This is a genomic window from Methanosarcina sp. KYL-1 (genome assembly GCF_024372725.1).
Classification (GTDB): domain Archaea; phylum Halobacteriota; class Methanosarcinia; order Methanosarcinales; family Methanosarcinaceae; genus Methanosarcina.
Map to the genome: position 1 here is coordinate 115,344 of NZ_VOUA01000006.1, position 41,342 is coordinate 156,685.

A 41,342-nucleotide genomic window follows, 5' to 3' on the forward strand; every position below is an offset into this window, starting at 1 on the left:
AAAATTAGTTGCAGACGTTATATATCAAGGAACAAAGGGACAAGCATATGGAAAAAGTTTTGTCAGTTCTGCCGGTTTTGCTTGTTCCGGCATTACTGACGGATTCGGTAAGTGTAGTTTCGGTGAAAGGCTCCGGAACAGATCTCAAGGAAGCCAGGGAAGGCCCTGAAGGCTCTGGTACTTTAGGTTTCAGTTACAAGGCCCTGATTTTCGACGGCAGGGATGTTTATCGCGACAGAGACATCAAAGCCGGAGAGGTCATGGGGAACAGTAATTCCTGGCATGGAAAACAACTTCCCATTTGCAGAAACAACTGTTCCGAAGGAACATGTTGTAGGGGGACGGGAGTTGTCCGAAACGGGCTCTTTTTGCCTGAAGCAAACTACACAATTACCGAATCAATCATGATGAAACGAGTCGGAAACGACTTTAAAGAGTGGGGGATACATAAGGAAGGTGGCGCAGATTTAGCGGGTTGGGGAGACTCTAAAAACGGATAAAAGGGTATCTTGTGTTCGTACTTAGGAAGCTTATCGGGGGAGAGGCTTCTTGCGGGAAGAATGCAAGCAGTGTGCCGCCTCTCCAAAAGGGCTTGGGAATATAATTTCTAAGCCCTGATCCTACTCTCTAACTTTCCTATTTTATAACCTGTTGTTTTTCACACTTTCGTTTTTCACACTTTCGTTTTCTCTTAAAGGGGACGTTTTTTGCATAAGGGCACAGGACGCACATCACCTGTTAGTTCGACATCAGGAGTTCTTTTGAGTCTTCATATGTGTTTGCCCTGAACTTATTCAGGAAACTCATAAGTTTTTCCCGGGTCAAGTCCCCTTTCTGCATAACGTATGAAACATTCCGGTTGAGCAGTTCCTTCTCCTCAAAGCTAAGGTCTTTTGCGGTGCAGACGATGATAGGGATGTCCACAGTTTCCGGATTTTCTTTGAGGGCCTTGATGACGTCAAAGCCGGTAACTTCCGGCATCATCAGGTCAAGGATGAGCGCATCCGGAAGGAAGTTTAACGTTTTACTTATTGCTTCTTTGCCTCCGTATGCACAGAAGAATTCATACCCTTCCTGCTCGACAATGGATCCGAGAAGCTCTACTATTGCCGGCTCATCATCCACAATGAGAATTTTCGGGGAGGATTTTTCGGTTTTTTCTTTTACCTTTTCCAGGGTGGAGAGAAACAGGTCTTTTTGCACGGGTTTGACCAGATGGTCGAATGCGCCGCAGAGGAGGCTGCAGTTTTTGTCATCGTCCATAGAGATGACCAGGACGGGAATATCGGCTGTTGCGGAGTCCTCCTTCAGGTTTTTCAGGACATCCCAGCCGTTGATGCCGGGAAGCATTATGTCCAGGGTGATCAGGAAAGGTTTCATTTTATGGACAAGGAGGAGGGCCTCTTTCCCGCTGGAAACCGTAGCGACCCTGTATCCCGCATCATTGAGGGTGAACACCAGAAGTTCCCGGGACATTTCATCATCTTCGACCACAAGCACCAGGGGTTCTGTCCCTCTGGCCCCCTCCGGCTCGATTATGAAAGGTATTTCGGTTTCTTCCCCTGCTTCAGCTTTTCTGGCTTCATCTCCTCCTGCTTCAGCTTTTCCCGCTTCGTTTCCCTTTGCATTACCTGCTGCATCATAAATTTCTGTTTCCGAACTACCTGTTCTTTCCAGGTATATTTCGGGCAGTTCTTCATATTTTGAGGACAGCTCGAATGTGAAGGTAGAGCCTTTTCCGGGTTCGCTCTCAACCCATACCCTGCCCCCGTGGAGTTCCACGAATTTTTTTACTAGAGCCAGCCCGAGGCCGGTGCCCTCATACTGTCGGTTGATATCGGAGTCAACCTGCTTGAAGGGCTGGAAGAGGAGTTTCTGGGCTTCTTTTGAGATCCCTATCCCGGTATCCGAAACCGCGACCTTTACCACATCCCGGGTTTTTGAAGCCGAGATTCCCACGTCTCCTCCCTCGGGAGTGAATTTTACAGCGTTGCTTACAAGGTTGTAGAGGACTTGTTTGAAGCGGATCCTGTCAGCGTTAATGAAAAAATTATCTTCGACGTTAAATTTCAGAGAGATGTTTTTCTTCAAAGCAAGGGCAGAGGTTACAGCCCTTGTATCGGCAAATACATCTTGAATTGAAAATTTTTCCAGTTCAAGTTCCATTTTTCCTGCTTCGATTTTGGACAGGTCAAGGATATTGTTGATAAGCGAAAGAAGGTGCTTCCCGCTGGTAGCGATATTGTTTACGAATCTTTTGTTCTGGTCGCCTAGTTCTCCGGTAATCCCCCCGAGCATCACATCCGAAAAGCCGATGATCGCAGTAAGAGGGGTACGCAGTTCATGGCTCATTGTGGCAAGGAACTCACTCTTGGCACGGTTTGCGCTTTCTGCAGTGAGTTTTGCCTCAAGCAGTTCCCTTTCTGCCTTTTTGCTTTCGGAAAGGTCCACAAAGCTTTCGATGAGATATTTTTTATCCCCGATCATTACAGGTACCACGCTCTTCAGGACGGGGAAGGACTCACCTTTTGCATTGAGGAGTAACTTCTCGGATTTGTCGATTTTTTGGCCCAGATTGCTTATGGGGCATCTCTCCTTTTCGGCGGGACAGATGAAACGGTGGCAGACTTTTCCTATGATCTGGTCTTCAGGTAGCCCGATAGCCCCGGATGCTGCCGGATTTACATCGACGATTTCATGTGTTGCGGCGTCGACCAGCAGTATCCCGCAAAGGGTGTTGTCCAGCAGTGTTTTCAACCTCTCTCTGCTTTCCCTGTCCCATTTTTCTGCTTTTTTGCGTGAAGTTATGTCCTGGGCCACGAGCTGAATAACATTTTCCTCAATTTTCAGGAGGGAGGAACTGACTTCTACGTCAATAACACTTCCATCCGGTTTTTCAAACGTCATTTCAAAGCGCGCAGAACCTGTTTCAAGGGTATTCTTCAGGGCTTCTTCTGCCGCAGGCAGGAACTCCCCGGGAATCAGCGACATCAGCGAGACATTCTCGAGCCGGGCCTGTTTAATCCCGAGAGCTTCCCTGCATTTATTATTAAGATCCAGAACCTTTTCTTTATCCAGAATGATGATTGCATCGTTGGAATGCTCAAAAAGCGCCCTGTACCTTTCATCCTTTTCCCTGAGGTTTTCCTCTGCCTGTTTTTGGAGAAGCAGGGCATTTTCAAGCTCCATCCAGCGCCTCAGGGAGAATACCCCCAGGGCGAAGGTAAGGTATACGGAAAGAATAAGCAGGTTTCCCAGTTCCCATTGTTCATACTGCTCAACAAATACGACCACGGACTCAAAGAGGTCAAAGCCCGAGACTACCAGGATAAAAAGGAAGCCCAGGGATAAAATTATAGTTAAATCATTCAATGTTTTTGTAAATCGAATTCTGGAAATATCCGGCATAACACCAACCCCAAGAAAAAACTTGTCTTCCCATTGACATTTTTTTCATTTTTCACACATCCCGGCAAACGATTCATGTAAGACGGGAAACAACCCATATCAGATGATAAACTGCTCTATAAGGAATTTGAACCTCTGGATGTCGATGGGCTTGGAAACATAGCCGCTGCACCCCGCTTTTAAAAACTTTTCTTCATCTCCGCGCATAGCATGGGCTGTAAGGGCGATGACAGGGATCTGCCGGGTTTCAGGATTTTCTTTTAATATTTTCAAAACTTCAAGTCCGTCAAGTCCTGGTAACTGTATATCTAATAATATAAGGTTAAAATCACTTTTTTCAATAAGTTTGATTGCCTCAAATCCGTCTTCAGCCCCTCTAAACTCATATCCGAATGAAACCAGCAAAGTCTTTACAAGCTCCATGATAACGGAATTGTCTTCCACAACAAGTATGCTTTTCATAAGCATCAACCACTGTAACCCTTTTTCACCGGCCAGTCTCTGCCTTATCTGCAAATCCGGATACGGGATCTAAGGTGAATAAGCAGAGAGTTAAATCGGCAGAATAGCCCGGATACACACCAACAAATTTGAATTTTATACTCAAGTTAAGTGAAATTTCTTTAGTATATATATCTGTTTTATTAAAATAGTTTCTATTTTGATCGATTCTTGTTTTCAAGGGTTCCCCGTCCCAAAAATATGGGATTTTTTTACATTAAATCTTCCTCTATTTCCAAACCCTGTGAAATCTAAAAAAATGGTTGTTTTAAATTAATTCCTAAAAAAATAAAATTTCAGATTCAAATGACAATATTTATTTGTTGGCAAAGTGTGGATATTATACTTTATCATTTAATTAATTCAGATCTTGTGTAGATACTGGCAATTTTAGATCATTTCCCGATCAGGTCTCCAGAGAATGGCCTCAAAGAGGAGTCCCTTTTATTTTGCAGATTTTTTAGCCATTTTAGGCTAATTTCTGCTATTTAATTATCATTATATGAAAAAGACAAAAACAGGTAGCTGGGTAGCTGGTATCAAAAAAGTGTGGATTTTTGAGCCAGGGTCCTGAACTGGGATTCTCACAAAAGGTGAGGATAGGTGAAAAAAGTTAAAAAAGGTGAATAAATTGAAAATACGAACGGCATTTATAGCTACTTTACTGGTACTGCTCATAATTTCCGTACCTGCTTCTGCTGCAAAGGCTAAAAACCCGATGTGTAACATAAATGACCAGCTTGCTGAACTGGAGATTGAATCCAGTCCCCTTTCAACCGGCATGCCTGAATGTTATCCTGCCGTGACTGAAGTTGATAGGACCGGAATTGTTTGCGACAACATGGCAAAGTATAAAATTAAAATAAGTGTTGGACCTGGGGAATATGACAGCATAACTCTTACCGGTTATGTGAGGGAGACAAAACCCTGGCATACCAGTTCAAATAAAAATTTAATAATCCTGCCCGGCCAGTCTTTAACTGAAAGTTTCTATTCTGACATGGCGATATACTATGCTCAGGAGGGATATTGTGTCTACGTCCTGGATAGGAGAGAAACAAATGTTCCGGTAACCGAGACTGATTTCAGTTACATGGAAGGCTGGACCATTGACAAATACCTGAGTGACACTTACTGTGGTGTCGCAGTATCAAGGATCCAGACCTCTCTCTTAAATAACAGGCCTGCAGGAGAAGTAGAGGTTATGGCAATCGGGCACAGTCATGGAGCATTAATTCTTACAGCTTATGAGGCGGGTGAATACGATGATTCGCTCCTGGGCAGTGTTGATAAGGTGGTGCCCGTTGAAATTATCATCAGGTACGACCCCGCATATCCGGAATTAATCCAGGCGCAGGCACAACAATTTGTGGAGATTTCCGAAAGTATCGAAATGGGAACATACAATGCAGACAATATGGCCGGGATGATGCAGTTAGCATATCTGGCTTCTGCTTCCCCGGATGACGAATCTCCTGTCCTGCCCGGACTTACGAACAGGCAGGTATTCAGGCTTATGGCCAGCCAGACGTATATGTTCAGTGAATACCCCTATACAGAGGATTACCACTACTGGAGCGGGGATGTCGACGGACTCTATTATGTTGATGAAAACCGCGTACTAAATGCAGCTTTGAATGGTGGAGCCGTACCTTATGCGCCAATAAATATGGACCTGTATATGGCCGGTTTAATGGGCAATATGGAAGGATATGAAATTGACCCGGCCAGAGTGGACTCTCCGGTCCTCTATGTCGGATTAGGGGGTGGCTTTGGGGCTTATGGTTCATGGTGGTACGAAAATGAGGTCGGAAAAATAAATGGTAAGGTTAAGTCAATAATCTGGAATGACCAGGGCCACGGCAGTATAGCCCTTGACTACAATTCCCCCGAGTTGTGGTCAGAGATAAATTGCTGGCTGGAAGACAATTAACGATTTAAAATTGAAAGGAATCTTCTGTCATATCAAAGAATGGCGGTGCACCTCACTGTAAGCAAAGGGATGGCATTTACACCGCCTTTCTTTCTTTAGTGCTTCTTCTTCTTCTTCTTCTTCTTTTTCTTCTTCTTTAGTGCTTCTTTCTTTGGTATTTTTTTCTTTAGTGCTTCTTTCTTTAGTGCTTCTTTCTTTGGTATTTTTTTCTTTAATGCTTCTATTAGCAGGTGTTCTTAGGTAGTGTTTCTTTGGAGCCTGCAGGGAATGTTTATTCTATCATCAATGATTTAATACCCCCTATGAATCTTAAGGCGTTCATGAATCTTAAAACGTTCATCATTCTCTTGCTGGCCCTCACAGTTCTTGCGAGTTCAGGATGTGCAGGTTTTCGCTCTGAAGGAGCCCAAAAAGAATCTACTGATTTTTCCCTCAATTCTTTCCCTGTAAAGTACGCCTCCGTTAACGGCGTAGAGCTCGGGTACAGGGAGTTCGGTTCAGGAGAGCCCATCCTGCTGATCATGGGGTTCGGAGGGACCATGGACATGTGGAATGCGACTTTTGTCGAGCTTCTGGCACAGGACTACAGGGTTATAAGCTTCGACAACAGGGGGATAGGTTTCTCTTCCGATGACGGTGAACCTTTTTCCCTGGACCTGCTGGCAGGGGATGCTGCAGGCCTGCTTGATGCCCTCGGGATCCAGCAAGCCCATGTTCTCGGGACGTCCATGGGTGCCTCGGTTGCCCAGGAAATGGCACTCAACTACCCGGAAAAAGTGGATAAACTTGTCTTCTCCTCGGCAACTTACAGTGTCAACACCCCGGAAACTGCACTCCTGAAAGACCTGCTTCAGTCCTGTGCCGCAAATTCAGGCCTGGATCCGGCGGTCCGGAAACAGGCAGATGCAAACCTGAAATGGAACGGCACATACGAGCGCCTGCCTGAAATCAGGAGCAAGACCCTGCTTTTAGTCGGGACGGACGACGAATTCACACCTCCCGTAATCACCCTTGAGATTGCAGAAAACCTGCCAGGGGCGCAGTTTATTGTATTTGAAGGAGCAAAGCACTGCGGAGAGCGGTATTTACCGGTTGAATATTCAAATGCGGTCCTGGACTTCCTGAATGAGGAGGAATCCTCAAAACTGAAATGAAACATATCCTCAAAACTGGCATGAAATACACCCTTATAATACCATCCATTTTTTATGCGAAAAGCCCCTTTACGTTTTAAACCGGTTCTGAATTGATTTGCGTAAGCCCTTTTTCTTCATATTTGCCAAAACTTTCAGCTACCCGAAAAGAACAAACGCTGATCTGACATGTCTGACAAAAATTCCACCTGCACCCCCCCCGAAATCCTCGCCCCTGCCGGCGACTACGACGCCTTGCTCGCTGCAATAAAAGGAGGAGCTGATGCCGTCTACCTTGGGGTCGGTGAGTTTAATGCCCGCCAGGGGGCAAAGAACTTCACTCTTGATGACCTGGAAGCCGCAGTGGACCTTGCCCACTCCCACGGCGTTTCCGTATACCTTGCCCTGAACATCCCCATTAAACAAAAAGAACTTCAGGACGCCCTTGACATAATCGACCGCTCATACGCCGTCGGAATCGACGCTGTCATCCTGCAGGACCTCGGGCTCCTCAGGCTTCTTACGGAAATCTATCCCGACCTCTCCCTTCATGCCAGCACCCAGATGACAATCCACAACAAGCCCGGGGTCGACTTTGCTTCCGGCCTCGGGGCAAAAAGGGTCATTGTTTCCAGGGAACTCTCCACCGAAGAGGTCAAAGACATAGTGGAGCACTCAAAAGTCGGAATCGAGATCTTCGTCCACGGTGCCCTCTGCTACTCCTATTCCGGGAGGTGCCTCTTCAGCAGCTTCCTCCACGACCGGAGCGCAAACCGGGGGGCCTGTGCCCAGCCCTGCCGCCGCCGCTACAGGTTTGTGGTAAACGGCAGGGAAGTGGACGAAAGGCATGTGGGGGGCAGCTACCCCATAAGCTGTGCCGAACTCTGCACGCTCCCGGGGCTGGAAGATATCGTAAATACGGGGGTTGTAAGCCTCAAGATCGAAGGCCGGATGAAAAAGCCCGAATATGTTACGGCAAGTGCAGATGCCTACAAAACCGCAGTCGAAAGCATCTGCATGCCCGGGGAAAACCCGACCAGGGAAGAGCTTGAAGCAAAAGAAGCCGAGCTTGCAAAACTCTTTTACAGGGGCTTTACAAAGGGCTTCGTGCTCGGGGAAAAGGGTGTCTCCCACCCGAAATACAGCTCAAACTACGGGGCATACCTCGGGAAAGTCCTGGACCTCTCCCGTTCACAGGGCACCACAAAGCTTACCCTGAGGCTGGATGAGGACCTCCACGTAAAAGACGGGGTCAGCATCTTTACGCGGGAACGCATGCTCGGCTCTGCGGTAACCGGGATCGTTACGATTGCAGGCGAGCGCGTTAAAAGTGCAAAGAAAGGCGAAAAAGTGGGGCTTGAGATCAGCTCCAAAACCGGAAGAGCCGTCCAGCGGGGAGACGAACTCTACCTCACAACAGACACCCAGCTCCTGGACACCCTCCAGAAAACAAAGCTAAAACCCCTTCCCGTAAGCCTTAAGGTGAGCGCCAGGACCGGAGAGCGGTTTACAGTCGAAATCGGAGATGAAGAAGGCAACAGCGCCGAATTTGCCGAGGATTATATTGTCCAGGAAGCCCAGAAATCCGCAACTACGGAAGAACAGGTCAGAAAGGCGATGGAGAGCCTTGGGGACACTCCTTTTGAAGCCAAAGACGTCGTAATCGAAGCCGGTGAGAACATCTTTATCCCGGTAGGCGTGCTCAAGAACGCCAGGCGTAAGGCCGCCGACCTGCTGCTGGAAAAAAGGCTCCAGACCTATAAAAAAGAGCAAAAGCACCCCAAACTGACGGATTTCAGCCACCTGTGCATTGCGGAAGACAGCAAACCTGAAGCCAGCGGGAGCAGGGAAAGCAGAGGGAGCAAAAGAGAGGCAAACAAAACCCTCCCTGCAAGAGATCTCCTCCTGAGTGTGGAAGTGCAGGATATTTTCTCCTTTTTCCAGGCAGCAGCCGCAGGTGCAGACATTGTCTATATCCTGATTTCGCGCTTCGAAGATCTGATGGCCCCGGCAAATGCGGAAAAGCTCGAGGCCCTGAAAGCCGGGGGAGTCGAACTCGTCTTCCGTATCCCCAGGATTACCCATGACCGCGAACTTGAGGAACTGAGCCCCCTCCTCGAAAAAGTCAGGGACGCAGGCTTCAGTGTGGCATGTGCCAGCCTCGGGGCGGTCCAGCTTGCAAGAACACTTTCCGTACCCTTTGTCGTCCAGAAGGGCTTCAACATTTTCAACGCCTTTTCTGCCAGCACCTTCTACCGGGCTGGCGCGTACAGGGCAACCCTTTCAAGCGAACTGAACCTGAGTGAGATTAAGAACATCTGCGAAGCCCTCCAGACCTGCGAGGGTTCAGGCCAGACCGAAATTGTCGTGTACGGCCGGGAACTTATGCTGATTACTGAAAATGACCTCATGAAGCCCCTCGTCGACAGGAAAATCGTAAGGAAAGACAGCGACGTGCTCCTTGCTGACCGGGACGGCTCCGAATTCCCCGTCATACGCCAGGGGACCAGGACCCTTATCTACAACTCAAAAGTGCTTGACATGCTGAAGTATGTTAAGAACCTGAAAGGGTATGGGGTGGACGTGCTCCGGCTTGACCTTTCCCTGAGCAGCGCAGCCGAAGTAAAAGAGGTTACAGAGGCTTACAGGGAAGCACTTGCAGGAAAAGAGGCTAAGCTGAAGCCTGCAAGAGGCGTTGAATATACGACCGGGCATTATTTTAAGGGGATTTGATTTTTAAGGGAGTCTGATAAGTAAAAATAAGGAGATTTCAGTCACTCATTTTTAATGGGGCTGGCATGCGATAAAAGAAGACATGAGCTGGTTTGGAATTCATGAGCTGATTTGGAATTCATGAGCTGATTTGGAATTCATGAGCTGATTTGGAATTCAAATTATGAATTCTAACCCAGGCAACGTCATTCGTTATACTGAACCGTTCTTGTACGCTCGACGCAGGAGAGCGGCCTTTCCCGTAATAAGAAAAAACGCACATGAAATTCTTTGAATAACAGGCACAAATAATGAAAGTACTTGAGAGCACTTTCATGCCAAGAAGAAAAATAAGAATAGGTAGATCATAACCTAAATCTGTTTTTAGTAACTTTTATGGTCTCTCATAACTTCTTCTTCTTCCTGCTTTACCTCCTCTCAACTCGTTTTCTTCGACTTCTATTTGGGCTTTGTAGAAATCCTCTAAGTTATGTTTTTACCCAAAAAGTTATAAAAATAAAATTGTAAAAATGCTTCTTATTTTCAGAGGATTTCTACAGAGCCAGGATAAGTTCTATATAAAAATTCAAAAGGCTTTTTTATTGAATAGAACTGATCAGCTCATAGAAGTATTTTGGGTCATGAGTGTAATAAAGGTTGTACCATGAATCTAACGTTTGCAGTGAGAATAAACCCAGTTTCTTCAACACGTGAACAGTAAATTCCAATGGAGCTGTTCCGGAAGCAGTAATCAGATTCCCGTCTGTTACCGCTGGCTCTTGCTTATAGTACATTTCTCCTGCATAATTTGGGCATGTCATTTTAAGAAATCCAAGATCGTTGCTAGTATGCCACCTTTTATTCAGCATCCCACTTTCAGCAAGTCCTATTGTAGCGCCGCAAATTGCTCCAACAATTACATCTTCCCGCAAAAATTCTTCAGCCTTTTTTAAAATAGGGTTGTGAATTGGTTCTGCCCATGTATTACCTCCAGGAAGAATCAAGGCTGCAGCATCTTCAATGATACATTCTTTATGTTCAATATCAGGCAGTATTTTTATGCCACCCATAGTAATTACAGGGGTATTATCTATACCAACTGTTACTATTTTTAAAGGTGATAATCCTTTCCTATAGTATCTTCCCGAGTTTAATTCAGCACTTAAATAACCGATTTCCCAGTCAGCCATTGTGTCAAATACATAAAGATATACTGTGCTTTTCATAAGTATTCCTGAGGTCTTAAAAAATGTTAAAGATATCGGCTTTGTAGAGATCCTCAAGTTATGTCTTTACCCAAAAAATTATGAAATCAAAGTTGCGCTGGCGCACCCCGATGCAAGCAATGGGGTATTTTCGCGCCCCCGCTCAAAATTTCGTTGTATTAGACAATAACCCTAAACAATTTAGTTTGAGCAGAAATTAACAGCCTGAAAGCAAATTGATACATCATTTTTCGTTAACAGTTATCGGGGAAGTTTTCCATTCCCGAAGCAAGCTAGCGGGGTATTCGACTAAAAATTAAACTGATAGTGTGTAATATAAATAAAAAAGGTTGTAGAAATAATTTACATAAAATTAAGAATTTCTACAGAGCCTCTATTTGCTTTTTGTGCAGGGCCGCCAGACAAGCTGGCGGGGGCTTCTATAATATCCTGATTCAAAAAATGTTTCTGGGTACTAAGGGTGGTTCTATCCTCAACCCAGAGCCTTTCTGATTTTTCCCATTTTTGTGAGGGTCGAGCATACGAGCTGCGAGACTTCCTCGTCCGTGCAGTTCCCGGCTGTCCCCGCCTCCAGCAGGTCAGGCTGCATCATTTCCAGCAGGATGCGGTATGAAGGCTCGGCCCGGGCTTCAAGGGCAAAGGTTTCTTGTACGGCCTCAATATCCTTCCGGACAGCTTTAAGGCAGGCTTCAGGTAGGAAACGGGAAGCTACATTCAGGTCCAGGTACCCGGATGCAAAATTGAGGTCCGAGAAGAGGGAGGGGAAATACCTGGTAAGCAGCCGTTCGCAGGCAGCTTCCCCGAGTTTTTCCCTTACATCTTCCAGGGCCAGGCCTGTCCCTATGAACTCCGGGGGCAGGCCTATGGAATAGAGGGCACCGGTAAATTTGATTGCCCTTGGCAGGTGCAGGTTTTCCTCCGGCATGCTGGCTTTGAGCTCATTTCCGATGTCACTGCGGCAGAGCCGGGTTATTCCGGAGATGTCAGGGGCGCTTCTTGAATAGCCTCCGCTTCCCCTGTGCATAAGGCGGTCCCTCTGCTGGGGCAGGAGGTCGGCAATCCTGTTTATTACGGGTGCAAGTTCCCGGATGATGCGGCTGTACCTGGCCCCGAATATCCCTATGATGTTTACGATCTCTTCTTTTTCTTTGGGGGAATAGAGTTCAGGAGTTTCCGGAAGCTTTGCTTTTGCAAGGCGGACCAGGGCTTCTGCATCCCCTTTTTCATGGCTGTACCGGACTGCCGACTGAAGGGTGATGGTCCCTATTCCCCTGTATTCCTCAAAAAAGTTTTCTGCATTTTTCAGGTCCAGGTGCCCCCTGAAAGGCAGGGTCCCGGCTCCGAATATGATCCCTATTTCGGTATCGAGCTCCGAACTTAATTCGGAAAGCCCGCTTATGGCATACTTGCAGGAAAGAGTGCTTGCCACATGCCCGAAGGAGAGTGCCGAGTCGGATTTGCCCAGGAATACCCTGAATTTCTCAGGGACAGTCCCGTAACGCTCTTCCCAGGCAAAGATTGTCTTTTCCGCAAGTCCCTTTGCGCACAAAAGTGCCGGAGCATCTTCAATCAGGGGAATTATCCGCGGCACTTCCATTGAAAACCCGAATTCCTTTTTTGCAAGTTCGCTTACGTCTACCATATACTGCTGTGCTTCCAGGATCTCCCGGACAGTGCCTGTCATGGGGTGCACGAACTCTTGAATTGCCTGGACATCCGAGTATTCCAGGGCATTGTAGTTTGCTTCTGCAACGGACATCATCACCATAAGCTGCCTGAAGCGGTTCTCCTGAAGCGCACTCGGAGCCCTGGGGGTGAGGAATATATCTTTTCCGGGCACCAGGTCCGTTTCCTCTATGAGCTTTGCCACAATCTGGACATTCTGGTGGTAGGGTGTGGCCTTTCCCTCATAGTCCGCCATATATTCGTCGCATCCGAATTCCACTGCTGCTTCCACAGCCTCCCCCGGTTCTTCCTGGGTCGAGATGTACCTGGAAGCAGAATCCGGGTGCTGGGTGCACATTACTTTTGGAAAAGTGGTTTTCCTGGTCATGGGAATATATCCTCACTGCTGTACAAAGCAAAATTTTTGAATTTTCGTTTATTCCATCGAAGGAAGGATCAATTGCCTTATTGTTCGATTGCCTTATTGTTCGATTGCCTTATTGTTCGATTGCCTTATTGTTCGATTGCCTTATTGTTCGATTGCCTTATTGTTCGATTGCCTTATTGTTAACCCAATTTAGAATTCAAAATGGCATCGGGAAAGTTGTTTACCTCTATAATAAATGTTTTCGTTGACAATTAGTAAAACCAGGTTGACAATTCTTAAGCCCGAAAGTCCCCTGCCCTTCAGGAATTACCTGTTTCAAGTATCGGTTTTGAAACTGTTTGTTATATATGCGGTTACCTTACATAAATGAGGTATCATAATGATACCAGTATAAAATAGATACTAGCATGAAGTAGATTCTGATATGAAATAGATACTTTCCGGATAGTGCTCCATTGAACACAACGATATCGGAAAGATACCGAAAAAAAACATTTGAGGTAGAAAAATGTACTGTGACCAGTGCCCTGAAGTCTTAAGCGGAAAAGGCTGTACAAAAAACGGACCCTGCAAGAAGCATAGAGAAGAAGCCGCGAAGCTGGAAAGCAAGGGAAGTGCAGGAGAATTGGGTTTTTCAGCCCGGCTGAGGGGAATTATGGGTGTTTTCGGGAAAAAGCGTTAACATATTAACCGAATTCAACGAAATTCCGATTACCGTAAAATCTTTTTTGATTTATATTTCAGGTACCGACGCTCTCACCGGTCGCTTGCGACCGGCCTTTTCCGTAAAGTGCATTTGAATGACCAAAAAGAGACTCCAGAAAACTGAAATATTTAAGCGGATAAGTGGAAACAAAAAAGAAATGCCGTACAAATTAAAGTTGTGTTTTAATACTAAATGGGCAATTTGATGACTGGTGAAGTACAACTTTATGACTAAAAAGTATATTTGCATGACTGAATACGTACAACCGTATAACCAAAAAGGGCAGTCAGATGACTGAAAGAAATGATCGGAAAAATGGTATTGCAGAAATCTTTTCTCAGATGTAATTTTCCGTGAAGTACTATGTCAAATCAAAGTAATGTCAAATCAAAGTAATGTCAAATCAAAGTAATGTCAAATCAAAGTAATGTCAAATCAAAGTAATGTCAAATCAAAGTAATGCAAATCAAAGTAATGTCAAATCAGAGTGCAGAGCTCCGCAATCATTTTATTTTGCAATCACTTCTTTTCAGTCCTTTTCAGTCTTTGTGGAAAACGCCTCTTGCTTCGCAAGAGGTGAGCGCCCCGGGAACTATATGAAGATCACGAATTGACTTGAAATCTCCTCTTTTTTCTGTTTAGCTCCTGCATTACTTCCATAATTTTTCCTCTCCACTCCCACAACTTTTCCTCTTCCTGCCGTCTGCAAGTCTGAAATTTTCTTTCCGGTATCTGCTTTGATACTGATACCTTTTTTGAAACTGTTTGCTATATATGAGTTGGTATCATATAGAAACTAGTATCCTAAAGATACCGGCATTTTAGAAGATACTACATTTTACTGTGTCTGACATTGACGGAAAATCTCGGAAAAGACCTTGAGTACATCGGAAAGAAGGGAAAATCGGAATAACACTGCATAAAAGGATTTGAGGTGGAAAAACATGTTCTGTAACCAGTGCGAGGAAGCTTTAAACGGAAAAGGTTGTACGAAAAACGGCGTATGCGGAAAGAAGGGAGAGGTTGCCGACCTCCAGGACGACCTGATCTACGTCCTTAAAAGCATTTCATATTATAACCTGAAGGCAAGGGCCTCAGGCCTCAACGAGGATGCGACGGACAGGTTTGTGCTTGACAGTTTCTTTGCCACGCTTACAAATACCAATTTTGACCGGAAAGAAATCGAATCCCTTATAAAGAGAGGGTTCGAACTTCGGGAAGGCATTAAGGCAAAACTTCCGGCTGAGAAAGTGCCTGCGGGAAAGGACCTGCCTGCCGTGGCTGCAGTCACCCCGGAAAGCATAAAGGGAATGGATGTCGGGCTCCACTCCACTGAAGACGAGGACCTCCGCTCCCTCAGGGAACTGCTGGTTTACGGAATGAAAGGCCTGGCTGCCTATGCCCACCACGCATATATCCTCGGGTATAAGGATGAAGCTATCTTTGAGTTCATAGAAAAAGGGCTGGTTTCAACTGCAGACGACAGTGTGGGAGCAGAAGCCCTCCTTGGCCTGGTGCTGGAGTGCGGACAGAAAGGCGTCTCGGTCCTTGCCCTGCTTGATAAGGCAAACACCGAAACTTACGGAAACCCGGAACCGACTGCAATCAACATTGGCGTAAGGGGAAGGCCCGGCATCCTGATCAGCGGGCACGACCTCCGGGACCTCGAACAGCTCCTTGAGCAGACGAAGGGAAGCGGAATCGACGTCTATACCCACGGGGAGATGCTGCCTGCAAACGCATACCCGGCTTTCAAGAAATACGATAACTTCGCAGGCAACTACGGGAACGCCTGGTGGAAACAGAATGAGGAGTTCGAAAAGTTCAACGGCCCCGTCCTCATGACGACCAACTGCATAATCCCGCCGAAGGACTCCTACCTGGGCAGGATCTATACCACAGGGGTCGTGGGCTTTGAAGGGGTCACCCACATCTACGAAAAAGCAGACGGCACAAAGGACTTCTCCGCCCTCATCAAACAGGCAAAGGCCTGCAAACCCCCCGAGCAGCTGGAAAGCGGAACCGTCATCGGAGGCTTTGCCCACGAAGCAGCACTCTCGGTTGCGGACAAGATAATAGACGCCGTAAAGGGCGGACAGATCAGCAGGTTCATCGTGATGGCAGGCTGCGACGGCAGGCATAAAGAAAGGGCCTACTACACCGAGTTTGCAAAAGCCCTCCCGAAAGACACCGTGATCCTGACCGCCGGCTGTGCCAAATACCGTTACAACAAACTCGACTTCGGGGACATCGGCGGCATCCCGAGAGTGATTGACGCCGGGCAGTGCAATGACTCGTATTCCCTTGTGGTCATCGCCCAGAAGCTTGCAGAAGCCTTCGGGCTTGAGGACATAAACGACCTCCCGGTCTCCTACAACATCGGCTGGTACGAACAAAAAGCCGTGCTTGTCCTGCTCGCCCTCCTGAGCCTCGGCGTAAAAAACATCACCCTCGGCCCGACCCTGCCAGCCTTTGTCTCCCCCAACGTCCTCAAAGTGCTGGTCGAAAACTTCAACATAAGGCCGAACACCACCGTCGAAGAAGACCTGAAGGTCCTGCTCCCCATGGCTCCTGCAGAAAAAAGCGAAGCTCCTGAAGAAAAACCTGCGGAAAAACCAAAAAACCCGCAGAACACCCAGAAGCCACAGGGTAACCAGAAGCCGCAGAACAACCAGAAGAGCTCGCCGAATACGGAGAAGAAGCTGGAGAAAACTGTGGAAAAGCCGGAAACAAAAGCAAGGAAGTCCTGGCTCAGCAGCATACCGTTTATTCGTAAATTCGTAAGGTAAGAGAATTAAAAACCTCTTACTCGACTATTTTTCTTTTTGAGCTTTGCTTTAAGTTTCCTATTTTTTAGTTCCCGATTTTTGAATTCCAGGTTTTTGAGTCTCCTTTTTTTGAGTTACCGGTTTTAACATTTTTATCAGGGCCGGGCTGCAAGCTTTTCAGGCTGTTTTTCATATGAAGTAAGCTTGAAAGCCTCAATATCCCACTTCGCCCTTTTTGCCCCTGCCCGGTACACGCTTTCCAGGAAATCCAGCACCTTCTGCTCCGGATACTCAGCCTCCCTTATGCTGTTGTATATGAGAAGGGCAAGTCCTGCTTCAGGATTCCAAAAAGCTTCTTTCGGGCTAAGAGGCTCGTCCATAAGCCCATCGGGCTGAGGGGCCACATAAGCGTAAAAAGCCGGTTCCCTTACGTTCTGGTCCCCTGCCCAGAACCCGAAACTGATAATCTCATGGGAAGAAGACTCGAATTCGACGGGATTTGCCCCTTCCCTCACAGGAGCCGGCCTGCCCGAAAAACGTGTCAATGCAAGATCGGCATGGTGCCAGAAAAAGTGCACTGGCGAGCTTTTACCGATAAACCGGCCCCTGAATGCCTGAAAGATAGGATCGACCCGGACAAGGATCTGCCAGAACCTGTTCACATACTCTTCATCATATGCCACATGGGTTTCATCCGTTGCAAACGGCTCTGTTATTCCGGGAATGTCATAAGGCACAGGCTTGATGCCTGTCACGATCCCCAGCTCGTTAAGGCTTGAAAATACGCGCTCGTAAAAACCAGAAACAGAAAGCCCCTTTAAAGGCACAATTCTTGAGTTTCCTTCACTCGTCTCTATCCTTAAAAGATGCCCTCTGTCCCTGAAATTAAATTCCATTTCGAAAATCCTGCCCCCGTAAGGAATCGGGCCTGTCGTAAGCCCGCGCACCGAGACATAAAAAGGCACATGCCACCAGTGGTTCATTTTCGGAAACAACCCGAGCCTTATTTTTCCCACTATCTGCAGGAACAGGTGCAGCGTGTTCTTCGTATCCTCCCACTCTTCAATGGGCAAAGGTGGAAATCGTGCACTTCGGACATTGCTATTCATAATAATACTCCCCCTCATTAAGATATGTAGCAGTCAAGTTTTGTAGCAGTCAAGTTTTCCAATGACCCCGGCTAAGATTATATTACTTCTATTATATAAACAGGCTAATTTTCAGGGTTTTGAAATTTATATTAACTTATTTAGCCGGGGCCACCAGAGGAAACGCAAACAGCAAAAATACCTATTTATTGCTGGAGGTTCAATCTTCCTGCGGGAAGAAGCTCCGGGGTCTGGGCATTGGGAGACGAGCAGGGCAACATCATCGAGGTTAGCAGCCTTGAGCACTTTTTTGGCGACGTTAAAGCCGTCGATAACATCAGTTTTACCGTGCGGGAAGGCGAGATCTTCTCCTTTCTCGGGCCGAACGGGGCAGGGAAGAGCACGGTAATCAATATCCTGACAACCCTCCTGAGGCTCCAGAAGGGGACTGCAAAGGTCGCAGGATATGATGTGGATAAAGAGCCCGAAAAGGTGAGGAAGTCCATAGGAATCGTCTTTCAGGAGCTGACCCTGGACCGGGACATGACCGCGGGGGAGACCCTGGAGTACCACGGCAGGCTCTATTCCATGCCAAAGGAGGAACGTAAGAGGCGGATCGACGAACTGCTCAGGCTGGTCCAGCTCGAGGGCAAAAGGGATACCCGGACAAAGTATCTCAGCGGCGGGATGAAGCGGAGGCTTGAGATCGCCAGGGGGCTTATGACCCGGCCGAAGGTGCTTTTCATGGACGAGCCGACAATCGGCCTCGACCCCCAGACCAGGATCAGGATCTGGGAATACGTGCGGGAAATCAACCGGCAGGGGACCACCATCTTCCTGACGACCCACTACATGGACGAAGCCGACCAGCTCAGCGACAGGATCAGCATCATAGACAACGGGAAGATCATAATCACAGGCAAGTCCTGGGAACTGAAAAACACGCTTGGCCAGGACCTTATCTACCTTGAGAGCAGCGACAACCGGGCGGCTGCGGAGCTGCTCGGCACTCTCGACAGCGTAAAAGGCATTACGGAAAAATCAAAGGGCATAGTTGTCATGATAAATGTGGACGGCACCCGCCTGCTGCCGAAAGTCATGGAACTGCTTGCCGCCGGCGGGATTTCGATTAAGACCGTAAACCTGAAAAAACCATCCATGGACGATGTTTTTGTCCACTATACCGGCCGGGAGTTCAGGGACGGAGGGGCAGAGAAGATTTCCGCTTCAATCTTAAGGGCAGGCAGGCGCTGAAATCGGGAAGGCGTTGAATTCGAGAAGGCGCTGAAATCGAGAAAGGGTTGAAACGGGGGCAATAGATCATGAACACGGGCTTTCTTACCATCTACTGGCGCGACATGCTAAGGTTTGTCAGGTTCAGGACCCTGCTTTTCGCTTCCCTTGTCCAGCCGGCGCTCTGGCTTGCTTTTTTCGGAATTGCAATGTCCAATAACTTCGACCGGCTGACTGCAACCCTCCCGGTCCTTCCTGATGTCAGGACTGTCAATTACCTGACTTTCATAGGGGCGGGCGTAATTGCCATGACCACGCTCTTTACGAGCCTCTTCGGGGGGACCGTGCTGCTCTTTGACAAGAACTGGGGGCTTATGAGAGAGACCCTTTCAAGCCCGCTTCCGCGAATCCATATCATTATAGGGATCGGGCTTTCCGGCATGACCAAGTCCTTCATCCAGGCAACCGTTATCATGGGGTTCGGGCTCCTGCTCGGGGTCCGGTTTTTTGAAGGCTATGCTCCGATGCAGGTCCTTTTTTCACTGCTGGGGATAATGTTTTTTGTCGGGATATTTTCCCTCGGCTTCCTCTTCCTCTCGGCTGCAATAGCCATCAGCATGGAAAGTCCCGAAGGGATGCAGGCAGTAATCACACTCCTTACCATGCCCTTCTTTTTCACGAGCAACGCGCTTTATCCGGTGGACTCCTTCCCCCCCATTCTCCGGGCCCTGTCCACTATCAACCCCCTGACCCACCTTGTCAGCGGCATCAGGTATTTTGCGATAGGGAATGATTTCTCGGCAATCGGAATTCATTACGTGTATACCCCGAATGAGATTCTTGTTTCCTTTCTGGCCCTTCTGGGCTTTGCAGCTATCATGTTCCTTGCTGCAAGGTGGAGGTTTAGTAAGGTGACGGTAACCTGAGTATTTAACCTGAGTATTATATGAAAGCATGAAAGTATGATAAATCCGGAAATACTTAAAAAAATCTAGAAAAGTCGGAACCAATAGTCGGAAAAGTAGTTGGAAAAAGCACAGGGGAGTGGAAAGCATGGCATGTGAACACAAAGATATGGTAAAGGTAAAAGACGTAAAACCGGGCTCAGTGGGCTGTGAAGAATGCTTAAAAAGCGGGGGCAGCTGGGTGCATCTGAGGATCTGCCTGACCTGCGGGCATGTGGGGTGCTGCAACCAGTCGAAGAATAAGCATGCAACAAAGCATTTCAAGGAGACCGGACACCCTATTATTCAATCCTTCCAGCCAGGAGAAGACTGGAAGTACTGCTATATCGACGGCGAGTATCTGGAATGAAATACCTTCTAATTCGGGTTGTTTCTCAGGTTGTTTCTTGAGTCGAGCCCGGTCCTCTGGAGTCCTCTGGAGTTTAGCTTGCCGGCCCTCTCGGTTTCAGTATCCGCTTTGAAAACTTCCTGTATACCCCTTCTACAATAAAGCAGCCTGCAATGATGCCTGCAAGTAAAACCAGGGTCCCCGGGGAGTGTCCCAGTTCATAGTATACCAGGACAGCAAAAAAGCCCGCACTGCTGAGCAAAGAAGCCCATATCAAAATGGGTTTTGCACGGGTTTCTTTGTACAGGTGCAGGTGGACAGCATTCACGGCTATGTATATTAGAAGCAAAGAGGCACTTGCCAGCATGCCTATGCGTTCCAGGTTCAGGAAATTTGCGCAGAGGATTACAAGGCCCGAAGTGATAAACAGGCCTTCGGTACTTCTTTTCCAGACCTTCCTTTCAAAGAACTCAGGAAGTTCCCCTTCCTTTGCAATAATATAACATGTGTTTGCCCCTCCGTAAAGCGAAGCATTGATCGCAGAAGCTGTAGAAAAAAGGGCAGCAAGCGCCATAATCCTGAAGCCTGCAGCTCCGAGGAATGGTTTTGCGGCTGCTGCAAGAGCATAATCCTTGCTCTGCCCGATCTCGGAAATTGAGAGGTTCCCGATAACTGCCAGGCTCACAAGCACGTAGATGCATATGACCATGACCACGCTCAGGTACAGGGCCCGGGGAAGGGTCTTTTCGGGATTTTCCATATCCTCAGCTGCATTGGTGATCAAACCGAAGCCCTGGTAAGCGAGAAAAACCATGCCTGCCCCGTAAAGGATCTTTGAAGGAGCCGGGAAATTCGAGAGGGCAAGGTTTCCCGGAGTTACGTAGAACAGCCCTGCAAGCCCGAAGAGGATGAGTATGCCAACCTTTATGGAAACAATAAAAAGCTCGGATTTGCCCACAGCCTTTGCCCCTATAAAGTTCACCCCGGTAAAAACAAGGATGATCCCCGTGGCAAAAACCGCATCCCATGCCTGCCCCGAACCTGCAGGCAAAAAGGTAACCGCATAAGAAGAAAACCCCCTGGCATACAGGGCCAGCCCGAATATGTAGCCGACCCAGAGCAAAACATTCAGCCCCCCGCTAAGGATCCCGTCTCCGAACCCTCTTACCAGGAACTCGACCGGCCCCCCCGCCGAAGGGTACCTGGCCCCCAGTTTTGCATAGGAATAAGTGCTTAAAAGCGCAACCAGCCCCGCAATAACAAACGAGACGTACACGGCATTTCCCGAAATCTCCGCAGCCATCCCGAAGATAGAGAATATGCCAGCCCCCACCATTGCTCCCACCCCGATAGAAGTGGCAGCCCACAACCCCATCGACTTAGTTTCCTGCCCCATCCGAAAAAGCCCCTCCGTGTACCCGGTGACAACTGTGTACCTGGTGATAATTGCCTTAAGAAACCCCGATTTCTCCGCTTCTTATTTTTATCCACCCTGGTCCAAATAACTTTGTGCTAACGCCCCGGAATCCGGAAAAAGTGCAATCCAATTGCTCAGTACCCCGAAAACCTTTTTTTGAGCCGGTTTTCAGGTATCGGCGTTCTCACCGGTCAGCTTGCTGACCGGCCTTTTCCAAAAATAACACTGAATATTGACCCACAAATTGTAACTGTTTGATTTCGAATCTGATAGCAATAAGGTATTTGTTGGGTGAAAAGTGCATGCAAATAACTGAATTTAAAGTCATTTGAATGACCAAAAAATATATTCCAGTGACTGAAGAGAGATTCTGAAAAACAGGGATCTGGTTTGAAATCGATGTGTTGAGAAACTAATTGGTACTGAAATAACAGCGAATCGATAAAGAATTGAACCTGTCGAATTTCGATGTCTTTGTCCACTATTTTTTATGCAAAGGCCGGTCGTGCTTGCATGACCGGTGAGAGTAAGGGGTTCTGCAAACATCCGGACACTCTTGGAGGCCGACTAACTGAATCAAAAAACGCCCAAATCTTTTGAGGTTTTAAATTATTCACTCTATCTTCGAGTGCTCCACATATTCCAGAATCGACCCATCAGGATGCTTCACCGTCATATTCCTCCCCGTAGGAACCTCAGTCGGCCCCCGGATAATTTCCGCTCCCTTTTCTTCCAGAAAAGCCTTGAACTCATCAATCGAATCGACCAGCAGCGTAGCCTGTGTGGCTCTGAACGGCTTCAGGGCTTCCTCGGAGCCTGCTATCAGTAAAATGTTTCCTACCTGGGCAAGTTCCAGGCCTATCTGCGGGATTTCGAAACGCATGCCTGCGGAGGTGCCGAGGAGCTCTTCATAGAATTCGAGGGTGGGGTTCAGGGAGGGGATGTAGAGGCGGGAGAGGGTTTGGAGGATTTTCATTTTGATCACTATATAGGGTCCTCGAAAAATGATCAGTTTTTAAGGGTTATTGACCCTTTATTTTTTCCAAGTTCGTATGAGTGGCTTCTTTCAAAAAAAGATAAGGGGTCCTTATTTAAGGATCCTGTTCAGTTTTTCGATTGTGTTTTCAGTTTTGGAATGCAAAATTCCAATTCCCCCGGCTTTTTCCCAGAGTCCTATGTTCTCGGAATTGTCATCTACGAGAATGCATTCTGGGCCTGCATACCGCTCTTTTTCGGCACGTCTGCAGATGATAGCTCTATCCGCAAAATCTTTTCCGATTTCTTTTACAAGCCATTTGTATTTTCCTTTCTTGCTGAATTCAACAACTTCTCCCCTTTTTGGATTTGGATGTGCGGACAGGACCCGTGTGTTATATTTCAACAGATAATTGCAAAGCTCCTTTCCATCTTTTTTCCAGGGCATTTCCGCCCAGAAAGGAATTCCCTGCTCTGCAATGATCCTCCAGAAGTTATCTTTATCCGTACTGTGCATATTAAATAAACCATCAAAGACAGTGTTACATGCAAGATTGAAATCAGTAAGTACATTGTCCATATCAAGGAAAATACTGAAGTTTTTAGATGAATTCGAATCTCTTAAATTTATTTTAGGCATTTCAAAACCTCGGTTATACTGACGTCAAAATTTAATTCCAGACACTTGCTCCTACATTAATAACTTTATTTATTTGTTCGATTATTTTTTCCCTGTACATTAAAACGTCTTTAAGAGGCCTTTTTCCATAGTGTGCATCCCCGTTTCGATACCAAGAAACTATAGCACATGCTTCTGCAATTGTATACCATTCTTCCTTAAACATGAAATTTCTTATGAACTCATAGGAATCTCTGACATAAGGATTATTAATGGATTCAATGTCTGAACAAAAAGCATCATTTATCAGACCTTTCCAGGCGCCCAAATTAATTGTCTTTTTATTTGCCCCCAAGAGACCTTTCAATTCAAATGGAACTTTCTTGATGTGCCTTGCCATATTAATCTTCCAATAAATATCAGGAACGGGCTCACCATGTTTATTAAATATCCCTCCTCGCAACTTTTTTGAAAAGTTGTCATGCAAATATGTCTCAAGCCCCTTTCCATATTCTACAAAAGCTAATGAAAAATCAAAGTCTCTGTTTTTTCTTTGCTGCACTCCATCCAGAACGATTTCTTCTGCCGTATTAAAAAGATCAATAACTTCTTTATTGTTAATTTTACTTAGGGTTATGACATCTTTGGAGAAAATTTCATAGATTCCCCTTAGTTCTTTGTATCGCTTTAACTTCCAATCAGAATCGTGAACCCCTTTCGAATTATTGTATTTTTCAAGCTTGCTTATGGCACACTCGATAGCCTCATATGCTTTTTTGAATTCACGTTTTCTAGCATAAAAGACTGAAATTTTATGCCAGGCTGAAGAACAGAAAAAGAGGTATTCCACAGAATTATTCTTTTCCTCAAATGAAATCCTCACGATTTCATTCAAGATATTTTCTGATTCCGCAAAATCCTCATCAAGATATCTTAAGTAAGCTTTTTCTTCAAGTAAAGCGACCTTAACCAGTTCGTTCTTTTCAATGCCAAGGCCTCTTTCAATCAGGTGACTTGCCTCAACTGTTAACCCGAATTCGTTGAACTGCTCAACTGCCATAACATGGCAGTTCTTTCGATATTCATCTTCATTTTTGATTGTTGAATTCACCTTGTCTATAATGAAATAAAGAACCTCGTAGAATACATCTTTATTATTGAAACAGATCAATTCATCCCTGCAGATTTCAAAAAGGTCCCGGCAGCGATCAGAAAATGTTTCCTCATGACTGCTCAAATCAAGTGCCCTTCCAAGCTCTCCGACCCCACCCCTTATGTCACAGGCTTTGAGCAGGACAAGCCCCAGGAGACAGTGGGCTCTGAAAAGCACTTCTTCTTCACCCGAATCATTAAGAATTTCTCTCAGGATACGTTCCGCTCTTTCTAAGTCATCAAGGACATAATAGCATCTTGAACATTCAAGTTTGAGCCTCTGTACGACATCATGAAGTTCAAGGACTTCCCGGCTAGTTCCAAATTTTACATCTTCTTTCCTGCCAATTATTTCAAGCTCTTTTATTGTACCTTTCAGGTGAATTATACTCCTTCTTGGTTCAATAGTAGTGGGTGTTATAGAAGATAGGTCAAAGACAATTCTTGGACGGACATTCGAGGCTTCCAGTATCATTCTTATTTGTTCCTTTTTCCCAGAAGGATTACACTGGAGATCTCTACCGTCCTCATATACTGTAACGAGGTCCGCCCATCCTTTGTCAAGAAGGCCTGAAGGGTGGGGGGAAGTCGTATCAATGTCACTTATATTTTTTAGTGCACAAGACTTCATATGGATAACCCATTCTTGAGCACATTTTTCTCTTGTCCAACCGTCTTTTAATCCGAGTAAAGTGAAGACTTCCTCATTCATATCTTCTTCAATGGTATCGACCACACTATCCTCATAGCTGTCAGCAAGCTCCACAAGCACGCGGAGAAATCTTAATTTCAACAAGTCCTGGTGGCCACTGAAGTAAGAAGCCAGTTTATAATGGATGAGAATTCTCTTTGGGATTGAAAAGCTTTGAAGTTCTTGATATAGTTTTTCAAAACATTCATTTGCCTTATGTTTATTTTTCAGATGGCAATACATAACCGCCATATTTGAAAGTTCCAGATACCGGACAAAACAAGGTTCTGTGCAGAGTTTTACGAATCTTCCCTGTCTGAAGCTACCAAAGATTCGTGTGAATTTTCTCAATGTGTTGGAAACTCTGGTGCCTGAAGTGAAAGAGTTTGCAATAGAATAAGCCTTTTCAAAATAATTGAGTGAAAGTGGATATTCGTTGCTTTCCTGATAAATTTCTGCAATCCATGAAGTGCAAAGGTACTTCAAATATTGGTAATCCGTATTTTTCAGGACAGTATCAAAAATACGTATGGAACTTTGATAATCTCTCTCCTCATATAACTTTCTGGCTTCGTTGTATGCCAGACAATGTAAAAGGCTTTCTTTTCCGAAAAGATTCAAATTCGTACCTGAAATACAGATGTCAAGGTCATCACAGTACCTGTTCAAAAGCTCGATTTTTTGATCTTCACCAAGGGACCTGAACCAGAAGAATTGAGAAATGAAAATAGAGTCCATATAAAACTTCAAAAATTTCGCAATATCTCTGTCTTCGTGACCTTCAATGAATCCATATTTTTCAAGTAAAGTTTTTATTTTGAAGATAAATTCAGGCCTGAAATTCAAAAATGCAAAAAAAGGAGCAGAAATATTCTTTTTATCTCCACCATAGAGCTGCCGGAAGTAAGGTTTTATGTTTTCGTAGAGGAACTTTGTCTGAATTCTGGAATTTCCGGATTCTGTATACGCTAATACTCTCTTTTTCTCCTGTTCATGGATAAGCCGACCCCAATCATCTTCTTCAGCACAATCCTTTCCGAAGTGTTTCCTTGAGTAATTCGTTAATCCTTCAGAGCAATGGTCATATACTCCGCCCCAGCTAAAAGGTGAATCTTCCTGCCATCTAACAGATATCCATCGGTTAATGTCCTTAATGGATTCCAGAGCAGCAAGAAGGTCCTCTTCTTCATCTCTGCTGGCCTGGGAGAATAATTTCCAGTAGTAATCGTTATCTCTAAAGTTGTTTAATTCTACGCCGTGAGATAGAGCTTTAATTAACTCATCAATCGTTCTGTCATCCTCGAATTCTGATGTAAATAAATTCCCTGATGATTTTAAATCCGCCGAAGGGTTTGAACTGGCAAACATGGGGTGGTCTCTTAAATGTTTTTCAAGGAGAACATACTGAATATAGGCAAGCACATCTTTGAGATCAAAATTTTCCTGCTCAATGCGCTTACAAACATACAGGCTAAAATATGGGTCATGAAGGATTCTCATTAGGAATAAACCGTTGAGCAACATTTGCCTGTGCACACTATTTTTGCTTTGACTGTTTCCTGACTTTAAGTCATTTGTGTTTTTCAGTTCAACCTCAAGGTAATACCTCTCCCTTAAAAATTGTTCAAATTTTTCAGGTAATATCCTTGTCCCTATCATACCTGTACCTCTATCTTTATCGTTCCTTTAAGGTTCTTGATAATCCCTTCTGGAGTTAATACAAAGTAAGAATTTAAAATATCTTCTTCATTTTTAAAATAAGGTTCTGTACCGCACCTGAGCCTCACATGGCTGTGTTTTCGGACAAACTCCTGAAATGCAGCTTCGTCAACCTTTTCAGAAATGTACTCTGTATTCCGAAATTCTCGGGGGAGAATTTGATAAACATTCCACCTGTGAGGGTCAAGTCTTTTGATCAGAGCGCGTAAATTTTCCTGGCAGTTCTTTTTTGTGACGATTGTGTTAATGGCCAGTTTTAGCCCCTGTTCATGAATGAGGTCAGCAAGTTCCAGAGCATAGCTTACGTGATTCTCGGCCCCGCATCTAAGTTCCTTTTCTAGCAGATTGCTGAGAGAATCAATCGGAATAGTGATACCTTTTGCATATCTGGAAATGGATAGTATATTCTCCTTGTTTAAATTTGAACCATTTGTTGTGACCCACACCGAAAAACCACTTTCTCTGGCAATCTTCAGAATTTCATGGAAAAGAGGGTGCATCAGAGGATCTCCACCTACCAAATTCAGGCATTCCACCTTTAATCCATCAAAATCAATTTTTTTGATCCCGTCAAGGAGATCATGCGCCTGTTCCGGGCTTTTTACCTCCCTGTCGATCTTGTTACATAATTTATGCACAGAACAAAACTTACAATTATAATTACACCTTAAGGTAATTTGCCAGTTTAGAGTTTTTATGTGCGGTACATTTTTCCTTAAATTTTCTGAACCAACAAGCATTGTGCACCCTCTCAGCAAAAAAGAAAATAATTTAAAATTTATAAAATGAAGCTCTTCTTCGGGAAATAAAGGAAAACATTAAATCTCCCTGAAAAGAAGCCGGTTCAGGTTTTCAATGGCTTTTTCGTCCGTCTGGATTATATGGAGATTTATCCCATGTTCTTCTGCCACCGTATATGCTGTTTCCCGCTCAAACCCAAGTTCCTTTTCTATAATTTCCTGATCAACGATCCTCTTTTTTCTGGTGTCTTTTATTCTGTACTGATAGACTTTTTCCGGCGTTGAGTCCAGCAAAACCAGGTCCGTGTAAAACTCGTAGTCCCTGTGGGTAAATATGTTATCGATGTATCCCGTTTTCAGGTTATAGACCGTGAGATGGGAATCGACAAGGAGATGTTTGCCGGTAGAAATCTGGATTTTGTTCAATCTTTCATTTATTTTTAATCTGTAGGCGTACTTCTCTTCTTCGGGCAAAAATTCGAAGCCTGAGTAGGCTTCTTCACCCATTATTTCTCTAAGGACGTCAGACCCTGAAATACAATGGACTTCGGGATTCTGCGGCTTTACTTTATTCAGCAGGCTTGTTTTTCCTGTTCCCCTTATGCCGGTAAAGCAAAAACGCCTCAGTGAATTGAAATTTTTATAAGAATTTTCACTCATAATCACCCACCTTCTTACATATTTGCCTGTAACATTTCTGGGGGGAATTCTGGCCTGATTTTTTCATTTATTTCCCTTTTTGTTCCCGTAGTTGTCAGGTCAGCCCATTCGTACAGTCCCCCTCTATTCACGTACTTCTCAATATTTATCACACTGGTCTGTTTTTCCAGAAACTCCTCAAATTCAAAAGTGCCGTATGAACCACCCTCATTTGAGATCACTTTCCCGGAAGGAGAAAGTATGAAGTAGGACCCTATCATATCCTCGTTTGATTCAAAAACAGGCTTTTCTCCCCCTATCAGGCTTATGTGCTCATGTCTCTTCGTAAAATTCTGGAATTCGCTGTCTGTAACTGCAAGTTCTCTCACACAGCCATCGTTCTGCCCCTCGATGTGCAGCATCTGGAATACTTTCCATCTGTGAGGCTTCAGCCGCTGGATTAAGGGTTCCATATTCTCTTTGCAGGTTGGTTTTGTTACAGTTGTATTTACTTTCAACTTGATCCCGTATTCATGGACAAGGTCGGCCACTTCGACTGCATGGCTTACATGATGGCCCATGCCTCTCCCCAGTCTTGCTTCTTTCAGATTGCTTACAGAGTCAACTGATACCCCTACCCAGTCAACATACTTTGCAATCCTGTGGATGTTTTTTTCGTTGATCATTGACCCATTTGTTACAATAGAAACTACGAACCCCATTTCATGGGCAGCTTGTAAAAGTTCATAAAAAAGTGGATGTAAAAAAGGTTCACCACCAACAAAGTTTATTTTTTCAATGTCAATTACATCAGTTCTGAAGGCTTTCAATTTTGAAAGAACAGAACAAGCCTCCTTCATGTCAAGGATTTCCCTGTCAAGTTTCTGGACGTAGCAGAATCTGCATTTATAGTTGCATTTTGTTGTGATATGCCAGTTAACCGAACGAATTCTTTTATCCCCTATCATCATGTATTAAAAAATTCAGATAAGTATTTAAGAGGTTGCTGAAATAAAACCAATATTGAGAAATAATTTCTTTTATTAAGAAACAATTTTAGGAATTGGGAAGTTAAAAAGATGTCAGATCCCCAGAAAGAGCATATCCATTTCATAAGTGCAGGCGAAAGTATTGGAAGCACTTTCAAGAAAACAATAAAAGATTCAGGTTATCCAATAACCAGAGCTGTTGTTATTGTTGAGGGTGATATTCTTATCGAAAAAAAAGAAGATGATGATTACAGGAAAAGTACAAAACAAAAGATTCGGGACGCAATAAATGAAGTGAAGTATCTATGCGAATATTTTGAAATTGAATTTGAACTAAAAGAAATCCCACAGATTTCATCAAACCTTTCACTGAATAGTGTAAGAGATTCAGTTCTTGAGATTTTGGAGATCTATCCGGGCTCCAAATATTATTTCAACATATCAGGTGGAGGAAAAATACTTTCAATCGGCCTGTTTTTGATGTCTTTGTGGGTAGAGGGAATATCATATCATGTTGACCGCTTAAATCATTTCCAGAAATTATCCGTTCCCAAAATGCATGTTAAAGATATATCGAAAAATCCGAATTATGTGTACATCATGGAAATAATAAGTAAATCCTCCAGAAGACCAATCCCCAGAAAGGAATTACTGGGAAAGTTCAAAGCCAAAAAAGGGGATAATAATACGGAAAAAGAGTTTGGAGGAATTTTAACAAAACATGTTGCAAATTTAATTAATTGGGGCCTTGTCAGGGAAAGTTTCGTAAAAGGAAACAAAAAGGAAAAAGAATATGACCTGACAGATGATGGAATATTTGCCTTGAATTTCATAAAATTACAGAGCCAATGAATTCTATGGAATAAATATTAAAACCTGTTTTACCATTGAGCTCATAACACCCAGCTTAAAAAACCCCTAAAAAAAGGTTAGAAAAATGATAATCCTCGACCACCCCTACGTCTCCGAATTTTTACTTGATACTGCCGAAGCCCTTCAGATCCCCGTTTTGAAAAACGATGTGGCAGTTGGGCTGAGTGCGGGAAAAAAGCTCAGGCTCCTTGAGGAAGCCGAGTTTGTAGAACTTATGAAAACGAGGGGCAGCTGCCCGCTTTATTCAAACTCCGAAGACTCCATCGGCTGGATAGCTGAAAACCTGGGGTTTACGGGGCTGCCTGAAAAGATCGAATTCTTCAAGAACAAGGTCAAGTTCAGGGAACTGCTGCAGAGGATATACCCCGACTTTTACTTCCGGGGCGTGGAATTCGGGAAACTGGACGAGGTCCGGGTTGAAGAGATTGAAAAGCCTTTCATCATAAAGCCGGCTGTGGGGTTTTTCAGCCTCGGGGTGCACAAGGTTTCCGCCGATGAGGAATGGGCTTCCGTCCTGCAGAGCATAAGGGAAGAAGTTGAGGAGATCAGGGGACGCTACCCGGTGCAGGTCCTTGATGCGGGGCAGTTCATTATCGAGGGAAATATCGAAGGGGACGAATTTGCGGTTGATGCTTACTTCAACAGCGAGGGAAGGCCCGTGGTCCTCAATATCTTCAAGCACATCTTTTCTTCGGAAAGCGATGTCAGCGACAGGGTTTACTTTACTTCGAAGGAGGTCATAGAAACTTACCGGGAAACGGTTGAAGACCTTTTGAAGGAAATCGGGAAACTGGCAGGGCTCAAGAATTTCCCGCTTCACATCGAGCTCCGGGTGGGAGAGGACCGGCGGATCCAGCCAATCGAGCTTAACCCCATGCGTTTTGCGGGCTGGTGCACGACGGACATCGCATATTTCGCATACGGGATTAACACCTACAGGTACTTCCTGGAACAGCTTGAGCCGGACTGGGAGAAGATCCTCGAAGGCAGGGAAGGGAAGAACTACTGCCTGATCGTGCTGGACAAGCCGGCTGGCCTTGATATGAAGGACGTGAAAGTCTTCGATTACGAAAAGCTGCTTTCGGATTTCGAAAAGCCCCTGGAACTCAGGAAAGTCGATTATGGGAAATACGGCTTCTTCGGGTTCCTGTTTGCGGAAAACCGTGCGGAGAAATGGGGAGAGATCGAGAGGATTTTGAAGTCGGATTTGAAGGAATATATTACTTTGTAAGAGATTTACTGCCTATGAGATGGAACCCTCAGTTTAGATTCTCTCAACGAGTAAGGGCCACTGAAAGAGCTGAAAACACTGAAATTAGATTTGAAAGATAGATTGCTTCCTGAACCCGGTTAAGAAACTTTGTTTCCAAAAGTATATGCTTCCTCCGAACCGTTGGTAAATTTAAAATTAAATAAAAATCACTGGATTAAAAAGTCCAGATACGGGTGATACCAATGATGAGCTTAACAGGCCAAACAGCAATCGTAACAGGAGGAGGCAGGGGGATCGGAAGGGCGGTCTGCCTGTCGCTGGCAAAAGAGGGAGCAAATATAGTCATTGTGGCAAGGCACAGGGAAGAAATCGAAGAAACAGCAAGGATGGTCAAAAACATAGGGACCAGAGCCCTTGTGATCCAGGCAGATGTCCGGAACGAAGCAGACGTCAGGGATATGATCCTGACTACTATAGAGAAATGCGGCAGGCTGGATATCCTTGTGAATAATGCGGGGATTGCCCACAGAAAACCGATTGAAGAGACATCTCTTAAGGAATACGAAGAGGTGATGGACACGAACGTTAAGGGTGTGTTCCTCTGCTCGAAACATGCAATCCCCTATCTGTCAAAAAGTGATAACGGAAAGATCATCAATATTTCATCCGGGGGAGGAAAACACGGGCTTTCAGACCTTTCCGTCTACTGCGCCTCCAAGTTTGCAGTGAACGGGATGACCGAAGCCCTCGCCTCAGAACTGAGCGGAAGGGTCATGGTCTACTCCGTCTGTCCCGGGGCGGTGGACACGGAGATGTACCGTTCCATTTTCGGGGACAGGCCCGCGCTTAAGCCGGATCATGTTGCCGAAAAAGTCCTGGAACTGTCTCTTCCTGAGTCAAACGTAATTTCAGGCTCGATAATCGAGGTCTATGCGCCGCCGGTCCCGCTGCTCTGATTGCTAAAAAAGGATACACTCCTAATTTGTGTGGCCGGTAATGCCCGGGTTTATGCGGCCATCGGTGCTGAGGTATCCTGAAATGAGCAGGTTTTTGAGGGTTGATTTTTTTCCCTTTCATTCCGGTTTCACTTACTAATTTTTCCCTTTCATTCCGGTTTCACTTACTAATTTTCAAGAGAATCAAGGTCCTGCATGTAATATTTGCAAATTGGAACCCTTTTCAGAAACTCTGCTTCCAAAACTATATCCCCCATCTCCCGATTATTAAATAAAGTGACTTCTATGAAATTGAAAGGTCAGACAGCCATTGTAACCGGTGGAGGAAGGGGAATTGGAAGGGCCATCTGCCTGGCACTTGCAAGAGAAGGAGCCGACATTATAATCGCTGCAAGGAACGGGAAAGAAATCCGGGAAACTGCGAGAATGGTCGAAAGGATCGGAAGCGGAAGCAGGGTTCTTGCCTTAAAGACTGATGTGAGAAACGAAGAAGAGGTCAGGAACCTGGTTTCCAGAACAATTCAGGCTTTTGGGAGGCTAGACATCCTTATCAATAATGCAGGGGCAGCACACAGAAAGTACCTTGTGGAGACTTCGACGGAAGAATACGATGAAATCATGGACACCAATGTGAAAGGCATTTTTTTCTGCACGAAGTATGCCCTTCCCCACCTCCTGAAACGGGGGGACGGCAGGATCATCAATATTGCTGCGCTGGAAGGAAAGCACGGGTCTCCGAAACTCTCCATGTACTGTGCCTCTAAATTTGCAGTTATCGGCCTGACCGAATCCCTTGCCTACGAGGTAGGAGGTGGCCTGCAGGTATATGCGGTCTGTCCGGCCGGGGTAGACACCAGGCTGTACCACTCCATGTATTCCGATAAGCCGGCCCTCAAACCGGAAGATGTTGCAAGGAAGGTCCTTACCCTTTGCCTGCCAGAAGCGACTTTGCCTTCAGGATCCTCGGTCGAGGTATACAGGCCGCCAGTCAGGGTTGTTTAAATACAGAGCCGTTTCCGGGAAAAAAGATTGGGTAAAAGATTGGATGTCCCGTTAAGTGAAGGAGGCAAAGCTATGTTCAAAGACCGAAAGGATGCCGGGGAAAAGCTCGCAAAAGCTCTTGAAAAATACAGGGCCGAAAACCCTCTGGTCCTTGCAATCCCCAGGGGGGTGTTGAAGTTGGGCTTCGGGTTGCCCGGCACCTGGGTACGGCTTTTTCCCTCCTCATAGCGAGGAAACTGCCTTTTCCCGACAACCCGGAAGCCGGCTTTGGGGCAATAGCCGAGGACGGGAGCACTTTCATTTTTGAAAATGCCTGGTCCTGGCTCTCCGGGGATGCCATCGAAATTATCAAAGCACAGCAGATTTCCGAGATAGAGAGGCGGGTCCTGACTCTTAGAGGCGGAAACCCCCTGCCCGAAATTACAGGCAGGACTGTGATCCTTATCGATGACGGGATTGCCATGGGCTCCACAATGCGGGCGGCAATCGGGCTCTGCAAAAAAAAGAAAGCCGGAAAAATCGTTGTTGCCGTACCTGTGGCCGGAAGGGAGGTCACAGAAGAGATTGCAAAAATAGCGGATGAAATTGTTGTGCTGGAGCTGCCCCCATTCTTCAGGGCCGTTGCCCAGGTTTATGAAAACTGGTACGATGTTTCGGATGCAGAGGTCCTGGACCTTCTCGGAAAAAAGGGCTGAAGAAAAGAGAGCTGAAGAAAAAAGATCTGAAGAAAAAAGATCTGAAGAAAAAAGATCTGAAGAAAAGAGAGCTGAGGAAAAAGTGACGCTTATAATTGACGCTTATAATTGATGCTTATAATTGACGCTTATAATTGACGCTTATAATTGACGCTTATAATTGACGCTTATAATTGACGCTTATAATTGATGCTTATAATTGATGCTTATAATTGATGCTTATAACTCATTAAATGAGAATTCAACTGACCTTACGCTCGCTATATAATAATGTTGTGTTTTTGTAAATACCCAGCAGTCTTAATTTTCAGAGAACTTGCCTTTTTGTGTCCGGGAATTATGTGCTTTTCCGGGGGTCCAGCCTTAAATTCATATATGTCCGGAGGCTTCTGGCAAATACGGAGCGTTGACCTGAGATAAAACAATGCCCGATGATATTGAAATCATTCTGATAATATGGAATTCCGGCATGAATGAGGAAGGTTCGGTAAATCCGGAAAAAGGAATATGGACTATATTAATAATAGACGTATATAGGTCTATAGATTATATAGAGCGCCCTAAAATATATGGAAACTATAAAATATAATGAAATGGTCTGGAATACCATAAAAGCTTTGGATTTAAAGGAAATGTTTGGAAATTCCATAAAATTCAACAACAGAATGAAAACACATATCGTTTACACATATCATTTATAGCAATCCTGGAATCTAAAATATCTGGAGTAAGGAAAAAAATGGAATTACTTGTCATAGCGCTTATTTTAGCCGGGCTCTACATGGCCTGGAACATCGGGGCAAACGACCTCGCAAATGCTATGGGGACTTCGGTAGGGACAGGCGCCTTATCGATTAAACAGGTCATTATTATTGCGGCGGTCTTCGAGTTCTTGGGTGCTGTGTTCTTCGGGAAACGGGTTACCTCGACAATTGCAAAGGGGATCGTTCCTATTGACATGATAAGCACCATCCACCCCAACATTGTGGTGCTGGGTATGCTTGCCGCAATTCTTGCAGCGGGTTTCTGGATAACCCTTGCGACCTTTTACAACCTCCCCGTTTCAACAAGCCACTCAATCGTGGGCTCGGTGCTCGGCTTCGGGCTGATTGCGGCGTACAATGGGACTATCGCTTTTTCTGACATTCACTGGCTTGTTCTTTTAAAAATCGTTGCCAGCTGGTTTATTTCCCCTGCTCTGGGGGCAGTGTTTGCTTTTCTCACTTTCTCTATTGTCCGTAGCCTGTTCCTGCACCGTGCAAGAGATCTTCCTCTCGTTGAGAAAAAATTCATATCCTTACAGGTCATAACTGCATGCTATATTGCTTTTGCGCACGGGTCCAATGATGTTGCAAACGCTGTCGGTCCTCTCTCTGCCGCACTCAATGTGCTGGGAGTAACAGGTGTAGCAGAAATCCCGCTCTGGGTGCTTGTTATGGGTGGCCTCGGGATGGTTGTAGGAATGGCAACCTGGGGCTACAAGGTGGTCGAAACCATCGGGTCAAAGATCACGGAACTCACCCCTACGCGCGGTTTTTCCGCACAGTTTGCAACAGCTACGGTGGTCCTGCTCCACAGCTACAGTTCCCTTCCTATCTCAACCACGCACACGCTTGTGGGTTCGGTTATTGGTGTGGGGCTGGCAGGCGGGATTGCAGCCGTTGACCTGGGCGTGATCTGGAAGATCATATCTTCCTGGGTAGCAACCGTCCCCATAGCCGCACTGACGTCGGCACTGATCTTTATGGGGCTTGAGGTGATCTGGTTATGAAAGATTACATCCGTTCCGTCCTCGACGTGGTCGTAGATTCTCCCTTCATCCCCCTTGAAATGCACGCCAAAAAAGGAGTCCTTGCAGTGGAGAAGCTGGCTGAAGCCATGGATGCCTACTGTGCCGGGGATACAAAACGCCTGGAAGAGCTAACCGCCGAAATTGACAAACTGGAACATGAAGCCGACATTATAAAACAAAAAATCCGGGCAAGTATCCCGGCCTCGGTGAGGCTTCCTGTTGACAAAAAAGACCTCCTGTCCTTCTTAAAACAGCAGGACTCCATTGCCGACTTCGCCCAGACATCAGCTTACTGGATGACCCTCAGGCCCTGCAAAAACCTTCCCGACGAAGTAAAAGAAGGTTTTATAGAACTGACAGCAGCCGCCCTGAAGACTGCCAGGCTGTATAATGAGGTCATCGATGAGCTGTACAAGCTGCTTGCCACCTCTTTCAGCAAGGAAGAGGTCAAGGAAACTCTGACCCTCGTCCCGGAAGTCGAGAAACTTGAACATGAAGTGGACGTGCTGGAAACCGCCCTTTTAAAGAAGATCTTCGAGCACGAAGATTCCATAGGAGGAGCCGGCGTCTGCCACCTTATAGGGCTCGTCGGAAGGATCGGCACAATTGCTGACAAGTCCGCCAACTCCGCCGACCGCCTGAGGACAATGATCCTCAGAAGATAAGGCATCGGGAGCACCCGGCCTTAAACTTTCTTTTTATCACTTTTCTTACCTGCCGGGATTTTCATATTCTTTTCAGTACCATTTTTCAGTACCATTTTTCAGTACCATTCTTCAGTACTATTCTTCAGTACTATTCTTCAGTACTATTTTAGTCGCTTTTCCACCCTATTCTTCAGCAAGTTCCGGAATTTTCGTTAATATCTGCCTGCAAAGCTTCCGGTTTTGAAGCATCCTTGAGGCTGACAATCATGGCTGCAGCAAGGACCAGGAAACAGCCGGCCAGCGTGCTGGTCGAGAGTGCAATTCCCAGGACTGCCAGGTCAAAAAAGACCCCTGCAACCGGCTCGATCAGGGCAAGCAGGCTCCCTGTCTGGGACTCGAGGTTTGCAAAACCAATGGTTGTGAGAATTCCTCCAAGCCCCACCGAAGCAATCCCGAAGGACATAAGGGAGGGGATATTTTCTGCAATTACGGGGACAGGGGATTCGAAAGCAAAGGGGAGCATAAACAGGCAGCTGATCCCCGTGCCCCAGAAGGCTATCGAGAACTCCGAGTATTCGCTTTTAAGGGCCCGCACGTTCATGATTATGGCTGCAAGGATCATTCCTGCAAAGAGCCCGGAAGCAATTCCTATAAAGTGGCTTCCGGAAAGCTCAAGCTCCGAAAAGCCTCCAGGGGGCCTGATCACCAGGAAAACCCCGCTTATTGCCACAAAAAGGGCTGCAATGCTCTCCTTTCCGATCTTTTCTTTCAAAAGGAAGGGAGATGCCAGCATCACGTAAACGGGGGCTGTGTATTCGAGCAGGATCGCTATGGAAACGCAGGTTTCCTTTACGCAGATAAAATAGAAAAACATGTTAACTACAACAAAGACACCCTGCATAAGGAGGGAAAACTTCCTTTTCCCGGGTTTCAGTTCCCTGACCTTCCCGGTCACAAGCACGAAGAGCAGGATCAGGAGCAAACCGAAAAATAACCTGTAAAATATTATGGAAGTTATGGGCATGTCGTGGATGTGCGCAAGGAATAGCCCGGTCATCCCGTAGAAAGTGCAGCCCAGCAGCACTGCTAGGTGAGGTCCTTTTTTCGCAGGAAACATAAGGCAAGTAGAAAGGCTTCCAGCTTAAATAACCTGACGGAAAAATTCCTTAAGGTTATTCCTCAGGGTGGTCCTGGGGGGTCTATTATTCTGGGAGCGGCATGTTACAGGACTTTTGATTCCTTATAAGTCCCGTTCCATACGGGAAAAAGAATTTATTATTTCAATATAATATATATTCAATACTATAAATTAGGGAGAAGGGTGTAAACAATGGTAAATGGAAAAGTCGTTGGCGGAGCAATACTCGTGGTCATAGCAGTATGGGTTTACATGATAATTCCTGATTATACAGCCAAGTTTGTCGGGGGAGCTATTCTGGGAATTCTGGGAATAGCATTGTTGATCAGCGGGCTTAAAAGAGAGTAAAATGGCTGCATTCCCGGTAAACCAGGCTAATTATGTAATGGGGCCGGAGATGGAGATGGGGGATAGAGAATGAAAAGCCAGGGTCATGGAAATATTTCAAAAAAAATTCCGCAGTTTGGTTTGTTGTTCATCCTGATAATGCTGTTCATTATGATAATTGTGCTTCTGGTCTCCGGCTGTGCTGAAGTCGGGGAATTGCAGACAGAGTCCCGGTCAGTTGACCTTGGAGGCGCGGCGTCGGCAGATGTGGAACTTGAGATGTACAGCGGCGAGATGAATATAATTGGGGGTACCGTCGGCGCGGAAGAGCTTATGGATGCCGAATTCCGGTACAATGTCGATGCATGGAAGCCCGAAATCGAATATAATATCCATGAGGGCCGAGGCAGGCTAATCGTCAGGCAGCCGGAAATACAGGGAGGCATAGCCGGAGGCAGTGCCCGAAACGAGTGGGACCTGCGGCTCAAAGAGGATGTCCCCATGGACCTGAAGGCCAGGCTGAGCAGCGGGGATTGCTCTCTCAACATGGCCAGTTCCCTGCTAAAAAAGCTTGATATTGGCTCCAGCAGTGGGGATATCAAAGCGGAGCTCTCCGGGAACCAGCCCCTGCTGGAAGAGGTCGAGATAGACCAGGCCAGTGGGAATACTTTACTGGACCTTTCCGGGGAATATCCTGCCCTGTCCTCGGTGATTATGGATTCCAGCAGCGGGGGTATCAATGCAGGTCTCACAGGTAACTTCGGTACACTTAGCCTTGTGGAAATAGAGCTGAGCAGCGGGGATGCCTCTGTGGATCTCACCGGCAACTGGAGTAATGACTCCATGATGGAGGTGGCTGTAAGCTCCGGAGATCTCACTTTACGGGTGCCCCGGAATGTCGGAGTTTACGTTGAGGTTGATTCCGTTTCCGGAGATATCACAGCAAACGATTTCAGGCTGGAAGACAGCGCTTATGTTAATGATGCCTATGGTGAGTCAGAAGTAACCTTGAGGGTCAAAGCATCTTCGAGCAGCGGCAACATCAAACTGCTTTTTGGGGATTGAAAGAGGAGGGACAGGAAGGCTTTACTCAAGGAGGGGGATCATCGGTTTATCGGTTTATCGGTTTATCGGTTTATCGGTTTATCGGTTTATCGGTTTATCGGTTTATCGGTTTATCGGTTTATCGGTTTATCGGTTTATCGGTTTATCCGACTGATCCGGTAAAACAGTCCCGGAATCATCTGGCTCTGGATCCGGGAAGGAGAATATGATGGCCGGAATAAGCCTTAAAGAAATAATTACTGTCCTTGGACACGCCTTTGCAATCTGGGCGCTTTGCGGAGCGATTATGGGGATAGGCCTGGCGGTTACTTCAGAAAGGAATGCCCTGATAGCCCATGCAATCGGAGCCCCTATAATCGCTGCAGCGGTATCTTTGTTTTACTTCAAGAGGTTTAACTATACGTCCCCACTGGAGACTGCAGTCATTTTCCTTTCATTTGCGGTCTTCATGGACATTTTTGTTATTTCCGGCCTGATCCTGGGCAGTTTCGAAATGTTTTCCAGTATCCCGGGAACATGGATTCCTCTAGCCCTGATATTTTTCTCAACCTTTCTAACGGGAATGTATGTGAAGAAACAGACATAACCTTCAGTTATAGCCGGGAGCAGCAAAAAAGACAACCTCTTCTTAAACAGGCTCTTTCTGGTTGCCTTGATAATGACAGCGCCCTGTTGCCATAGAAGTAAGAATGGATTTGAGCAGCGCTTCAGTAGCGTTCTTAAAGCGAGCTGTCCGGAACTTTCCTGACTTTCAGGAACCTCATCGTGCGGCGCTCTCCTTCCGTTTCAATAAGCCCGTCTTTTGCCAGTTTGAGCAGGCGGGAATAGAGAAACATATCCCCTGCCAGGTTGTATTCCTCCGAGAGTTTCCCAAGCATTTCCCCGACAACTCTTGCCGCAATGGTCCAGGTTCCAGGCACAGTTTCCAGGATCAGTTCGTCAAAAAGGTCCGGGGTTTCGGCATACAGCTGCCCTCGCCAGAGAGTCCGAAATAGCCTGCCATCTTTTTTTAACTCCTCCCACCTGCACAGGTAATAGGCAAGTTCTTCCTCCGTTAAGTGCCTGGCTGTGTCTTTCCGGGATATGAGCCACTCAGGCCTTAATTCCCCGAGGGAAATAGGGACTACACGCTCGGGTACCTCCTGCTCTTTTCTTTCGTGCACAATGTTAAGACCCTCGGTAAGATCAACAATAAGGAGTTCGGAAGGATTTTTTTCCCGGGAAAGCAATTCCAGGAATCCCGTATATTCAAAAACGGACCTGCGGGTAAACCAGACGATCTTTTCGGCTTCGGTTTCCGAAACCTGTTTCCAGAATGCTTCCACACGTTCCCAGAACTTTTCTGCTTCGGCCGAAAGGGTCATGTAGTCTCCTTCGTCTTCTATTTCCGCAAAAAGGGATTTAAAATACTTTTTTCTTGTTTCCAGGTCGTATGGGGAGATCGGGCCGAGGCTAAGGTCGTCGGGAAGGGCCAGGACAATTTCGTCAGGATTGCCGCGGAGAGCAAACCTCAATGAGCCTCCCGCCGATTCGGTGAAGGTTACATGTACTGTTTTGTTTGCCATATTTGAGCACCATATCTTTGGGAATTATTGAAGTGGGAAGGTGAATAAACAGGATTTGTTTAATGGATAATCGGCTTATTCACATAAAAACAGGCCGTAGTGGAAAAATATATTTTACCTATATTTTCAAGTATAAGGGTTCCTGCAGGATGTTTCCTCAGGCTTCTGCACAATGCTTTCTCCCTGCTCCTCCTTGCAGGGATAGGACTTACCGCCGCCGGGTTTGCATTCTCTGGCTCTTGTCCCCGCCTGCTGGAAGCTTCCTTCCTTGCCTTTGACCTGACCGATGCTTACTTGGTGCGGGTCCTTATTGCGGGGTCGTTTTTTCTGCTGAGTGAAGTTCAGGAAAGCCGGATTGTTTTCACCTGCATCCGCCGCGGGATTATCGACGGCTCTGCCCGTTCCAGAGTGGATGAAAAGTTAGTTTTCGTAGCCCGGCGCATGGGGATGCCCTGGGTCTTCGGACTTGATCCCGAAAGGGTTGACCGGTACCTTGCCGGGTGGAGACTCCCGGTTGTTGAGCATGCCGGGGCTCCGGACTACCGGGAACGCTATCTCAAGCCTCTGGGCCGTCGGATGAATATTTTTGAGGGGGAGAGGGTGGTGCTTACCCGGGTAGAGGGAAGCAACCCTGCGGGACCGGGCAGTTCACAAACAAACGGGAAGTAATTCTGAACCGGCAAAAGCTGTAGAGAATGTCGGATCACCTACTTTTTTTAGAAGCACTGTTTTAGGAGCATTAAGGGCTAATCCCCGCTTTTTCAAAGGCGGGATACAGCCCGTCAACTCCAACAACGCAACTTTATTAACATATGTATAGTAACCATCTACATAAAATAATATGCCAGAGAAAGATTATTGGATAGTATATTGATACCTAAAAGGTTGATACCTAAAAGGTGAACTGATTGTTGAAAGTGCTTCGGTATAGAATCTATCCTGCAAAGGCTCAAAAAACAACTATGAATAACACTCTTGAGCTTTGCCGGTGGACGTATAACGAAACACTCGCACTCAGGAAAAACGCATGGGAATTAGAACAAAAGAACATAGGTTACTATGATTCTAAGAAAA

At 46.0% G+C, this 41,342-nt stretch carries 38 protein-coding genes; 23 read left to right on the forward strand and 15 right to left on the reverse strand.

The window, feature by feature from the left end:
* The first annotated feature begins 47 nt into the window (after positions 1-47).
* Positions 48-500, forward strand: coding sequence for a hypothetical protein (locus tag FTO70_RS06835; RefSeq protein ID WP_255334996.1), 453 nt, complete (start codon positions 48-50; stop codon positions 498-500).
* A gap of 238 nt (positions 501-738) precedes the next feature.
* Here the strand turns inward: FTO70_RS06835 and FTO70_RS06840 are convergent, their stop codons facing one another.
* The 3 genes from FTO70_RS06840 to FTO70_RS06850 form a co-directional block, all read right to left on the reverse strand.
* Positions 739-3,372 (reverse strand): response regulator, encoded by a 2,634-nt coding sequence (locus tag FTO70_RS06840; protein WP_255334997.1) that lies wholly within the window; start codon positions 3,370-3,372, stop codon positions 739-741.
* 135 nt (positions 3,373-3,507) lie between these two features.
* A complete protein-coding gene (locus FTO70_RS06845; protein WP_255335034.1) occupies positions 3,508-3,870 on the reverse strand; it encodes a response regulator in 363 nt (120 codons plus the stop codon).
* Positions 3,871-3,895: 25 nt separating this feature from the next.
* A complete protein-coding gene (locus FTO70_RS06850; RefSeq protein ID WP_255334998.1) occupies positions 3,896-4,090 on the reverse strand; it encodes a hypothetical protein in 195 nt (64 codons plus the stop codon).
* Positions 4,091-4,540: 450 nt separating this feature from the next.
* Between FTO70_RS06850 and FTO70_RS06855 the strand changes: the two genes are divergently transcribed.
* From FTO70_RS06855 to FTO70_RS06865, 3 genes are all read left to right on the forward strand, one after another.
* Entirely contained in the window at positions 4,541-5,842 is a 1,302-nt protein-coding gene (locus FTO70_RS06855; protein WP_255334999.1) for a hypothetical protein, read from the forward strand.
* A gap of 320 nt (positions 5,843-6,162) precedes the next feature.
* Complete coding sequence (locus FTO70_RS06860) at positions 6,163-6,996, forward strand: alpha/beta fold hydrolase (protein WP_255335000.1); 834 nt, start codon at positions 6,163-6,165, stop codon at positions 6,994-6,996.
* A 168-nt stretch (positions 6,997-7,164) separates the two neighbouring features.
* Complete coding sequence (locus tag FTO70_RS06865) at positions 7,165-9,708, forward strand: DUF3656 domain-containing protein (protein ID WP_255335001.1); 2,544 nt, start codon at positions 7,165-7,167, stop codon at positions 9,706-9,708.
* Between the two features lie 578 nt (positions 9,709-10,286).
* On the opposite strand, the gene FTO70_RS06870 is transcribed toward FTO70_RS06865, so the two are convergent.
* Both FTO70_RS06870 and ppcA read right to left on the reverse strand, forming a co-directional pair.
* Positions 10,287-10,913, reverse strand: coding sequence for a type 1 glutamine amidotransferase family protein (locus FTO70_RS06870; protein WP_255335002.1), 627 nt, complete (start codon positions 10,911-10,913; stop codon positions 10,287-10,289).
* A gap of 472 nt (positions 10,914-11,385) precedes the next feature.
* Positions 11,386-12,966, reverse strand: a complete 1,581-nt coding sequence (gene ppcA / locus FTO70_RS06875; protein WP_255335003.1) for a phosphoenolpyruvate carboxylase — start codon at positions 12,964-12,966, stop codon at positions 11,386-11,388.
* A 508-nt stretch (positions 12,967-13,474) separates the two neighbouring features.
* Here ppcA and FTO70_RS06880 point away from each other — a divergent pair.
* Positions 13,475-13,648, forward strand: coding sequence for a hypothetical protein (locus tag FTO70_RS06880; RefSeq protein WP_255335004.1), 174 nt, complete (start codon positions 13,475-13,477; stop codon positions 13,646-13,648).
* 968 nt (positions 13,649-14,616) lie between these two features.
* Positions 14,617-16,461 (forward strand): hydroxylamine reductase, encoded by a 1,845-nt coding sequence (gene hcp, locus FTO70_RS06885; RefSeq protein ID WP_255335005.1) that lies wholly within the window; start codon positions 14,617-14,619, stop codon positions 16,459-16,461.
* A gap of 134 nt (positions 16,462-16,595) precedes the next feature.
* On the opposite strand, the gene FTO70_RS06890 is transcribed toward hcp, so the two are convergent.
* Positions 16,596-17,549, reverse strand: a complete 954-nt coding sequence (locus tag FTO70_RS06890; RefSeq protein ID WP_255335006.1) for a DUF5996 family protein — start codon at positions 17,547-17,549, stop codon at positions 16,596-16,598.
* A gap of 237 nt (positions 17,550-17,786) precedes the next feature.
* Between FTO70_RS06890 and FTO70_RS06895 the strand changes: the two genes are divergently transcribed.
* From FTO70_RS06895 to FTO70_RS06905, 3 genes are all read left to right on the forward strand, one after another.
* On the forward strand, positions 17,787-18,782 hold the full coding sequence (locus tag FTO70_RS06895) for an ATP-binding cassette domain-containing protein (RefSeq protein WP_255335007.1): 996 nt from the start codon (positions 17,787-17,789) through the stop codon (positions 18,780-18,782).
* Between the two features lie 68 nt (positions 18,783-18,850).
* Positions 18,851-19,687, forward strand: coding sequence for an ABC transporter permease (locus tag FTO70_RS06900; RefSeq protein ID WP_255335008.1), 837 nt, complete (start codon positions 18,851-18,853; stop codon positions 19,685-19,687).
* A 127-nt stretch (positions 19,688-19,814) separates the two neighbouring features.
* Positions 19,815-20,075: a UBP-type zinc finger domain-containing protein gene (locus tag FTO70_RS06905; protein WP_255335009.1), complete on the forward strand. Its 261-nt coding sequence runs from the start codon at positions 19,815-19,817 to the stop codon at positions 20,073-20,075.
* 73 nt (positions 20,076-20,148) lie between these two features.
* Here FTO70_RS06905 and FTO70_RS06910 read toward each other — a convergent pair whose 3' ends face one another.
* From FTO70_RS06910 to FTO70_RS06940, 7 genes are all read right to left on the reverse strand, one after another.
* The gene (locus FTO70_RS06910; protein WP_255335010.1) at positions 20,149-21,450 is read right to left on the reverse strand and encodes an APC family permease; all 1,302 of its coding nucleotides are present in this window, start codon (positions 21,448-21,450) and stop codon (positions 20,149-20,151) included.
* Between the two features lie 634 nt (positions 21,451-22,084).
* On the reverse strand, positions 22,085-22,447 hold the full coding sequence (locus FTO70_RS06915; protein ID WP_255335035.1) for a VOC family protein: 363 nt from the start codon (positions 22,445-22,447) through the stop codon (positions 22,085-22,087).
* A gap of 111 nt (positions 22,448-22,558) precedes the next feature.
* A complete protein-coding gene (locus FTO70_RS06920; protein WP_255335011.1) occupies positions 22,559-23,086 on the reverse strand; it encodes a hypothetical protein in 528 nt (175 codons plus the stop codon).
* Between the two features lie 31 nt (positions 23,087-23,117).
* Positions 23,118-26,567, reverse strand: coding sequence for a hypothetical protein (locus tag FTO70_RS06925; protein ID WP_255335012.1), 3,450 nt, complete (start codon positions 26,565-26,567; stop codon positions 23,118-23,120).
* Positions 26,564-27,367 carry a radical SAM protein gene (locus tag FTO70_RS06930; RefSeq protein ID WP_255335013.1) on the reverse strand — a complete coding sequence of 268 codons (804 nt, stop codon included), beginning with the start codon at positions 27,365-27,367 and terminating at the stop codon, positions 26,564-26,566. Before FTO70_RS06930 ends, FTO70_RS06925 begins: the two co-directional genes overlap by 4 nt.
* Before the next feature lie 78 nt (positions 27,368-27,445).
* Positions 27,446-28,027 (reverse strand): AAA family ATPase, encoded by a 582-nt coding sequence (locus FTO70_RS06935; protein WP_255335014.1) that lies wholly within the window; start codon positions 28,025-28,027, stop codon positions 27,446-27,448.
* A 14-nt stretch (positions 28,028-28,041) separates the two neighbouring features.
* Positions 28,042-28,974 carry a viperin family antiviral radical SAM protein gene (locus tag FTO70_RS06940; RefSeq protein ID WP_255335015.1) on the reverse strand — a complete coding sequence of 311 codons (933 nt, stop codon included), beginning with the start codon at positions 28,972-28,974 and terminating at the stop codon, positions 28,042-28,044.
* 111 nt (positions 28,975-29,085) lie between these two features.
* Between FTO70_RS06940 and FTO70_RS06945 the strand changes: the two genes are divergently transcribed.
* The 9 genes from FTO70_RS06945 (at position 29,086) to FTO70_RS06985 (ending at position 36,191) form a co-directional block, all read left to right on the forward strand.
* Positions 29,086-29,847: a hypothetical protein gene (locus FTO70_RS06945; protein ID WP_255335016.1), complete on the forward strand. Its 762-nt coding sequence runs from the start codon at positions 29,086-29,088 to the stop codon at positions 29,845-29,847.
* Positions 29,848-29,932: 85 nt separating this feature from the next.
* Complete coding sequence (locus FTO70_RS06950) at positions 29,933-31,099, forward strand: ATP-grasp domain-containing protein (RefSeq protein WP_255335017.1); 1,167 nt, start codon at positions 29,933-29,935, stop codon at positions 31,097-31,099.
* A gap of 224 nt (positions 31,100-31,323) precedes the next feature.
* Positions 31,324-32,037, forward strand: a complete 714-nt coding sequence (locus tag FTO70_RS06955; protein WP_369694341.1) for an SDR family NAD(P)-dependent oxidoreductase — start codon at positions 31,324-31,326, stop codon at positions 32,035-32,037.
* A 285-nt stretch (positions 32,038-32,322) separates the two neighbouring features.
* Complete coding sequence (locus FTO70_RS06960; RefSeq protein ID WP_255335018.1) at positions 32,323-33,039, forward strand: SDR family NAD(P)-dependent oxidoreductase; 717 nt, start codon at positions 32,323-32,325, stop codon at positions 33,037-33,039.
* A gap of 72 nt (positions 33,040-33,111) precedes the next feature.
* Positions 33,112-33,267 (forward strand): hypothetical protein, encoded by a 156-nt coding sequence (locus tag FTO70_RS06965; protein WP_255335019.1) that lies wholly within the window; start codon positions 33,112-33,114, stop codon positions 33,265-33,267.
* Positions 33,264-33,734, forward strand: coding sequence for a phosphoribosyltransferase (locus FTO70_RS06970; RefSeq protein ID WP_369694344.1), 471 nt, complete (start codon positions 33,264-33,266; stop codon positions 33,732-33,734). Before FTO70_RS06965 ends, FTO70_RS06970 begins: the two co-directional genes overlap by 4 nt.
* Positions 33,735-34,158: 424 nt before the next feature.
* Positions 34,159-34,323: a hypothetical protein gene (locus tag FTO70_RS06975; RefSeq protein ID WP_255335020.1), complete on the forward strand. Its 165-nt coding sequence runs from the start codon at positions 34,159-34,161 to the stop codon at positions 34,321-34,323.
* 150 nt (positions 34,324-34,473) lie between these two features.
* A complete protein-coding gene (locus tag FTO70_RS06980) occupies positions 34,474-35,505 on the forward strand; it encodes an inorganic phosphate transporter (protein WP_255335021.1) in 1,032 nt (343 codons plus the stop codon).
* Positions 35,502-36,191 carry a TIGR00153 family protein gene (locus FTO70_RS06985; protein ID WP_255335022.1) on the forward strand — a complete coding sequence of 230 codons (690 nt, stop codon included), beginning with the start codon at positions 35,502-35,504 and terminating at the stop codon, positions 36,189-36,191. The genes FTO70_RS06980 and FTO70_RS06985 overlap by 4 nt, the downstream gene beginning before the upstream one ends.
* Positions 36,192-36,363: 172 nt before the next feature.
* Here FTO70_RS06985 and FTO70_RS06990 read toward each other — a convergent pair whose 3' ends face one another.
* A complete protein-coding gene (locus tag FTO70_RS06990) occupies positions 36,364-37,290 on the reverse strand; it encodes a DMT family transporter (RefSeq protein ID WP_255335023.1) in 927 nt (308 codons plus the stop codon).
* A gap of 213 nt (positions 37,291-37,503) precedes the next feature.
* On the opposite strand from FTO70_RS06990, the gene FTO70_RS06995 reads away from it, so the two are divergent.
* From FTO70_RS06995 to FTO70_RS07005, 3 genes are all read left to right on the forward strand, one after another.
* Entirely contained in the window at positions 37,504-37,659 is a 156-nt protein-coding gene (locus FTO70_RS06995) for a hypothetical protein (protein WP_255335024.1), read from the forward strand.
* A 150-nt stretch (positions 37,660-37,809) separates the two neighbouring features.
* On the forward strand, positions 37,810-38,703 hold the full coding sequence (locus tag FTO70_RS07000) for a toast rack family protein (protein WP_255335025.1): 894 nt from the start codon (positions 37,810-37,812) through the stop codon (positions 38,701-38,703).
* Positions 38,704-38,911: 208 nt separating this feature from the next.
* Positions 38,912-39,289: a hypothetical protein gene (locus FTO70_RS07005; RefSeq protein ID WP_255335026.1), complete on the forward strand. Its 378-nt coding sequence runs from the start codon at positions 38,912-38,914 to the stop codon at positions 39,287-39,289.
* A 133-nt stretch (positions 39,290-39,422) separates the two neighbouring features.
* Here the strand turns inward: FTO70_RS07005 and FTO70_RS07010 are convergent, their stop codons facing one another.
* Positions 39,423-40,268: a DUF3658 domain-containing protein gene (locus FTO70_RS07010; protein WP_255335027.1), complete on the reverse strand. Its 846-nt coding sequence runs from the start codon at positions 40,266-40,268 to the stop codon at positions 39,423-39,425.
* A 99-nt stretch (positions 40,269-40,367) separates the two neighbouring features.
* Here FTO70_RS07010 and FTO70_RS07015 point away from each other — a divergent pair, with 99 nt between their 5' ends.
* Complete coding sequence (locus tag FTO70_RS07015; RefSeq protein WP_255335028.1) at positions 40,368-40,937, forward strand: hypothetical protein; 570 nt, start codon at positions 40,368-40,370, stop codon at positions 40,935-40,937.
* Between the two features lie 248 nt (positions 40,938-41,185).
* A partial coding sequence (locus tag FTO70_RS07020; RefSeq protein ID WP_255335038.1) for a helix-turn-helix domain-containing protein occupies positions 41,186-41,342 on the forward strand: 157 nt, incomplete at its 3' end.

What these genes read in the sequence shown, in the direction of transcription:
- FTO70_RS06835 (WP_255334996.1), top strand. Translation starts at nt 48, where the DNA reads ATGGAAAAAGTTTTGTCAGTTCTGCCGGTTTTGCTTGTTCCGGCATTA.
- FTO70_RS06845 (WP_255335034.1), bottom strand. Translation starts at nt 3,870, where the DNA reads ATGAAAAGCATACTTGTTGTGGAAGACAATTCCGTTATCATGGAGCTT.
- FTO70_RS06860 (WP_255335000.1), top strand. Translation starts at nt 6,163, where the DNA reads ATGAATCTTAAAACGTTCATCATTCTCTTGCTGGCCCTCACAGTTCTT.
- FTO70_RS06865 (WP_255335001.1), top strand. Translation starts at nt 7,165, where the DNA reads ATGTCTGACAAAAATTCCACCTGCACCCCCCCCGAAATCCTCGCCCCT.
- FTO70_RS06870 (WP_255335002.1), bottom strand. Translation starts at nt 10,913, where the DNA reads ATGAAAAGCACAGTATATCTTTATGTATTTGACACAATGGCTGACTGG.
- ppcA (WP_255335003.1), bottom strand. Translation starts at nt 12,966, where the DNA reads ATGACCAGGAAAACCACTTTTCCAAAAGTAATGTGCACCCAGCACCCG.
- FTO70_RS06880 (WP_255335004.1), top strand. Translation starts at nt 13,475, where the DNA reads ATGTACTGTGACCAGTGCCCTGAAGTCTTAAGCGGAAAAGGCTGTACA.
- hcp (WP_255335005.1), top strand. Translation starts at nt 14,617, where the DNA reads ATGTTCTGTAACCAGTGCGAGGAAGCTTTAAACGGAAAAGGTTGTACG.
- FTO70_RS06890 (WP_255335006.1), bottom strand. Translation starts at nt 17,549, where the DNA reads ATGAATAGCAATGTCCGAAGTGCACGATTTCCACCTTTGCCCATTGAA.
- FTO70_RS06900 (WP_255335008.1), top strand. Translation starts at nt 18,851, where the DNA reads ATGAACACGGGCTTTCTTACCATCTACTGGCGCGACATGCTAAGGTTT.
- FTO70_RS06905 (WP_255335009.1), top strand. Translation starts at nt 19,815, where the DNA reads ATGGCATGTGAACACAAAGATATGGTAAAGGTAAAAGACGTAAAACCG.
- FTO70_RS06910 (WP_255335010.1), bottom strand. Translation starts at nt 21,450, where the DNA reads ATGGGGCAGGAAACTAAGTCGATGGGGTTGTGGGCTGCCACTTCTATC.
- FTO70_RS06915 (WP_255335035.1), bottom strand. Translation starts at nt 22,447, where the DNA reads ATGAAAATCCTCCAAACCCTCTCCCGCCTCTACATCCCCTCCCTGAAC.
- FTO70_RS06920 (WP_255335011.1), bottom strand. Translation starts at nt 23,086, where the DNA reads ATGCCTAAAATAAATTTAAGAGATTCGAATTCATCTAAAAACTTCAGT.
- FTO70_RS06925 (WP_255335012.1), bottom strand. Translation starts at nt 26,567, where the DNA reads ATGATAGGGACAAGGATATTACCTGAAAAATTTGAACAATTTTTAAGG.
- FTO70_RS06930 (WP_255335013.1), bottom strand. Translation starts at nt 27,367, where the DNA reads ATGCTTGTTGGTTCAGAAAATTTAAGGAAAAATGTACCGCACATAAAA.
- FTO70_RS06935 (WP_255335014.1), bottom strand. Translation starts at nt 28,027, where the DNA reads ATGAGTGAAAATTCTTATAAAAATTTCAATTCACTGAGGCGTTTTTGC.
- FTO70_RS06940 (WP_255335015.1), bottom strand. Translation starts at nt 28,974, where the DNA reads ATGATAGGGGATAAAAGAATTCGTTCGGTTAACTGGCATATCACAACA.
- FTO70_RS06945 (WP_255335016.1), top strand. Translation starts at nt 29,086, where the DNA reads ATGTCAGATCCCCAGAAAGAGCATATCCATTTCATAAGTGCAGGCGAA.
- FTO70_RS06950 (WP_255335017.1), top strand. Translation starts at nt 29,933, where the DNA reads ATGATAATCCTCGACCACCCCTACGTCTCCGAATTTTTACTTGATACT.
- FTO70_RS06955 (WP_369694341.1), top strand. Translation starts at nt 31,324, where the DNA reads ATGATGAGCTTAACAGGCCAAACAGCAATCGTAACAGGAGGAGGCAGG.
- FTO70_RS06960 (WP_255335018.1), top strand. Translation starts at nt 32,323, where the DNA reads ATGAAATTGAAAGGTCAGACAGCCATTGTAACCGGTGGAGGAAGGGGA.
- FTO70_RS06965 (WP_255335019.1), top strand. Translation starts at nt 33,112, where the DNA reads ATGTTCAAAGACCGAAAGGATGCCGGGGAAAAGCTCGCAAAAGCTCTT.
- FTO70_RS06975 (WP_255335020.1), top strand. Translation starts at nt 34,159, where the DNA reads ATGCCCGATGATATTGAAATCATTCTGATAATATGGAATTCCGGCATG.
- FTO70_RS06980 (WP_255335021.1), top strand. Translation starts at nt 34,474, where the DNA reads ATGGAATTACTTGTCATAGCGCTTATTTTAGCCGGGCTCTACATGGCC.
- FTO70_RS06985 (WP_255335022.1), top strand. Translation starts at nt 35,502, where the DNA reads ATGAAAGATTACATCCGTTCCGTCCTCGACGTGGTCGTAGATTCTCCC.
- FTO70_RS06990 (WP_255335023.1), bottom strand. Translation starts at nt 37,290, where the DNA reads ATGTTTCCTGCGAAAAAAGGACCTCACCTAGCAGTGCTGCTGGGCTGC.
- FTO70_RS06995 (WP_255335024.1), top strand. Translation starts at nt 37,504, where the DNA reads ATGGTAAATGGAAAAGTCGTTGGCGGAGCAATACTCGTGGTCATAGCA.
- FTO70_RS07000 (WP_255335025.1), top strand. Translation starts at nt 37,810, where the DNA reads ATGATAATTGTGCTTCTGGTCTCCGGCTGTGCTGAAGTCGGGGAATTG.
- FTO70_RS07005 (WP_255335026.1), top strand. Translation starts at nt 38,912, where the DNA reads ATGGCCGGAATAAGCCTTAAAGAAATAATTACTGTCCTTGGACACGCC.
- FTO70_RS07010 (WP_255335027.1), bottom strand. Translation starts at nt 40,268, where the DNA reads ATGGCAAACAAAACAGTACATGTAACCTTCACCGAATCGGCGGGAGGC.